This is a genomic window from Prosthecobacter sp. (assembly GCF_014879935.1).
In the GTDB taxonomy this organism is placed as follows: Bacteria; Verrucomicrobiota; Verrucomicrobiia; order Verrucomicrobiales; family Verrucomicrobiaceae; genus Prosthecobacter.
In genome coordinates this window covers 1-42,741 of the sequence record NZ_JACSRD010000200.1, presented here as the reverse complement: position 1 = coordinate 42,741, position 42,741 = coordinate 1, and the positions used below count along the sequence as shown (strand labels likewise).

At 61.2% G+C, this 42,741-nt stretch carries 40 protein-coding genes; 30 read left to right on the top strand and 10 right to left on the bottom strand.

From position 1 onward, the window contains the following. From IAE77_RS22465 to IAE77_RS22435, 7 genes are all read left to right on the top strand, one after another. Nucleotides 1-1,404, top strand: a 1,404-nt coding sequence (locus IAE77_RS22465; RefSeq protein ID WP_294231594.1) for a DUF1501 domain-containing protein, incomplete at its 5' end; no start/stop codon positions are given. A gap of 72 nt (nt 1,405-1,476) precedes the next feature. Next, nucleotides 1,477-2,838 carry an SWIM zinc finger family protein gene (locus tag IAE77_RS22460; protein ID WP_294231592.1) on the top strand — a complete coding sequence of 454 codons (1,362 nt, stop codon included), beginning with the start codon at nt 1,477-1,479 and terminating at the stop codon, nt 2,836-2,838. Beyond that, the gene (locus IAE77_RS22455) at nt 2,835-4,361 is read left to right on the top strand and encodes a DUF5691 domain-containing protein (protein ID WP_294231590.1); all 1,527 of its coding nucleotides are present in this window, start codon (nt 2,835-2,837) and stop codon (nt 4,359-4,361) included. The genes IAE77_RS22460 and IAE77_RS22455 overlap by 4 nt, the downstream gene beginning before the upstream one ends. 27 nt (nt 4,362-4,388) lie before the next feature. Next, the gene (locus IAE77_RS22450) at nt 4,389-5,465 is read left to right on the top strand and encodes an AAA family ATPase (RefSeq protein WP_294231587.1); all 1,077 of its coding nucleotides are present in this window, start codon (nt 4,389-4,391) and stop codon (nt 5,463-5,465) included. A gap of 19 nt (nt 5,466-5,484) precedes the next feature. After that, on the top strand, nt 5,485-6,279 hold the full coding sequence (locus tag IAE77_RS22445; RefSeq protein WP_294231585.1) for a hypothetical protein: 795 nt from the start codon (nt 5,485-5,487) through the stop codon (nt 6,277-6,279). Next, nucleotides 6,276-8,537: a DUF5682 family protein gene (locus IAE77_RS22440; protein WP_294231583.1), complete on the top strand. Its 2,262-nt coding sequence runs from the start codon at nt 6,276-6,278 to the stop codon at nt 8,535-8,537. The genes IAE77_RS22445 and IAE77_RS22440 overlap by 4 nt, the downstream gene beginning before the upstream one ends. Nucleotides 8,538-8,578: 41 nt before the next feature. Beyond that, nucleotides 8,579-9,835 carry a VWA domain-containing protein gene (locus tag IAE77_RS22435; RefSeq protein ID WP_294231581.1) on the top strand — a complete coding sequence of 419 codons (1,257 nt, stop codon included), beginning with the start codon at nt 8,579-8,581 and terminating at the stop codon, nt 9,833-9,835. Here IAE77_RS22435 and IAE77_RS22430 read toward each other — a convergent pair whose 3' ends face one another. From IAE77_RS22430 to hpt, 4 genes are all read right to left on the bottom strand, one after another. Next, entirely contained in the window at nt 9,836-10,573 is a 738-nt protein-coding gene (locus tag IAE77_RS22430) for a DUF1080 domain-containing protein (protein WP_294231579.1), read from the bottom strand. A gap of 39 nt (nt 10,574-10,612) precedes the next feature. Next, nucleotides 10,613-11,173, bottom strand: a complete 561-nt coding sequence (locus IAE77_RS22425) for a hypothetical protein (RefSeq protein ID WP_294231577.1) — start codon at nt 11,171-11,173, stop codon at nt 10,613-10,615. Nucleotides 11,174-11,252: 79 nt separating this feature from the next. Beyond that, nucleotides 11,253-11,498: a MoaD/ThiS family protein gene (locus IAE77_RS22420; protein ID WP_294231574.1), complete on the bottom strand. Its 246-nt coding sequence runs from the start codon at nt 11,496-11,498 to the stop codon at nt 11,253-11,255. After that, nucleotides 11,495-12,052, bottom strand: coding sequence for a hypoxanthine phosphoribosyltransferase (hpt, locus tag IAE77_RS22415; protein WP_294231572.1), 558 nt, complete (start codon nt 12,050-12,052; stop codon nt 11,495-11,497). Before hpt ends, IAE77_RS22420 begins: the two co-directional genes overlap by 4 nt. 179 nt (nt 12,053-12,231) lie before the next feature. On the opposite strand from hpt, the gene IAE77_RS22410 reads away from it, so the two are divergent. The 8 genes from IAE77_RS22410 (at nt 12,232) to IAE77_RS22375 (ending at nt 19,349) form a co-directional block, all read left to right on the top strand. Beyond that, the gene (locus IAE77_RS22410) at nt 12,232-12,753 is read left to right on the top strand and encodes a transcriptional regulator (RefSeq protein WP_294231569.1); all 522 of its coding nucleotides are present in this window, start codon (nt 12,232-12,234) and stop codon (nt 12,751-12,753) included. Nucleotides 12,754-12,825: 72 nt separating this feature from the next. Beyond that, complete coding sequence (locus IAE77_RS22405; protein WP_294231568.1) at nt 12,826-13,752, top strand: acyl-CoA desaturase; 927 nt, start codon at nt 12,826-12,828, stop codon at nt 13,750-13,752. Next, entirely contained in the window at nt 13,749-14,165 is a 417-nt protein-coding gene (locus IAE77_RS22400) for a hypothetical protein (protein WP_294231566.1), read from the top strand. The genes IAE77_RS22405 and IAE77_RS22400 overlap by 4 nt, the downstream gene beginning before the upstream one ends. Then, a complete protein-coding gene (locus IAE77_RS22395; RefSeq protein ID WP_294231564.1) occupies nt 14,162-14,608 on the top strand; it encodes a hypothetical protein in 447 nt (148 codons plus the stop codon). Before IAE77_RS22400 ends, IAE77_RS22395 begins: the two co-directional genes overlap by 4 nt. Next, nucleotides 14,605-15,048, top strand: a complete 444-nt coding sequence (locus IAE77_RS22390) for a DCC1-like thiol-disulfide oxidoreductase family protein (protein WP_294231561.1) — start codon at nt 14,605-14,607, stop codon at nt 15,046-15,048. The genes IAE77_RS22395 and IAE77_RS22390 overlap by 4 nt, the downstream gene beginning before the upstream one ends. Before the next feature lie 32 nt (nt 15,049-15,080). Continuing rightward, entirely contained in the window at nt 15,081-18,323 is a 3,243-nt protein-coding gene (locus IAE77_RS22385) for a PVC-type heme-binding CxxCH protein (RefSeq protein ID WP_294231559.1), read from the top strand. Nucleotides 18,324-18,406: 83 nt separating this feature from the next. Next, nucleotides 18,407-18,769, top strand: a complete 363-nt coding sequence (locus tag IAE77_RS22380) for a hypothetical protein (RefSeq protein ID WP_294231557.1) — start codon at nt 18,407-18,409, stop codon at nt 18,767-18,769. A gap of 28 nt (nt 18,770-18,797) precedes the next feature. Continuing rightward, nucleotides 18,798-19,349 (top strand): xanthan lyase, encoded by a 552-nt coding sequence (locus IAE77_RS22375; protein ID WP_294231596.1) that lies wholly within the window; start codon nt 18,798-18,800, stop codon nt 19,347-19,349. 127 nt (nt 19,350-19,476) lie between these two features. Here the strand turns inward: IAE77_RS22375 and IAE77_RS22370 are convergent, their stop codons facing one another. After that, nucleotides 19,477-20,379 (bottom strand): RNA polymerase sigma factor RpoD/SigA, encoded by a 903-nt coding sequence (locus IAE77_RS22370; RefSeq protein ID WP_345781008.1) that lies wholly within the window; start codon nt 20,377-20,379, stop codon nt 19,477-19,479. Between the two features lie 367 nt (nt 20,380-20,746). Between IAE77_RS22370 and IAE77_RS22365 the strand changes: the two genes are divergently transcribed. Then, complete coding sequence (locus IAE77_RS22365; protein ID WP_294231553.1) at nt 20,747-21,742, top strand: alpha-ketoacid dehydrogenase subunit beta; 996 nt, start codon at nt 20,747-20,749, stop codon at nt 21,740-21,742. Between the two features lie 7 nt (nt 21,743-21,749). Here IAE77_RS22365 and IAE77_RS22360 read toward each other — a convergent pair whose 3' ends face one another. Continuing rightward, complete coding sequence (locus IAE77_RS22360) at nt 21,750-22,661, bottom strand: Rpn family recombination-promoting nuclease/putative transposase (RefSeq protein WP_294231552.1); 912 nt, start codon at nt 22,659-22,661, stop codon at nt 21,750-21,752. A gap of 38 nt (nt 22,662-22,699) precedes the next feature. Between IAE77_RS22360 and IAE77_RS22355 the strand changes: the two genes are divergently transcribed. The 4 genes from IAE77_RS22355 (at nt 22,700) to IAE77_RS22340 (ending at nt 26,161) form a co-directional block, all read left to right on the top strand. Further along, nucleotides 22,700-24,118 (top strand): sulfatase, encoded by a 1,419-nt coding sequence (locus IAE77_RS22355; RefSeq protein WP_294231550.1) that lies wholly within the window; start codon nt 22,700-22,702, stop codon nt 24,116-24,118. A 142-nt stretch (nt 24,119-24,260) separates the two neighbouring features. Then, nucleotides 24,261-24,467 (top strand): hypothetical protein, encoded by a 207-nt coding sequence (locus tag IAE77_RS22350; RefSeq protein WP_294231548.1) that lies wholly within the window; start codon nt 24,261-24,263, stop codon nt 24,465-24,467. Between the two features lie 11 nt (nt 24,468-24,478). Next, the gene (locus IAE77_RS22345) at nt 24,479-24,763 is read left to right on the top strand and encodes a type II toxin-antitoxin system RelE/ParE family toxin (RefSeq protein ID WP_294231546.1); all 285 of its coding nucleotides are present in this window, start codon (nt 24,479-24,481) and stop codon (nt 24,761-24,763) included. 108 nt (nt 24,764-24,871) lie between these two features. Continuing rightward, nucleotides 24,872-26,161 carry a pyruvate dehydrogenase complex dihydrolipoamide acetyltransferase gene (locus IAE77_RS22340; protein WP_294231545.1) on the top strand — a complete coding sequence of 430 codons (1,290 nt, stop codon included), beginning with the start codon at nt 24,872-24,874 and terminating at the stop codon, nt 26,159-26,161. 24 nt (nt 26,162-26,185) lie between these two features. Here the strand turns inward: IAE77_RS22340 and IAE77_RS22335 are convergent, their stop codons facing one another. Continuing rightward, nucleotides 26,186-26,725, bottom strand: a complete 540-nt coding sequence (locus tag IAE77_RS22335) for a response regulator (protein WP_294231543.1) — start codon at nt 26,723-26,725, stop codon at nt 26,186-26,188. Continuing rightward, nucleotides 26,722-28,005, bottom strand: a complete 1,284-nt coding sequence (locus tag IAE77_RS22330) for an ATP-binding protein (RefSeq protein ID WP_294231541.1) — start codon at nt 28,003-28,005, stop codon at nt 26,722-26,724. Before IAE77_RS22330 ends, IAE77_RS22335 begins: the two co-directional genes overlap by 4 nt. Nucleotides 28,006-28,123: 118 nt before the next feature. Here IAE77_RS22330 and IAE77_RS22325 point away from each other — a divergent pair, with 118 nt between their 5' ends. From IAE77_RS22325 to IAE77_RS22280, 10 genes are all read left to right on the top strand, one after another. Further along, nucleotides 28,124-28,849 carry a hypothetical protein gene (locus tag IAE77_RS22325; protein ID WP_294231540.1) on the top strand — a complete coding sequence of 242 codons (726 nt, stop codon included), beginning with the start codon at nt 28,124-28,126 and terminating at the stop codon, nt 28,847-28,849. A 27-nt stretch (nt 28,850-28,876) separates the two neighbouring features. Further along, nucleotides 28,877-31,135 (top strand): TonB-dependent receptor, encoded by a 2,259-nt coding sequence (locus IAE77_RS22320; protein ID WP_294231538.1) that lies wholly within the window; start codon nt 28,877-28,879, stop codon nt 31,133-31,135. A gap of 3 nt (nt 31,136-31,138) precedes the next feature. Further along, complete coding sequence (locus IAE77_RS22315; RefSeq protein WP_294231536.1) at nt 31,139-32,056, top strand: hypothetical protein; 918 nt, start codon at nt 31,139-31,141, stop codon at nt 32,054-32,056. Between the two features lie 8 nt (nt 32,057-32,064). Then, nucleotides 32,065-33,006, top strand: a complete 942-nt coding sequence (locus IAE77_RS22310) for a hypothetical protein (RefSeq protein WP_294231534.1) — start codon at nt 32,065-32,067, stop codon at nt 33,004-33,006. Nucleotides 33,007-33,011: 5 nt separating this feature from the next. Further along, nucleotides 33,012-33,839, top strand: coding sequence for a DJ-1/PfpI family protein (locus IAE77_RS22305; RefSeq protein WP_294231532.1), 828 nt, complete (start codon nt 33,012-33,014; stop codon nt 33,837-33,839). Nucleotides 33,840-33,948: 109 nt separating this feature from the next. Next, nucleotides 33,949-34,746 (top strand): PEP-CTERM sorting domain-containing protein, encoded by a 798-nt coding sequence (locus tag IAE77_RS22300; protein WP_294231530.1) that lies wholly within the window; start codon nt 33,949-33,951, stop codon nt 34,744-34,746. Between the two features lie 113 nt (nt 34,747-34,859). Continuing rightward, entirely contained in the window at nt 34,860-35,246 is a 387-nt protein-coding gene (locus IAE77_RS22295) for a hypothetical protein (RefSeq protein ID WP_294231528.1), read from the top strand. Between the two features lie 113 nt (nt 35,247-35,359). Beyond that, nucleotides 35,360-37,552 (top strand): TonB-dependent receptor, encoded by a 2,193-nt coding sequence (locus tag IAE77_RS22290; protein WP_294231525.1) that lies wholly within the window; start codon nt 35,360-35,362, stop codon nt 37,550-37,552. Between the two features lie 76 nt (nt 37,553-37,628). Further along, on the top strand, nt 37,629-38,333 hold the full coding sequence (locus IAE77_RS22285) for a PepSY domain-containing protein (RefSeq protein WP_294231523.1): 705 nt from the start codon (nt 37,629-37,631) through the stop codon (nt 38,331-38,333). Nucleotides 38,334-38,365: 32 nt separating this feature from the next. After that, complete coding sequence (locus tag IAE77_RS22280) at nt 38,366-39,370, top strand: sialidase family protein (protein ID WP_294231520.1); 1,005 nt, start codon at nt 38,366-38,368, stop codon at nt 39,368-39,370. A gap of 60 nt (nt 39,371-39,430) precedes the next feature. On the opposite strand, the gene IAE77_RS22275 is transcribed toward IAE77_RS22280, so the two are convergent. Together IAE77_RS22275 and IAE77_RS22270 are read right to left on the bottom strand one after the other, a co-directional pair. Next, the gene (locus IAE77_RS22275; protein ID WP_294231518.1) at nt 39,431-39,973 is read right to left on the bottom strand and encodes a YetF domain-containing protein; all 543 of its coding nucleotides are present in this window, start codon (nt 39,971-39,973) and stop codon (nt 39,431-39,433) included. 110 nt (nt 39,974-40,083) lie between these two features. Next, the gene (locus tag IAE77_RS22270) at nt 40,084-42,348 is read right to left on the bottom strand and encodes an exo-beta-N-acetylmuramidase NamZ domain-containing protein (protein ID WP_294231516.1); all 2,265 of its coding nucleotides are present in this window, start codon (nt 42,346-42,348) and stop codon (nt 40,084-40,086) included. Nucleotides 42,349-42,741: the final 393 nt, after the last annotated feature.

The window sequence follows — 42,741 nt, the reverse complement described above, 5'->3', positions numbered from 1 at the left end:
TTTTTGGGCAATGCGGGGCAGTTCAGCCTGGGCGCGATTGCGTTGCACGCGATGCAGCAGGACTCGGCGGCGATGCCGCAGGCGGCGAATCCGATGCTGCCGCGGAATTCGCATCACGCGGCGAAAGCGAAGCGCGTGATCTACCTGCACATGTCGGGTGCGCCGCCGCATCTCGATCTGTTTGATTACAAGCCGGAGCTGGTGAAGCGCAGCGGGCAGGATTGCCCGGATTCAATCCTCAAAGGGCGGCGATTTGCCTTCACGACGGGTGTGCCGAAGCTGATGGGCACGCCGCGAACGTTTGCGCGTTACGGCAAGGCGGGGATGTGGATGAGCGATGCGTGCCCGAATTTTCACACCATCGCGGACGAGATGTGCATGATCCGTTCGATGCACACGGATCAGTTCAATCATGCGCCGGCGGAGCTGCTGCTTTTCACCGGGCATGCGCGTCAGGGGCGGCCGTCGATGGGCTCGTGGGCGACGTATGGGCTCGGCACGGACAATCAGGACCTGCCGGGCTTTGTGACGCTGATCTCCAGCGGCACGCAGCCGAGCGGTGGGCAGGGTTTGTGGGGCAGCGGCTTCATCCCGAGCGTGTATCAAGGCGTGCAATGCCGCAGCAAGGGCGATCCGGTGCTCTTTGTGAGCGATCCTGCAGGGATGAATCGCGAGATGCGGCGCAAGACGCTCGATGTGCTCAACCAGCTCAATCAGCAGCAGGTGACGGAGCTCGGGCATCCGGAAACGGTGACGCGTATCGCGCAATACGAGCTGGCGTATCGCATGCAGGCGAGCGTGCCGGAGGTGATGGACATCTCGAAGGAAAACGCGGCCACGTTGGAGGCCTACGGCGCGAAACCGGGCGAGGCGAGCTTTGCGAACAACTGCCTGCTCGCGCGTCGGCTCGTGGAGCAAGGCGTGCGCTTTGTGCAGCTGTTTGACTGGGGCTGGGACTTCCACGGCACCGGGCCGGACAACGGCATCGAGGACGGTTTGACGAAGAAAGTGGCCGCGACGGACAAACCGGTGGCGGCTTTGATCAAAGACCTCAAACAGCGCGGCCTGCTCGAGGACACGCTCGTCATCTGGGGCGGTGAATTCGGTCGCACACCCTTCCGCGAGGGCCGCACGGCCGCGAGCAAGGTGCTGGGCCGCGATCACTACCCGGACTGCTTCACGCTCTTCATGGCCGGCGGCGGCGCGAAGGCCGGATTCGACTACGGCAGCACCGACGAGCTCGGTTTCAGCGTCGCCGAGAACAAAGTCCACGTGCATGACTTCCAGGCCACGGTGATGCATCTGCTCGGCTTCGATCACGAACGGCTCACCTATCGCTTCCAAGGCCGCGATTATCGTCTCACGGACATCCACGGTCATGTGGTGAAGGATTTGCTGGCGTAGCAGGCATTTTCTCCCGGAAGTCGCGAAGGCTTTCCTTGCCAATTCATCAGGCTTTCGCTTGGATCGGCGAAAATGCTCACCGCCGACCAAATCCTCGCTCTTTCTCCCGACGATTCGTCGGCAAAGGCGGCGAAGGGGTTGCTGGCTCCGGCGAAGTGGCCCACGCTCGGGCATGATGAGGTGGCGATCTGGGGTGAGTGCCAGGGGAGCGGGTCAAAGCCCTATCAAGTGATCATTGAGGTCAGCGGGCCGTCGTTCAAATGCAGTTGCCCGAGCCGCAAGTTCCCCTGCAAGCATGGTCTGGCGCTTTACTTGCTGCTGGCGCAGAAGCAGAGCGTCTTCACGGCAAACACGCAACCGCAATGGGTGAACGAGTGGCTGTCGGCGCGGCAGGAACGTGCGGAGAAGAAGGCTGAAAAGGCTGCGCAGACGGAAGCTAAGCCCGCCGATCCGGAAGCAGCGGCGAAACGTGAGGCAAAGCGGCTCGACCGCATGATCAACGGTGCGCATGATCTGGAGCGTTGGATGGCGGACCTCGTGAAGCATGGTCTGGCGGATCTGCCGACCAAGCCGGTGACGTTTTGGCGGGAGGCGGCCGCGCGATTGGTGGATGCACAGGCCAGCGGACTGGCGGCGGGCGTGCGCCAGTTGGAGGGCGCGGTGTCTTCAGGCGAGGGCTGGCAGCAACGCACCGTTTTGAGCATGGGTCGCCTTCAACTGCTCGCGGATGCGATGCAGCGCATGGATTCGCTGCCTGAGCTGCTCCGGCACGATGTGAGAAGCAGCGCCGGCTGGGCGATGGATAAGGAGGACGTGCTGGCCGCGAATGATCGCGTGGCGGATGCGTGGCACGTGCTGGGCATCAGCCACGATGAGAATGAAAAGCTGTGGGAGCGGCGGGTTTGGTTGCGTGGCGCGGCCTCGGGCCGGAATGCGCTGCTGCTCGATTTTTCGCATGGCGGACGTCGCTTTGATCAGGTCTTCGTGCCCGGCACGGTGGTGAAGGCCACGCTTTGCTTTTTCCCGAGTGCGTCGCCGCTGCGGGCGCTTTGGGTGGATGAACCGCAGGGAGCACAGAGTTTCGCAGAGGAGAAAGATGTCTCCGCGACCTCTGCGGTTGAATCGACTTGGGATGCCGCGCTCGAATCTATTGCAGAGGCTCTTGCAGGCCAGCCATGGTTTCAGCGGCTACCACTAACTTTGAGCCATGCCGTGCCGGTCTTTCGCGACCTCCGTTGGTATTTGCGCGATGCGGAAGGTCGGGAGGTGCAGATGCGCATGAGCGCGGACGATGGCTGGCAACTGGGTGCGCTCAGCGGCGGGCATCCGCTTTCGATCTTCGGCGAGTGGCTCGGTGAGCGGCTGCGGCCTCTCAGCGTCTGGCGCGGAGCATCCACTCAACCCTGCTGGACGGAGGTGACCTCGCTCGCATGACCCCGCTCGCTTCACTTGCCACCTCGGCCCTGCTCGGCACCGAGCGGCGTCCACCGGACTGGCCTTTGCTTGAGGGTGCGCACGGCGCGTTGCTGGGACGCATCCCGCGTGAATCGGTGGAAAAGGCGCTGCTGCAAACCGCAGGCGTGCTCGGCACCTGCCAGCTCGCGGGTTTCCTGCCTGCGAAGGCGGAAAAGATCCCCGCGCCCGCCGCGGACGATGTTTTGCCGGAAGATCCGCGGGTAGATTTGCTCTCCAGCATCCTCACAGACGGCCCCGAGCGTTTGCAGGCCGAGGCCTTCATCAAATTGGCCGCCGCTAGCCGACAATTGCCGCATCGCTTGCTGCCGCGAGCGCTGGAATGCGGACGACGCAGCGTGGCGCTGAGGCCGAGTTTGCTCCGTGTGCTGGGGCGCCGCGGTGAGTGGCTCGCCGCACAAAATGACTCGTGGGCGTATGCTGTGGGTGGCGGCAGCGCGGAGAATCTCAGCGACGACGTGTGGCAGCACGGCAGCCTCGATCAGCGCAGACTTTATCTGGTCGCCTTACGCGAGCGAGATGCAGCGAGAGCCCGCGAACTCGTGCGAGAAGCCATGAGTAGCGAGGGCGCAAAAGAGCGCACCGCCTTCATCGAATGCCTCGTCAGCGGACTCACGATTGACGATCAGGATTTACTCGAGGCCACGCTGACCGACAAAAGCAAGGAAGCACGCCAAACCGCAGCACGCCTGCTCTCCACACTTCCCGATTCACGCTACGCTCAACGCATGGCAGGCCATCTCGCGCCTTTGCTGAAGTCGGCGAAGAAGTTTCTGCGCGGCACGGCAATCACGCTGGAGGCACCGGCGGCCTTTGATGCGGCTTGGAAAGCCGATTTGATCGAAGAGGCCAAACCAAAAGGTCTGAGCATGGGCGAGCGTGCTTGGTGGCTTTTTCAAATCGTTCGCAGTGTGCCGCTTTCGTGGTGGGAGGTTCAAACAGGCATGAATCCCGCCGAATGCCTCGCGTGGGCGCAAAAGTCCGATTGGAAGGATGCGCTGCTGCAAGGCTGGGCCGAGGCGCAGGCCGCGCAACGCCGCGTCGAGTGGGCGGAGGCCTTCCTCGGCATCTCGCTGCCGCCAAACGGCCCGCTCACGGTCTTTGACCTGCTCGACACGCTGCCGCCTGCCTTGCGCGAGACGCATTTCCTCAAGTTGCTCACCGACAACGACGCCAAAATGATCGCGCACAGCACGCTGGTGGATCGTTTCATCAAAGGTCTGCCTCTGGATGCGCCGATGCTTTCACCCGCCGTCGCCGCGAAAGTGGTGAAGCTCCTCAAGCAGCGCATCCACAACGGCGAATCGCGCTACGATTGGCAACTGCGCCAGTCGCTGGTGGAACTGGCCTGCCTACTGCCTGCGGCCGCCTTTGACGATCTCGCGAATGGCTGGGACCTCGCCAAAGAAGAGGTCCAACCCTTTGCCGAGGCCGTCGCCCGCATCGGCATCGTGCTCGACCAGCGCAAACTGCTCACCACTTGAAACTTGGAACCCGAAACTCGAAACAACATGTCCGCCCTCCGCCAACACGCCGAACAACTCTTTGCTCATGAACTCGATGAGCTGAAAAAAGCCGACACCCGCCAGCGGCCCACGAACTGGAATCTCTCACCATGGGCCGTTTCGACCTACCTGCTCGGCGGAAAGCTCGACAACGGCTTCGAAGTCAGCGCGAAATACATCGGCAATCGTCGCGTGATCGAGATCGCCGTCGCCACGCTGGCCACGGATCGGGCGCTGCTGCTTTACGGCGTGCCCGGCACCGCGAAGAGCTGGGTGTCCGAGCATCTCGCCGCCGGGATCTCGGGCGACAGCACGCGTTTGATCCAAGGCACCGCTGGCACCAGCGAGGAACAGATGCGCTACGGATGGAACTACGCCCTTCTGCTTTCCAAAGGCCCCTCCAAAGAAGCGCTCGTGCCAAGCCCGCTCATGAAAGCGATGAGTGATGGCCGCATCGCCCGTGTGGAGGAGCTGACGCGCATCCCGGCCGATGTGCAGGATACGCTCATCACCATCTTGTCGGAAAAGACACTGCCCATTCCCGAACTCAGTTCCGAGGTGCAGGCGAATCGCGGCTTCAACGTCATCGCCACAGCGAACAATCGCGACAAAGGCGTGAACGAACTCAGCAGCGCTCTGAAGCGACGCTTCAACACCGTCATTCTGCCCGTCCCCGCCACCGAGGAGGAGGAAATCGCCATCGTGAGCAAGCGTGTGGCCGAGATGGGCAAATCGCTCGAACTTCCTGCCGAACCGCCCGCGCTCAAGGAAGTGCGCCGCATCGTTCAGGTCTTCCGCGAGCTGCGTGATGGCATCACCGCCGATGGCAAAACGAAACTCAAGCAACCCACCGGCACCATGAGCACCGCTGAAGCCATCAGCGTGCTGAATAGCGGCATCGCCCTCGCCGCCCACTTCGGCGATGGCACGCTTCGCGCCGGTGACGTGGCCGCCGGACTCGTCGGTGCCGTGATCAAAGACCCGGTTCAGGACGCTGTGGTGTGGAAGGAGTATCTGGAGACCGTGGTGAAGGAGCGGGATGAGTGGAAGGACCTGTATCGAGTGTGCCGTGAGGTGATCTAGAACTCGACTCCATCCAAGTATGCCCAGTCACTTTTCATCATTAGGAATGCCCGTTGAGTCGATGGATGATGTCTATCGGCTGGCGCAGTCCGTGGATGCCCAGACGCAGACAATACCGTCGCAAGATGGCAGCTACCTTTACTGGTCTTCGAACAGTGGAGCTCAACTCTGGCTTCAGGTGACTCCGAAGCGTGAGTTTGCTGGCATGAATCCTCACTTCTCGGGACCCGCTCGAATGAAGGTCCGGCTGACAGCTTACATTCCGTCAACCACACCATCAGCCATGGATGGCAGTTTTCATGGTTGGGCTGATCCGACGGACGACGGTGCAGAAGGGGCTTATCCGTTTGTGTTCGACGCTCCAGACGCATCTGCACATCGAAACAGAAAACTACCGGAAGTGGTGGATGTGCAGTTGGCCGCCTTTGCTCATGAACTCTCGGCTTACGACAATCCTGAGGCTTACGATGCGGCACAAAGCTCCAAAGAGTTGAAGCTGGCGTCAGAGTCATTCATTCCATCCGGTTTGTTTGGCGATGGTGAAGGCAGCAAAGCGCTCGGCATGATGACGGGCACCATCTTGGCAACAGAAAGAAAAACCAATGAACTAACCGGCAAAACCTTTTGGTGGGCTCTAGTTCAAAGTCTCGGCGGGCAGTTCGACGTGGTGGCCGATGATGAGCTGGTTTCGGCTCCTTTGGTGGTCGGTGGAGTGCTTCAAGGTTCCTTCTGGCTATCAGGCCGGATACTCGCGCCTCCTCCTGCGGCTTCGTCAGGCGGTTTTTTCAGCAGACTCTTTGGCAAGAAATCATGACCCACCTCTTCGGCATCCGCCATCACGGCCCTGGCTGCGCACGATCTTTGGTTCGTGCGCTGGAGGAGCTGTCGCCGGATTGCGTGCTCATCGAAGGACCGCCGGAGGCGGAGGCTGTGCTCGCTGCGGCGGTTCATACGGAGATCGAGCCGCCCGTGGCGCTGCTTCTCTACTGCCCTGACGATACCAAGAAGGCCTCGTTCTATCCCTTCGCGGAATTTTCTCCGGAGTGGCAGGCGATTCGTTTCGGGCTGCAACGCAATGTGCCTGTGCGCTTCATGGATTTGCCGCAGGCGCATGATCTGGCCTTGAGAGATGCAGAAGTGTCAGCGCCGCTTTCAGAAGAAGCGGACTCGCCTGACGAAGTGGCTGAGGACGACATCTCCGGCGATCCGCTCGATTGGCTCGGTCGTGCGGCCGGGTATGGCGATGGCGAGACGTGGTGGAACCAGATGGTCGAAGAACGCCGCGATAGCGAAAGCGCGGGACTTTTCGCCGCCATTCAGGAGGCTATGACGAGCGTGCGAGCCGAGATTCCGCGCAAACGAGCACCCGAAGCCCAACATCGCGAAAACCTGCGGGAGGCCCACATGCGCAAAACCATCCGTCAGGCCGAAAAAGACGGTTTTCAGCGCATCGCGGTCGTTTGCGGTGCCTGGCATGTGCCGGCACTCGCGACGATGCCGAGCGCGAAAAGCGACAACGACCTTCTCAAAGGCCTGCCGAAGGTCAAAGTGGCTGCCACGTGGGCTCCGTGGACTTATGGACGCCTCGCCGCGGCGAGCGGTTACGGCGCGGGCGTGCTGTCGCCGGGCTGGTATGAGTTCCTGTGGCGAAATCAGGCCGCCGAGGCCTCGCAGCGCTCCATCGCGTGGATTTCCAAAGTCGCCCGCCTCATGCGTGAGGAGGACATCGACTGCTCCTCCGCGCATGTCATCGAGGCCGCGCGGCTCAGCGATGCCCTCGCGGCCATGCGGGAGCGTCCAGCCGCCGGACTCGATGAAATCAACGAATCCATCCGCGCCATCATCTGCATGGGTGATGACGCACCGCTGCGCCTCGTGCGCTCGCGGCTCATCATTGGCGAAAAACTCGGCCGCGTGCCGCCGGATGTGCCCACGGTGCCCTTGCAGCAGGATTTGGAAAAGCAGCAGCGCAGTCTGCGCCTCAAGCCCGAGGCGCTCGCGAAGGATCTCGACCTCGATCTGCGCAACGAGAACGATTTGAGCCGCAGCCACCTGCTGCATCGGCTGCGCCTGCTCGGCCTCAAGTGGGGCGAGGTCAAAGGCACCGGTCGCAGCGCGAAAGGCACCTTCCACGAGGTCTGGCAGCTCCAGTGGCAGCCGGAGTTCGCCGTTTCCATCATCGAGGCCAGCCGCTGGGGCCACACCATCGCCGATGCAGCCACTGCGCTGGCCATTGATCACGCCGAAAAGGCCACGTCGCTGCCGGAACTCTCCGCTTTGGTGGATCGCGTGCTGCTGGCGAATCTCCCGCACGCGGTGGAGCCTGTCACTCACGCGCTGGAAAACCTCGCCGCCATCGCGGGCGATGCCTCGCAGCTCTTGGAGGCCATCCCGCCGCTCGCGAACATCTTCCGCTACGGCAACGTGCGCCAGACCGATGCCTCGCTCGTCGGGCATGTGCTCGATGGACTCGTCACCCGCGCCTGCATCAGCCTCGGCGGTGCCTGCGCTTCACTCGATGACGACGCAGCCGCCGCCATGCGCAAACGCATCCTCGCCACGCATCAAGCCATCAAACTCATCGGCAAAGACACCCACCTCGCTGATTGGATGCCTGCGCTGGGACGGCTCGCCGTGCTCGCCGGCACCCACGGCCTCGTCAGCGGCATGGCCTCGCGGCTGCTCTTTGATGAACAAACCGAAGACGCCGACGCCACCGAGCAGCGCATGAGCCAGGCGCTCTCCATCGGCAACGATCCCTCGCCTGCCGCCGCGTGGCTGGAAGGCTTTCTCCATCAAAGCGGTATGATCCTCCTCCACGACGACCGCTTGTGGCGCATCCTCGACACCTGGCTCGCCTCGCTCAGCGACGACAACTTCACGCGTATCCTGCCGCTGATCCGCCGCACCTTCTCGCAGTTCCCCGGCACCGAACGCACCCAACTCGGCGCCCGAGCCAAATACAGCGGCTCCACCACCTCCGCGCCCACCGCCATCGCCACCGAATTCGAATGGAATGAAACCCGAGCCCTGAAACCGCTGCCCGTGCTGGAGCAAATTCTTGGATTATGAGCGAAGACATTTTAACCGCAGAGGACACAGAGAGCGCAGAGATGTCGCAGAGGGGAAAAAATGAAAATTCTCTGCGAACCTCTGCGTCCTCCGCGCTCTCTGCGGTTAATCCAAACGCCCCCGCTGCGGTTGATCCCAACGAACGCCAACGCCGCTGGCGTCTCGTCCTCGGAGGCGAGGCGAATGAATCCTGCGGTGGCCTCAGCGGCGAAGACATCGAAATCGATCAAGCACTCGCCGCACTCTATGAGCCCGAAGGTTCAGGCGGGCTCAAAGGCGGTCGCCGGGGCGGCACCGAGAAGTCCGCGCCACGTGTCGCACGCTGGCTGGGCGACATCCGCAAATACTTCCCCTCCAGCGTCGTGCAGGTCATGCAAAAGGACGCGCTCGACCGCCTCGGCATGCGTGAGATGCTTCTCCAGCCCGAAATGCTCGAGGCCGTGCAGCCCGACGTCCATCTCGTCGCAAACCTCATCTCCCTCTCCGGCATCATCCCCGCCAAAACAAAGGAAACCGCTCGCATGGTCGTGCGCAAAGTCGTCGATGAACTCATGCGCAAGCTCGCCGAACCCATGCGCACCGCCGTCACTGGCGCTCTCAACCGCGCTGTGCGGAATCGCCGCCCACGCCTGGCCGAAATCGACTGGAATCGCACCATCCGCGCCAACCTCCGCCACTACCAGGAGGACTACAAAACCATCGTGCCGGAGACCTTGATCGGATTTGGTCGCAAATCGCAGAAGACCCAGCGCAACATCATCCTTTGCATCGATCAAAGTGGCTCCATGGCCGCCAGCGTCGTCTATTCGAGCATCTTCGGTGCCGTCATGGCCTCGCTGCCCGCCGTGAAGACCCAGCTCGTCGTTTTCGACACCGCCGTCGTCGATCTCACTGAAAAGCTCGATGATCCCGTCGAACTGCTCTTTGGCACCCAGCTCGGCGGCGGCACGGACATCAACAAAGCCGTCGGCTACTGCCAAAGCCTCATCACCGACCCCACGAACACGATCCTCGTGCTCATCTCCGACCTCATCGAAGGCGGCGTCGAAAAAAACCTCCTCCAACGCACCAACGAACTCGTGCAAAGCGGCGTGCAATTCATCACGCTGCTCGCTTTGAGCGACGAAGGCGCGCCCTGCTACGACCAAGAACTCGCCGCCAAAATGAGCGTCCTCGGCGTCCCCAGCTTCGCCTGCACACCGGACAAATTTCCGGCCCTCATGGCCTCCGCGATCAAGAAAGAGGACATCTCCCTCTGGGCCGCCAAAGAAGGCATGAATGCCACACGAGGAAGGTGATCACTTCTTCGCATCCGCCTCGGAGAGGATCTTTTTGGCTTCCTCGGGGCTGATGTCGTGGACGAAGAGATTGCGCCAGCGGATTTCGCCGCCGTGGGTTTGCAGCATGATCGGGCCTTTGGCGGGGAAGGGCTTGGCCTTGTCGTAGTAGTTCTCCATCGGAGCGCCATCGACGACGAGCTTGTCGTTCAGCCACACCCAGGTGCGTGCGCCGATCTGGCGGATGCGGAAGCTGTTCCACTCGCCGAATTCCTTGTCGGCGATGACGAGCGGATCACGGCCGGGAGTGTCAGGTGTGTTGTTGAAGAGACCGCCGGAGCCGAGATGCGGACGACGGGTGGGCTTGGCGGGATCAAAGACCTGCGTCTTGTCCCAGATTTGCACCTGAGGCACGCCGCGCAGGTAGATGCCGCTGTCAGCTTTCGGCACGGTCTTGTATTCAATCAAAAACTCGATGTCGCCGAACTCCTCGTCGGTCGTGGCGTAAGGACCGTGGCCGTCGTTGACGAGTTCGCCGTTCTCCACCTTCCAGTTGATGGGAAATTCTTCGCGCATCTTCTTCAGCGCGGCGTCCTTCTTCTCGCCTTCGAGTTTTACGACGCTGTGCGGGTTGAGTCCATGCCAGCCGGTGAGGTCCTTGCCGTTGAAAATGGCGCGGAAGCCTTCTGGCGGCTGCGGATCGGCTGCGTGAGCGATGGAAACGGCGAGAAGTGCGGCAAGGAGAAGGCTGGATTTCATGGTCGTGCATCTACGCCGGTCATGAGGCGGTCCATGCAGTCACTTCGCGGTTTCGTCGTCTTCAGCTTCCTCCTGCGAGCCGAGCATGCGCCCGAGATCCTCCATGTAGGCCCGCATGTTTTCATCGTTGAGGGCCTGTTGGGCCGCCTGTTCGTCTGCATCCGCTTCCCAGTGTCGCTCGGACACTTCCAGCTTGTAGTCGGTGGTCTGGATGACCATGCGGCCGTTGCGGTCGCTGAACCATTCGAGGTAGAGAGAGCTGGAGAGCACCCACGGCACCTCGTGGAAGCGTTTTTCCTCGAGCGCCTTCATCCACTCCTCCTCCGGCACGAGGAGCTTTTTGAGCTTCATGGATGCGGTGATGTCGCCGACGGAGCCGGTTTGCCGCATGGCGAGACCCTCGTCGTATTGAGGCTGCGGCACCGGGTTCGTATTCACGAACGTAAGCTTGCAGCCGGCGAGATCCGGCCAGGCATCGCCGACGAGGTCGAGGGTCATCGGCTCGTCGCGGCCCAGCAGCCACAATGTGCCCGTGACGCGGCCGCGCTCGGTGTTGTCGATCTCGCCATTGATGACGCATTTGTCGAATCTCCAGGCCATGGGGCATTGAACGTGGTGGGTGGATGGATTTGTCGATCGTGTGATCGGTTTTGCAGGACCGGGGTGGTCCAAACCTGATTCAGCCGCCCTGCACCGGCGGCATGAGGGCGACTTCGGCGCCGTTGTGGAGCACGGCGTCGCGTTTCACGTAGGTTTGATCGAGCGCGAGGAGCATGCTGGGGGCCCAGTCGCGCAGCTTTGGCCACCGGGATTCGATTTGAACCAGAAGATCGGCCATGGTGCTGCCCACAGGCAGTTCGATGAGGATTTCATCTGTTCCGGTGATGTCACGCAGCACGGAGAAGAACAGCACGCGGAGCTTCATGACGGCTTGTTCGGATTGAGGATGCCGATGCAGGGCAGATTGCGGAAGCGGCCCTGGTAATCCATGCCGTAGCCAACGACGAATTCGTCGTCGATTTCGAAGCCGGCGTCGTCCAGGGGCACGTCACGCAGGCGCTGGCGGCGTTTGCTGAGCAGGACGCAGGTGCGCAGCGAGGCGGGCTCCTGCGCGAGGATGCGATCCCGGATGACGCTGAGGGTGAGGCCGGTGTCGAGAATGTCGTCGAGCAGCAGCACGTCCTGGCCGCGCAGGTCGAGGTTCGCGGGCCAGTTCACCTTCACCTCGCCGCTCGTCGCGGTGCCGCCGTGGTAGCTGCTGGCACTCAGCGTGAAGAGGCGCACCGGCATTTCCAAACCACGCAGCAGATCGGCCACGAAAAACAGGCCGCCGTCCATGAGCGCGACGACCGTTGCCACTTTGCCGGCCAGTTCGGCGTTCAAACGGGCCGCCATCTCGCGCACACGGGCGTGAATTTGCTCGGGCGTGAGCAGGATGCGTTCAAGATCGTGGATGACACCGGTGACGGCTGAGGGCATGGGCAGGCGGGGCTTAAAAGTGGTTCGAAGATTAGAGGGTGTCAGCCGTGGCGCACATGTTTCTTCAAATGGACGCGGCACTGCGGGATCGCGACCATGCAGGACATCGCCGGCTCATTGGATGCCGAAAATCCAAAGTTCTGCCTTGCCTTTCGATGTTTTCAGTTTCTAGTGAAAAAATGAGCGACGAACTACCAGCATGGGAAAAGGCACGCGAGGAATTCGTGGCCCAGTGGGGTTCGCTCGGCACCCAGTGGGGCATCAATCGCACGATGGCGATGATCCACGCCCTGCTCATGACATCCCCGGAACCGATGTGCACCGACGAGGTCATGGAGAAGCTCCAGATCAGCCGCGGCAACGCCCACACGAATCTCAAGGACCTCGTCGGCTGGAACCTCGTGCGCATCATCACCAAGAAGGGCGACCGCAAGGAGTACTTCGAGGCTGAGAAGGATGTCTGGAAGATTTTCATCACCATCTCGAAGGAGCGCAAACGCCGCGAGATCGAGCCTGCCATCCGGTTATTGCGCGACTGCGCAGCGCAAACGAAGGACGAAACGACCGGCCCAGGCCGCGATTTCCACCAGCAGATGAAGGATCTCGACGAGTTCCTCAGCTTCGGGGTCAAAGTCGGCGACACCGTGATCTCCATGAAACACGCCTCCGCCCTCCAGTGGGCCATGCGCCTCCTTGGCTGATTTTTTTATGCCCATGTGTTTCAGTAAGTTCTGAAACTTCAGAATAGAATACAAAATAACCCTCTTACTGACATGAATGACCCACCGCTCGAAGTCCGCCGCATGCGCCCGGCTTCGGCGCTGACGAACCCGCTCGAAGGCGAGATCGCCTGGAGTCCGGTTAAGTCGCTGTGGTTCACCGCACACCTGCTCATCGCGATCATTGGCGGCTGGTGGACGTTCAGTCCGGGCGCGGTGGCGTTGTCATTCGCGTTCACGGTGGCCACGCTTTGTCTCGGCCACACAATCGGACTGCACCGGCTCCTCATTCACCGCAGCTTCACCTGTCCGCGCTGGCTGGAATACCTGCTGGTGCATCTCGGCACGGTCGTCGGCATGGGCGGCCCCTTTCGCATGCTCCACATGCACGACATCCGTGATTGGGCCCAGCGCCACCGCGTCTGTCATCCCTTTTTCATCGATCAACGCCCCGTCTGGCGTGATGCGCTGTGGCAACTGCACTGCGAGATGCGGCTGAAACATCCACCGCTCTTCGAGATCGAACGCGAAGTGCTGGAAGATCCCTTTTACCGTTTTCTGCAGCGCACGTGGATGCTGCAGCAGCTTCCGTATGCTGTGGTGTTTTATCTGCTCGGCGGCAGCGGCTGGGTGGTGTGGGGCATCTCGGTGCGCATTGTTGTCTCGCTCATCGGGCACTGGCTCATTGGCTACTTCGCCCACAACCACGGCGAGCGTGACTGGCATCTGGAAGGCCACGCAGTGCAGGGCTACAACCTGCCGCACCTCGGTTTGATCACCATGGGCGAGTGCTGGCACAACAACCATCACGCCTTCCCCGAATCGGCACGTCTCGGTCTCAGTCACACGCAGCCCGATCCCGGCTGGTGGACGCTGCGACTGCTGCATCGACTGCGACTCGTGCGGGATCTCAAACAACCCGCCGACATGCCGGAGCGCCCGGAGCTTTTTCCCCTCAACCTCAACCCACAAACACCATGAACGAAACCGTCCTCAACTACACCCTGTATCTCATCCTCGCCGTCGCCATGACCGTCTGGGTGGCTCGCACGCTGCACAAAAGCGGCCGCATCTTCCTCGTCGATTGCTTCCACGGGAACACCGACCTCGCCGACAGCGTGAATCACCTGCTCGTCGTCGGCTTCTACCTCGTGAACATCGGCTTCGTCTCACTCTACCTCAAAACGACCGAGGAGATCGCCGGTGCCCGCGGCGTCTTCGAGGCGCTGAGCGGAAAGATGGGCGTCGTGCTGCTGGTGCTCGGCGGCATGCACTTCTTCAACCTCTACGTTTTCACCAAGATGCGCCGCCGGGCCACGCTGGCCCACCTCCCCCCGCCAGTGCCGCCGATGCATCGCGTCAGCAAGGCCAACGACATCCTCGACACGCTGTGAAAAACTTCCTTCGCAAACTGAAGCTCTCGTTCCTCGCGATGTTGTGCGGCTGGGTCGCGTGCAACATCGCGTGGTGGGTGGGATTGATCACAAACCTGGACGTCATGACGATTCAGCCCTCGAATCTTTACCAGAGCTTCAATCTTTCCATCATTGTCGCCATCTGCACCGCAGTGGTGATTCTCCATGCGTGGCTGTTAATTTTCCTGCCTGTGGATCTTTGTCTGAGTGATGGTTCGAAAATGCGGCGACCGAAGATGGCAGCGCTGTTCGGCTTCCTCGTGGCATTCTCGATGGTGGCGGCAGCGTATTGCAAGGTCGCATGGTCGAGCGGCACTTTCGACAGAGGTACCCTGCCTTACATCTTCGGCACATGTACAACAGGCACTTTTGCAGGGTATATCCGCGCCCTGTTGGATCAACCCAAGCGTCATGCACCATGAACACGCTCACCATTTTCTACGACGCTCATTGCGGCCTCTGCTCGCGCTTCCGGCGCTGGACGCTCGACCAGTCGGCCTACGTTCATCTCGAATTCATGCCTTACGACTCCGAGGCCGCCCGCAAACGCTGCCCCGAGCTGCCCAATCTCCGTACCGATGAGGAAATCGTCGTCATGGGCGATGACGGCTCGCTTTGGCAAGGTGCCGCTGCGTGGGTGACGTGCCTGTGGGCCTTGCGCGAGTATCGCGAGTGGTCGCTGCGTCTGGCGGGTCCTGGCATGCTCGGCATCGCACGCAAGGTCGTGCACTGGATCTCCAGCAATCGCATCGGCCTCTCGCATCTGCTGCGCTTGCGTGGCGATGATGCCCTGCGGGCTCAAGTGGCCGATGTGCCCTGCACCGACGGCTCCTGCGCTCTCCCGGCACGAAAGGCGGCTTGAACAAAAGCCCTGCCCTGCGCTGTAATGCGTGCATGTCGTTCTCCCGTTGTCTGGCCGTCATCCTCATCGCCGCTCCCTTTCTGCATGCCGCTGACACGCGTCTGGTGCGTGAGACAGAGGCTCTGACGCCTGCGGAGGAACAAACGAAGCTGCATGTGCCGCCAGGCTTCACCGTACGGCTTTTCGCCAGCGAGCCGATGATCAACAAACCCATCAACATGGCCTTCGATGCGCGTGGACGCCTCTGGGTGTCATCGACGGTCGAGTATCCTTATTCCGCCGACAAATCGCGCTGGTCGGACGAGAAGGGGACGCGTGTCAAAGACAGCCGCGATGCCATCAAGATCCTTGAAGACACCGATGGCGATGGCCAAGCCGACAAAGTCACCGATTTTGCCGACGGGCTCAACATCCCCACCGGCGTCGTGCCTTGGCACAAGCCGGAGCACAAAGCCGGCTGCATCGCGTGGAGCATTCCCAATATCTGGTACTTCGCCGACACCGATGGCGATGACCAAGCAGACGTGCGCGAGGTCTTGTTCGGGCCGCTTGGCTACGAAAAGGACACCCACGGCATGTGCAGCAGCTTCCGGCTCGGACTCGACGGCTGGGTGTATGCTACGCACGGCTTCAACAACACCTCGCACTTCAAAGCGAAGGACGGCAGCACGCTCGATCTGCACAGCGGCAACGTCTTCCGCTTCAAACCCGACGGCTCCCGCGTCGAGAAATGGACCAGCGGCCAGGTGAATCCGTTTGGGCTCGCGTGGGATCGCTACGGCAATCTCTACAGCGCCGACTGCCACAGTTCGCCGATCTACCAGCTCATCCGCGGTGCGTGCTATCCCAGCTTTGGCAAACCGCATGACGGACTCGGCTTCGCACCCGTCATGTGCGAGCACACGCACGGCTCCACCGGCATCTGCGGGATCGTTTACATCGACGGCGGCGTGTGGGGCCCCGAGTGGGACGACCACACGTTTGTCGGTAACGTCGTCACCTCGAAGGTGAACCACGACAAAGTCACCTTCACCGGCTCCACGCCCAAAGCGAACGAGAAGCCCGACTTCCTCACCAGTGACGACCCCTGGTTCCGCCCGGTCGATCTTCAACTCGGCCCCGACAACGCCCTCTACATCGCTGATTTCTACAACAAGATCATCGGCCACTATGAAGTGCCTCTGGAACATCCGGGGCGGGACAAGGAACGCGGGAGGATCTGGCGGGTGGTGAACACGATGCACGCCAAGACCCTGCGCGAGCCCAACCTTGAATCACGGAGTGGCAAAGAACTCGCGCAGGAGCTTCAATCGCCGAATCTCAACCGGCGTGCGCTTGCCACGGAGCTGATGGTGCGGCGTCGTGAAGTGACGAACGACACGATTTCTCCCGTATCAGCCGCGCATTCCCTCTGGATCGGCGCCAGGCTCGGAAAGATCAGCACCACGGAGATCCAGAATGCCATGAACACCTCAGCCGTGGCCGCCGCACAAGGGTTCAGAATGTTGGGCGCATTTAGCGGAGTCGAGGGTGTTCCTGGCTACTACGCTCACATGCTGCCCAAGGTCGATCTTGCCCCTGCTAACCTTGGTGTGCCGACACCTGCTTTTGTCATCATCCGGTCCGTGAAAATCGACTCTGCGACAGGCAAAGAAGTCGAAATGATCCACGGTGGCAGCGTTGATCAATGGACGCCTCGCGATTTCGACGAGTACGACAAAGCGCGGATCGAGTGCATGGGCCTGAGTCAGGACCGGGCGGCCGTCCTCGATCTTGTCAAAGAACTGGAATCACATCCGGGCGATTCCACAAGACACCTCACGGTCAAGGTCGGGCTCCGCCGACTCCTGAGCCAGCCGGGTGTGTTCAAAGCCTTGCCATCGGATGCCTATTCGGCTGCTGAGGTGGTGCTGGCAGTTTCTAATGGTGACGCCAGCCAATGGCTTTGGCGGATGGAGGAATCGGGTTCCAGACCGTCCAGCGCACACTCGAAGGTTCTCGGCCACATTTCCCGGCATGGCGATGACCGCCTCCTTCAGACGGCGATTCACAAAGCACACGCTAGTGCCGGAGAATCGTCGGTCGTTGTGCAGCTTGAGCGCATCCAGGCCATCCACAACGGTCTCAGCGAGCGTGGGGTGCCGCCAAATCCGGAGCTGCTGCAATGGGCGCAGGAGCTGGCGACGCAACTTTTGACGCAAACGGACAAACAGCCCGAGTCTGCCTGGATTTCGGCGGCGACGGCGGACAATGGCCCGAAGTGGTCGTTGCAGACACGGAAGTGTGTGGATGGCACGGAGGCGCTGGTGTTGCAGAGCATGATCAAGGGCGGCGGCGACGAGGAGAGGCGGATTGGCGTATTGAAGTCGAAGGCCTTCGTCGCGCCGCCGAAGCTGACGTTGTGGATCAATGGACATCGCGGATCGCCGAAAGGCGATGCGCACGACAAGAATCTCGTGCGTGTTGTCGATGCGGAGAGCGGCGAGACATTCGCCAAAGTGTTCCCGCCGCGCAACGACGTGTGCCAGCGTGCCGAGTTCGATCTTTCCAAGCATGCGGGCAAGGCCGTGCGGCTGGAGATCGTGGATGGTGACGACGGAAAAGCCTACGCATGGCTCGGGATCACACGCATCGAGCCGCCGGTGATCAGCGTGAACGATTTTCAGACCGAGGACAGCACGCGCGAGGCCCTGAAAACGCTCGCGGTGATGCTGCAGCACACCGCACCGGCTGCTTTGCGCGAGAAACTGGCCGCTTATCTGCCACCGAGGCCCGCGCCGCCTCCATTGCCCGTGTCACCGGAGCAACGGAAACAGCTCGATGCCTTGATTGGCACGCGTGCAGCGGCCTTTGGAAAAGCGATACCGGATGCCACGACGGGAAAGACGCTGTTCAAGACGCATTGCGCCGTGTGTCATCAAATCGGTGGCGAAGGCGGCCTGATCGGCCCGCAGCTTGATGGCATCGGTGCGCGTGGAGTGGAACGCTTGTGCGAGGACATCCTCGATCCGAACCGCAATGTCGATGCGCATTTCCATCTGCACACGCTGACGCTGAAGGATGGTTCGAAAATGAGTGGCTTCCTCAAAGGTGAAGCCGGCCAGGTTCTCATCCTCGCCGATGCCGCCGGTCGGGAGCATCGCGTGTCGAAGAACGATCTCGCCAAGGATGAAACGACGCCGATGTCGCTCATGCCTCCGGTGTTTGGGCAAGTGCTTGATGAGACAGCCTTCAATAATTTGATTGGCTTTCTACTGAACGAGAAGACCAAGTAGCTTACGAAGAAATGCGCTTTGCAGACCCATCTCCATGTTGTTGCGCATCTTGCGGTGCCAGCAGCGCCCTGCCAGTGCACGACTTGCTGGCACTGACCGCCATATGCCCAAAGTGTGGAGCATCATTTCATGAACTTGTTTTGTCGATGCGACGCCTTGTCGACGAGAATGCCACCTTTTTTGACGCGATTCAGATACTCATGTCTGCCGAGCAGAAACTGGGCATCGACGTCAAGGATGAGACCGTTGAGAACATTCGCCCGTGGAGCGAGCTTAGCCTCCGCGATTTGGCCACTGCCGTTGAGCGTTCCGACTCAACGATCACGCACGCCGCTGCAAATGAAGCGGTAAATTTGGCAGTTCGAGCGGAGTTTTCTGACGCTCCAGACACATTGGATTTCAATCTGCCTCTTCATCAGGCGCTCTCACCACATCGATATGAATAGCAGCAGTGTTGTCATTGGAGGATTCTTGATGGTAGCCGCTGTGGTCATTGCCACCGAAGCCATCAAGCCGCATCCGCAGGCGCTTCCCAACAAGCATGCGCCCGGCGAGGTGGATCGGCCGGAGATGGTGAAGTTCATCGTGGCTGATCCAGCGAAGCTGCCGGGCATTGTGGTGGACGAAATGACCGCCGAACTCGTGGGCGAGTGGGAATACTCGACGCACACGCCGCCGTATGTCGGCATCGGCTATCTGCACGATCTGAAGGCGGGCAAAGGTGAGAAGTCGGTCACATTCACGCCAGAGCTGCCGGAAACGGGCTGGTATGAAGTACGGCTGGCTCACTGCTACAACGTGCGGCGCTCGACAAAGACACCCGTGACGATTCATCATGCGGACGGGGAGGCGAAGGTGGTGATCAACCAGCAACAGGAGCCGGAGCATGAACGGCTGTTCCGCACCCTGGGCACGTTTCGCTTCGAAGCTGGTCGCAAAGGGCGGGTGCGCGTGTCGAATGAAGGAACCGAATCCGACAAGGTCGTGATTGCGGACGCGGTGCAGTTTTTGCCGGTGAAGAAGTGACGGCGATTACGCCAGAGTACGTTGTTCACGCTTTAGCGTGAATTTGTGGGCCGTCGATTGCACGCTGAAGCGTGAACAACGTACTCAAACAAGAAAGCCGGAGTCGCGTGACTCCGGCTTCGTGATCTTATTCCTCTTCGGGTTCGACGGCGGCGGCCTTCTTTTTCTTCTTCTTGCCGCCGGCGTTGCGCAGAGCCTTCGGAATTGGGTCTTCCTTCTTCTGCAGCGCACGACGCAGTTTGCGAAGCGCGATGTTTTGAAGCTGGCGGATACGCTCGCGGGTCACGCCGAATTCCTGACCGACTTCTTCCAGCGTGCGCGGCTTCTGGCCGGCGAGGCCGAAACGGGCGTCGATGATCTTGCGTTCGCGTTCATCGAGAACGGTGAGCAGGCCGTCGAGCTGACCGTGCATGTTCTTGTGCGAAAGCAGTTCGAAAGGCGTCTGGGCGTTTTCGTCGCCGACGATTTCGCCGAATTCGGTGCTGTCGTCGTCGCTGATCGGAGCGTCGAGCGAAGCAGGACGCATCGAGGCGACCTTGAGCTGGCTCAGTTTCGCGCGGTCGATGCCGATTTCCTCGGACAGTTCGTCATCAGTCGGTTCGCGGCCGAGTTCTTCAGACATCGCCATGGCGACACGGCGCATCTTGCTGATCTTGTCCACCATGTGGACAGGCAGGCGGATGGTCTTGGACTGGTTGGCGAGAGCACGCTTGATGGACTGCTTGATCCACCAGGCGGCGTAGGTCGAAAGTTTGCCGCCCTTGTTCGGGTCGAAGCGCTCCACGGCCTTCATGAGGCCGATGTTGCCTTCCGAAATGAGGTCGAGAAGCGGCAGACCGTAATTGGCGTAATCTTGGGCGATCTTCACGACGAGGCGAAGGTTCGCACGGATCATGTGCGAACGGGCCTCGGGGTCGCCACGCTTGATGCGTTCGGCAAGCTCGACCTCCTGGTCGGGAGTCAGCAAGTCGGTCTTGCCGATCTCACGCAGGTAAATCTTGATGCCTCCGTCGAGTTCCATGTTGAGCATTCTATAGGGGTATTACGAAACAAAGAGCGAACTCTTTGCCCCCGGCAGGGCACAGGGGGTCGTCAGTATAAAAGAGGTTTGCCACTTCGCTCATGATTTTTGAGCAAGTTTACGGCCAGAAACGGGATATGAACTGGGCGAAAGTGGCACACGGGGTGAATTTGCAGGCTCCCTTCAACTAAACTTTGAGGGACTCGTCAATATCATTTCCAGAAAAAGTTAAGTTTTGCTAAATAAACGGCCCTTGAGGTGAGTTTTGCGCATTTTTGGACTCCGGCCTGCATCTCCATGCCTGCCACCTCCGTCGAGTGCCCCGGCTTGACACCGCCCGCACCTGCCCCGACTTACTGCCCCCTCAAAATCCGCCATGCCCCGCCGAATCACCTACCGCGACGCCATCCGTGAAGCCCTCGACGAAGAAATCGCCCGCGACCCCATGGTCGTGGTGATGGGGGAGGAAGTCGCCCAATACAACGGGGCCTACAAAGTGACCCAAGGCCTCTGGGACAAGTGGGGTGACAAGCGCCTCGTCGATACCCCGATCAGCGAAGCCGGCTTCATCGGCATGGGCATCGGTGCCAGCATGCTCGGCGTGCGTCCGGTGATGGAGCTGATGTTCTGGAGCTTCTACACCGTCGCCTGGGACCAGATCGTGAACAACGGCGCGATGGTCCGCTACATGTCCGGCGGCAAGATCAACTGCCCCATCGTCATTCGCGGCCCGGCCAACGGCGGCACCAGTGTCGGCGCGACCCATTCCCACACGCCAGAGAACATCATGGCGAACTTCCCTGGCATGAAGTGCGTGTGCCCCAGCAACGCCTACGACGCCAAGGGCCTCATGAAGGCCGCCATCCGCGACAACGACCCCGTCATGTTCATGGAAAGCACCAAGCTCTACGGCGAGGAGTGGGACGTGCCCTCCAACGACGAAATTCCCGGCGGCGACCTCTTCATCCCGCTCGGTCTCGCCGACGTGAAACGCGAAGGCACCGACATCAGCCTCATCGCCCACGGCAAAGCGGTCATTACCTGCCTCGAAGCCGCCCGCATCCTCGAAGAAGAGCACGGCATCAACGCCGAGGTCGTCGATCTCCGCACCATCCGCCCACTCGACGAGGACACCATTCTCGAATCCGTCGCGAAAACGCACCGCGCCGTCTATGTCGAAGAAAACAAGCCCTACTGCGGCATCGGTGCTCAAATCGCCTACATGATCCAGGAGCGCATCTTCGACGAACTCGACGCTCCCGTGCAACGCGTGTGCAGCCTCGACGCCCCCGCCATCTACAGCCCGCCGCTCGAAGCGATTCAGCTTCCGACCGCCGATGTCGTCGTCGCGAAGGCGCTCGGCATTTGCTGAGCCTTTTCTAAGCCAGTGCTTTGCGGCGCGCAGGCGCACGCTTCCGAGCCGGAGGTGACTGGATTTTTTGAATATCCTTCATCTTGAGGCCCGTGATCTCGGATACCAGTTCGGGAGAAAGCCCGCGCCGTAGCGAAGCCTCCGCGATTTCATGCGCAGCCTTTCGCTGGCCCTGTTGCATGCCCTGCTGCATACCTTGCTCCGTTCCGGTGCGAAGCGCATGGCGGATGATGTTTTTCTGGTCTTCGCGATACATCTGGCGGCGTGTCATGGTCTGGGATTCGGCGGGTGAGAGGCTGTCCTGTCTGGCGAGGCGCAAAGCGTCACGCACAGCAGGATTGTGAAGACTGCGCGGGATACTGCGCCAGTCCGTGGCATTTTTCAAGAAGGCAAGCCAGTCATGCAGAGGCTCGCTCGCAGGCAGCTTGTCCAGCCGCAGCTTTGGCAGCTCGATGAAGATGAGCTCCAGACCGGACGCAGGCCATGCTCGGCCTGATTTTTTCTCCTGTAGGCTGAAATGGCTCAGCCAGCCGTGCTCTGCAGGCAAAAGCATGCAGTCCGCCACGGTGATCACCGTCACGGGCCTCACCCGGCTGTAGTCCGTGCCACGCCCGAGCTGGGAGGAGAGGCATTTCGCGCCGTTGTAGAGCACCCGTTCGCAAAAGCTCTGCATCGGAAACATCTGCATCTCCACGAGGGTTTCGTGACCGTTGTTCAAGGTCGCCCGCACATCCACAGCGGTGTTTTTGAGCTTCAACGCCTGCGAGGGCAGGTAGGGATCAATGATCGTCACCTTCTCGACGACGGGTCTGCCGCCATGCAGCAGGTCATTGAGGAAGCCGATCAACACCGGCTCACTCTCACGCGAGCCAAAGATGCGTTTGAAGGCCCAGTCATTGCACGGGTCGATGAATTTCATGTCCAGGAGCATGCCAAAAGCCACGTTCTTCGTCCATCATGAACCTTCGTGCGCTCCTCATCCTCTTCGCTCTCTGCCCTTCGCTCTTCGCGGCTTCTCCGAAGCCCAATGTCGTCCTGATCTTGTGCGACAACCTCGGCAACGGCGACATCGCGTGCTTCAATCCGCAGACGAAGCACCGCACGCCGAATCTCGACCGCATGGCGGCGGAGGGGCGGAAGTTCACCAGCTTCTACTCCGCCAGCGGCGTGTGTACACCGAGTCGCGCGGCTTTGATGACCGGCTGCTACCCGCGCCGCATTGGCCTGCACATCAGCGCCATCGGCGCGGCGGTTTTGCAGCCTGTCGCCACACGCGGCATCCATCCCGGCGAGGAGACAATGGCCGAGCTTTTGAAGCAAAACGGCTACGCCACCGCCTGCTTCGGCAAATGGCATCTCGGCGACCAGCCGGACTTTTTGCCCACGCGCAACGGCTTCGACACCTTCCTCGGCATTCCTTACAGCGAGGACATGGTCCACGACAAATTCCCCGAGAAGAACTGGCCGCCGCTCCCGCTCATGCAGGACGAAACCGTCATAGAAGCCCCCGTCGCTGCCGAAACGCTCACCAAACACCTCACCGAGGCCGCCGTGAAGTTCATCGCCGCGCATCGCGAGCAGCCTTTCTTCCTCTACTTCCCCGAAGCCGGTCCCGGCAGCCGCAAAGAATGCTATCCCGGCCCCGAGTTCCGCGGCAAATCCGCCAACGGCCTCTACGGCGACTCCATTGAAGAACTCGACTGGTCCGCCGGCGAAATCTTGAAAGCCCTCAAAGACAACCACCTCGACAACAACACGCTCGTCATCTGGACCAACGACAACGGCGCCGTGAACCGCAATCCGCCGCAAGGCAGCAACGCGCCCTACCAAGGCATGGGCTACAGCACCAGCGAAGGCGGCCAGCGCATGCCCTGCATCGCCCGCTGGCCCGGCAAAGTGCCCGCCGGCACCACCTGCACGCAACTTTGCACCATGATGGACCTCCTTCCCACCGTCGCCGCCATCACCGGAACCAAACCACCGCAAAAACCCATCGACGGCCACGACATCCGCCCGCTGCTCCTCGGCGAAACCGACGCCCATTCGCCCTACGACGGCACCGGCTTCTATTATTACAACGTCACCCAGCTCCAAGCTATCCGTGAAGGCGATTGGAAGCTCTACCTCCCCCTCGACGGCAAAACCGGCCTCGGCAAAGCCGCCAAAAAACCCGCCCCGCAACCACTCGCCCTCTACAACGTCCAAACCGACCTCGCCGAGCAACACGAGTCCTCTGCCGCCCATCCCGACATCGTCCAGCGCCTCCTCAGCTACGCCCAAACCGCCCGCCAAACCCTCGGCGACAACGAAACCCGCGGAAGCGAACAACGCGATGCGGGCCACGTCGAAAATCCGACACCGCGGGTGAAGCCGTGACGTCACTTGAGGTCGCAAATTGCGACCTCAACACATCGGCTTTCGAACCTCTCGCTCTTTAAGGTCGCAAATTGCGACCTTGAACGACAGTATCATCAAAGACGTCGTTGCGGCCTAAAACGACCGTGATACCCTCCTCGCCGTGAGCACCAAACAGCAAACTTTGTCGTGGCTGGCCGAGCTACCCGAGGATTCACCCGCTTGGCGGGAGCTTCACGATGACGCGAGGCTGCTCCGTGACATCGCTGCGGCGGAAGAAGATGTGCGCCATGGCCGTGAGCGTCCGCTGGCCGAGGCCCGCGAACTCCTGACTCAAAAATGGACCCAGCGACGTTTGAAGTTCGCCTGACAGACTCCGCCTTGGGCGACCTGCACGAGATCGACGACTACTGGTTCAACCGCCAGGAACCTGATCGCGGCGAGCAGTATGTGCGCGACCTCATGAACACCGCAGAGGCGGAGCTTTCCTCGCCGGACCGGGCACGAAGAGGCCGCCTGGTCCGTGCCGCCATCCTGCCGGAAACACGCGAGATACTCGTCTTCAAAGGCAGCTACCGGATCATCTACCGCATCGCCGCCGCAGACGGCATCGTCCATGTCCTGCGATTCTGGCACGCTCACCGAGATGAGCCGGAAGGCGTGTGAAAGAGCTTCAAGGTCGCAAATTGCGACCTTGGTGCTCCCCAGCGGCATTCCCCGTTGATTCCTCGCCGCATGCGCCCATAGATGGCCGCTCCAAATCCCCCCTTTCCCATGCCCAAATTCATCGAAATGCCCAAACTCAGCGACACCATGACCGAGGGAACCCTCGCCAAATGGACCGTCAAAGAGGGGGACAAGATCGCCGTCGGCAAAGCCATCGCAGACATCGAGACCGACAAGGCCACCATGGAATACGCCAGCCCGTTTGAAGGCGTGCTGCACAAGGTCATCGTCCAGGCCGGCCAAAAAGTGCCGCTGAACGCCCCGCTCGCCGTTTTGCTCGAAGACGACGAAGCCGCCCCGGCGAACCTCGACGAACTCATCGCCAAGGCCCAGGCCGCCGCCGCTCCCGCACCGGCCGCCGAGAAAAAACCCGCCGCCAGCGCCACGAAAGCCTCTGCCGCCGGTCCGCGCCTCCCGCAGGCACCGCAGCACAAATCCCGCGCCGCCGCCGGTGGTGCCGCGCTGCGCGTGAAAGCCTCTCCCTTGGCCAAAAAAATCGCCGCTGAGCGTGGAGTCGATTTGAACTCGCTCGTGGGCACCGGCCCTGGCGGACGCGTCGTCCGTGCCGATGTCGAAAACGCCCCCGCAGGCGGTGCAGGAGCCCGTGTGGCCGCCACCCCGGCCATCCGCCCCACCTTTGGCCCCGAAGACGAACGCGTCGCCACCTCCACGATGCGCAACATCATCGCCGAGCGCCTGCTGGCCTCGAAGACGCAGATCCCGCACTTCTACCTCCAGATGGAAGTCGATGCCGGACCGCTCATGGAATTCCGTGCGCACCTCAACGCCACCAGCGAAAAGACCGGCGGCAACAAGTACACCGTGAACGACTTCATCCTGAAGTCCGTCATCCGCGCCGCGCAGGCCCAGCCCGCCATCAACGCCGCCTGGGATGGCGACGCGATCGTGAAATTCAAATCCGTCGGCCTCAGCGTCGCCATCGCCATCGACGACGGCCTCGTCACGCCGGTCATCAAGCAGGCGGAAAAGAAAACGCTGCTCGAAATCAGCCAGAGCGTCAAAGACCTCGCCGGCAAGGCCAAGAACAAGAAACTCAGCCCCGATGACTTCGCCGGCGGTACCATCACCGTGTCGAACCTCGGCGCGTATGGCATCGACCAGTTCGCCGCCATCATCAATCCGCCGCAGGCCGCCATCGTCGCCATCGGCAGCATCCGCAACGTGCCCGTCGTGAACGACAAAGGTCAGATCGTTGCCGGACAGCGCATGTGGGTCGGCCTCAGCGGCGACCACCGCGTCGTCGATGGCGCCGTCGCCGCCACCTTCCTCGCGGAAATGCGCAAGCTGCTCGAAAACCCGGCGCTGATGCTGGTGTAAAGTCCGCGTTCCACCAACTGTCGCTCATGGGTTCGGCGGCTCCTTGCGTAACTTGCGCTGGAGGGAACGCCGGTGCATGCCGAGCGCGGCGGCGGTCTGCGTGACGTTGCCTTGATGATCATTGAGCACACGCTGGATGTGCTCCCATTCGAGGCGGTCGAGCGAGGAGGGCGTGATCTCGCCGTCGTGCTGGCGCTCTGACGGATCGCTGGTGAGAGCGGCGAGGATTTGATCCGCATCCACCGGTTTGGTCAGGTAGTCCCAGACACCCTGACGCACAGCTTCCATGGCGGTGGCGATGCTGCCGTAGCCAGTGAGGATCAAAATGCGCATCTCAGGCCATGCCGCGTGCAATTCGCGCAGGCAGGCGAGCCCGCTGGCACCGGGCAGCTTCAAATCAAGCACCGCCGCCTGGGGGAGAAGCAGCCGGGCTGCGGCCATCGCCGCCTCGGCCGTTTCCACGGCTGCGACGGTGCAGCCGCGGTCCCGCAAGGCGCGTGCGAGGCGCTGGAGATAGACATGGTCATCATCCACGAGGAGGATGCGCTGGAGATTCGGATTCATGAGGAGCTCGGGATGACCGGAACCTGCAGAACCGCACAAGTGCCGCCGCCGTCGCGTGGCAGGTGCTGCAATTCTCCCTGGAGCTGGCGGGCCAGGGTGCGGACGAGGAAAAGGCCCAGCCCCATGCCTTTGCGCGGTGGTTTGGTGGTGAAGAATGGTTCTCCCGCATGTTTCGCGGCGGCAGTGGTCATGCCGGAGCCGCGATCCATGACGGTGAAAAGGAGCTGCCCCTCCGCCGTGGCGACTTCGAGCTCCACCGGCTGCCCGGACTCGTCTGATTCGCAGGCGTTTTGCACCAGGACGACCAGCGCCTGGATGATGGGATGACGTGGCAGTTGAAAAGCCGGCCCGTCGGCCAGATCGCGTGTGATGACACGAGGAATCATCGAAGCTGGAAGCGCCGTTTTCATGCCGGCGAGGAGTGATGCGACGGTGCAGGGCTCCACACCATCCCCCACGCCTGAGGTGGAGCGATGATCGAGGCGGTCCAGGATGCTGCGACAGCGCTCCACCTGCTCCCGAATGAGGGTGGCGTCTTCCAGAAGCCCAGCGTCGGCTTTTCTTTCGAGGGCGAGCTCCATTTCACGCGCGGTCACAGCGATGGTTCCGAGCGGCGAGCCCAGCTCATGCGCGACTCCCGCCGCGAGCGCTGCGAGGGCGCTGAACTGATCTGCACGCGCCGCACGGGCTTCAGCGGCGGCGAGCGCGGCGTCGCGTGACTGCAGGCTGTGCAGCATGCGGCGCACAAAGTAGGCCACGCACAAGGCGGTGAGGAAGAACGCCACGGCCATGCCTTGCAGATGGAGGCTGTAGCCTGGACAGCCGATCTCACCGATTCCGCCGGGTCCACGGAGCGGAAGACCATTGTAATAGACGAAGAAATAGGCCGCCGTGGCCAGTGCCACGATCGCCGCGAGGCCCCGGCCGCTCAGCGACATGCCTGCCAGTGCGACGAGCACGAGATAGAAGGAGGTGAAGGGATTCGATGCCCCGCCGGTGAGATAGATCATCGCGGTCAGGAGCAGCACATCTGCGGCGATCACCGTCGTGAGCGTGCCCTCGCCGCGCTTCCACGCGGTGTCGGCATAGCGTTGGAGCAGCAGATTGGACAGCGCCGTGACACCGATTACCGCCAGCAGCGGCCACCACGGCAGGTCCAGACTTAAAACGACGCCGCTGATGACGACTGCGGTGATCTGAGCTGCCACTCCCAGCCAGCGCAGGCGCAACAGCCAGCCCAGCGTGATGTTGGTGACTGAGGGAACACCCGGTGACGGCATGAAGGATTCAAAACAAGACTGCGAGGGAGACGCCATGACGAAGACATGGGTGCGACAATAAACCGCAGGGCAAGCTCGAGATCGGGGTGGTATGGGCCACGCCGTTCCACCGACGCCCATGACCACACGTCTTCTACTCTCAGTCGCCATCCTTTCCACGTGGTCAGCCCACGCCGCCACCGTCGCAGTCACCCAGGGGCTCCTGACGCTCGACTACACGGGCACCAGCGGTCTGTATTTGTTCGATCCCAATCACTTCAACCAGGCCAGTTCCAACACGTTGACCGCGGCTCAAATCGAAAGCCCCCTGGCTGGGGACGTGCTTTCAAACTCCGGCCTTCAATACGGCGTGAACACGGGCGCACCGTCCAGTCCCGCAGGTCGTTTCATCCAGGACACCACGATGACGTATGACGTTTCCAATCTCACCGGCACCGTCACAGGCCAGGTGGGCCTCGGCGGGGTCGATCGCTGGCTTTATCTCGGCTCTTCGGGCTTCATCATGGGGGATTACACACTCGAGTACTCCGCCGCTCGTGCCGTGGGGGCGAAATCCGGCTGGTATCTCGAGAATCACTACACCTTTGGCATGATCGCATTCGATCTCGCCAATGTGAGCACCCTGATCGATGGCGATGACTTCACGCTGACGGGTGATCTTTTTGTCTCACCCGAGTTTGCGGTGAATTTCGGCGCCTTCAGCGATGGCAGCTTGGTCGCAGGCGCTGATTACGGCAGTTTTTCGTTCTCCTCGGCACCGGAGCCCTCACGGGCTCTGCTTGGTCTCGCCGGCTTCGCCAGTGTGATGCTGCGCCGGCAGCGGAAACGCCTCGCGGAGGCCTGATTCTGCCTCCCGACGGCTTCGACGATCATGACCCGCCGCCATGCCATGCAGGCACGCCTCGTCTTGTGTGCCTCCTGGATGGCGGTTTTGTTTTCGAGCGCCCAAGAAGAAGGCTTTCCGGGTCAAGATGACGCCATCGAACTCGGCACGGTGGTGGTCGAGGCGGAGCGTGAGAAACCCAAGGCGTGGGCACCCGGCATCACCACCGCCACGCGTTCGAGCGTGCCGCTGAATCGCGTGCCGCAGTCCATCCAGGTGCTCTCACGCGAGCTGATCAAAGAACAGGATGCGCAGACACTCGGCGATGCGTTGACGAATGTGTCCGGTGTCGTGCCGGTGAAGACCTACCAATCGCTCATCCTCAGCCCGCTTGTGCGCGGATTTTCTGCGGAGCTTTTTGTGGATGGCATGCCCGGTTACAGCACCACCTCGTCGATGGATACCGCCACGCTGGTCAATGTGCAGGCGGTGGAAGTCATCAAAGGTCCCACGGCAGCGCTTTTCGGCGGCGGAGTGGGTTCACCGCTTGGAGGCATTATCAATGTTGTCTCCGTCGATCCTCTCAAAGAGCAGCAATACACCTTTGGGTATCGCGGCGGCAGTTGGCAGACGCGGAATCCCTTCGCGGACTTCAACATGCCTCTCACGAAGGATGGCTCGCTGGCCTTCCGCGTGACCGCCGATTACGAGGACGCAACCAGCCACATCGACGAGGTCTGGCAAAAGCGCTGGTCGGTGAATCCCACGCTGCGCTGGGAGATCACACCGGACACGGTTTTCACCTTCCGGGCTCAGTTCAGCCAGCTCGACATGCTGGAATACTCCGGCCTGCCCGCCGCGCTCGTGCTGTCCCCTGCCACGAACAAGGTCGCCGCCTACACCGGGCCATCCGTGGACCCGTATCGCTACACCGGCGCGGTGGATTCACCGCTGAGCACCATCCGAAACACCCGCCTGCTCGCCACGCTGAAGCATGCCTTTTCACAGCACCTGGAGTTCAATCTGGCCGCGCAATACCTGCAAAACAGCTTCGACGAGTATTCGATCTACACCTTTGCCAGCGCCCAGTCGCCACTGCCGGCCACGCCGAGTGTCTATCCCGTGCTCAGCGGCTACCTGCCGTCCGATGCGATGCAATACACCATCAATGCCTGGCTCACCGGACGCTTCGAACTCGGTCCCACGAAGCACGAGCTCATCCTTGGGGGCGATCTCGACTTCACGGAAAGCATCGCCGCGCTCGGCTTCAGCCATCTGCGCATCAATCTCCCCGCGCCGTTCCCGCCGACCATCCTGGCCTCGCGTGCCGGTTTCATCGACTTCGCCACGCCGGGCAGCACCATCAACTATGTGCAGCCCGCCATCGTGGACCGCACGCAGAACATCTTCCGCACCAGCGGCATCTACATCCAGGATCACATGACCGCGTTTGATCGCGTGCATGTGCTCGCCGGGCTGCGTTTCATCCAGCTCGATATCGATCATCAATACCAAACGGACAACACCCTCGGAGCGCTCACGAAATACGAGGAGACCTACACGGAGATCGCCCCACGACTCGGCGCGGTGATCGATGTCGCGGGTGGTGTTTCGCTCTTCGGAGCCTATTCGGAAGGTTACCGCGGTGTGTTGAACTACACCGGCAAGGAGCCGCCGGTGCCGGAGACCTCCGAGATGCTGGAAGGCGGCCTCAAATTCAAAAACGACGGCCTCGGCATCTCCGGTGCGATCGCAGGCTATCACCTCGTCCGCGAAAACGTGCCCACCGCCAATCCCTTCATCCCCGGCAGCACGCAGCAGGTTGGTCAGCAGCGTTCACAAGGCATCGAGGCTGATCTCGCGTGGGAGCCTGATCCGCGTTTTTCATTCCTCATCGCCTACGCCTACACCGATGCCCGTGTGACGGAGGACGTGCCAAACAACATCGTCACCGTCGGCAAGCAGCTCGACCGCGTGGGCAAGCGCCTCCCACGTGTGCCGGAGCACGCAGGCCGCGCCGCCGTGCGCTACCGCGTGCAGGAAGGCCTGCTGAAGGGCCTCGGCATCGGTCTCGGCATCACCCTCGGCTCGAAGCGTCCCGTGAGCCTCACGAACAACTACTACACCGATCCCTACTACGTCGCCGATGCCCAGATCTCGTATGAGCGAAAGGCCTTCAAGGCCGCGCTCTCCATCTCGAACCTCACCAACAACTTCTACTACGAGCCCTATCCCTACCTTGGCGAGGACGTCGTGGCACCGGCACGGCCCATCACCTTTGCCCTCACGCTTTCCTACACGTTCTGAACCATGAAAACGACCCGCCTCCTCGCTCTCGCCAGCTTCATGGCCGTCACTTCCACCCATGCGGTCACCATTCCAGTGACCTCCGGCTCCATCGTCGTCGATTTCGATGCTGCCGCGCTCGCCAGCACGAACATCGGCTCTGATCCGAACATCGGCGGCCTCATCCTGGAGGAGTTTTTTCGCGGCGATGAGGATCGCAACCGCACCCGCTCGCAGATCATGACCGATCATCTGGTGCCCAATTACACCGCCATCCCGACCAACAGCCGCAAATACGAGATCAATGGCACCACGGTGACCAACCTTGCCGGACGCACCCGCAAGCCAAGCACCTTCAGCTACGATCCAGCCAATGTCGCCGGCACGGCCACGGGCGAGATCGGCCTCACGGGCGTCACTCGGTTCATTGGCGACTTCACCGGTGTTTTTGTCCTCGGTGACTTCACCTTCCGCCGCGATCCCACGCGTGGCTGGATGTTTGTGAACTGGTTCGACTTCGCGGACGTGCCTGCCTTTGAGACCGCCAATGTCACCGTCACCGCCACGGGCGGCAAACTCATCATCACCGGCGATGTCACCATCTCCCAGGAGTTCGACCTGTTTTTCCTCCCCGGCGATCACGGCAAGGACATCGGAAACTTCCGCCTCGAAACACCGCTCGATACCTCCGCGCCCGCGCTGCCGCTCATTGCACCGGCCGGTCCATCCATCTCCAGCAGCGGCTTTAGCATCGGTGTGAATGGCAAAGGCAATGCCATCTACCAGCTCCAGTGGTCCTCCGATCTCACCAACTGGTTCAACGCAGGACCAAAGGTCAATAGCACCGGCGTCCCCATCCAATGGACGGACAATGGCCCGCCGCTCACACCTTCCGCACCCTCCGGCAGCGGCCTTCGCTTCTACCGACTCATCGAAGAATGATCCCCGCTATGCATTGGCCGCTTTTCTCATTCATCGCCTCGCTGCTGCTCGCCCTCAGCGCCTCTGCCGTCACCATTCCAGTGACCTCCGGCACCGTCGTGCTCGATCTCGATCCCGTGGCGCTCGGCAATCTGAACTACGGCACGGACCCCAACATCCGCGCCCTCATCCTGGAAGAGTTCTTCCGCGGTGATGAAGACCGCAACCGCACCTACGACCAGATTCTCTCCCAGCACATCGTTCCCAATTTCACCGAGATCCCCGCCCAGTGCCTCAAGTGCGAGATCAATGGCACCAGCGTCACCAATTTGAACGATCCACGTCCCGGTCCGCAGCGGCATCGTGTGCCCAGCACCTTCACCTACGATCCCGCGAATGTCACCGGCACCGCCAGCGGCGTCATCGGCCTCACCGGCATCACCCGCTACATCGGCGACTTCACCGGTGGCTTCGTCCTTGGTGATTTCGACATTCGCTACAACCTCTCCGCCACCGAGTATCCCTATCCCAATCGCGGCTGGGTCTTCGTGAACAACTACGCCTTCATCGGCGTGCCCGCGTTTGAGACCGCGAATGTCACGGTGACCGCCAGCAGCGGCAAACTGGTCGTCGAGGGCGATCTGACGATGTCTTACGAACTCGATCTCTACTTCTTCCCTGGTGATTGGGGCAAGAAGATCGGCACCTTCCGCCTCGAAACACCCACTGCGGCCGTCATGCCGCCTCGCATGCCTCTCCTCACTCAAACCGGCGGCGGCATGCGCATTGATCTCACCGGCAAAGGCAATGCCTGCTACCAGCTCCAATACTCCACTGACCTCCTCAACTGGCATTCCATCGGCACCAAGGTCACCGGCCGCGAGCAGCTCATCCAGTGGAACGACAACGGCCCTCCGCTCACACCTTCCGCACCCTCAGGATCACGCTTCTACCGCCTTATCGAGGATTAAAAATCATGAACGACATCACGCCCGCCACCCGCCGTGCCTTTTTGAAGGCCCTCACCGCCGCCAGCGGCCTCATCAGCCTGCGAGAGGCCTCCGCTCAAAGCGATGCCGAAAAGGCACATGCTCGTGCGATGGAGCTTTTGAAGCCCGGCAGTGAAAAAATCGCCATTTTGATCTATCCCAGCTTCACCGCACTCGATGCCATCGGCCCGCAGCACATGCTCGCGGGCATGACAGGAGCCAGCGTGAAATTCATCGCCGCCACCGCAGAGCCGGTGAAGACGGACAGCGGCTACTTCATCACCCCGCAGCTCACGTTTGACCAATGCCCCGAGCAGCTTGATCTGCTGCTCATCCCCGGCGGCACCACCGGCACCATCCAGGCCATGGAGGACAACAAGGTGCTCGATTTCGTCACCCTGGCCGCCAGCCGCTCGAAGCGCATCGGCTCCGTCTGCACCGGCTCGCTCATCCTCGGTGCCGCAGGCCTTCTCAAAGGCAAACGTGCCACCTCGCACTGGCAGACGCTCGATCTCCTCAAGATCGCCGGAGCCACACCGGTGGCCCAGCGCATCGTCCGTGATCAAAACGTCATCACCGGCGCAGGCGTCACCGCAGGCATCGACCTCGCCCTCGACCTCGTTCGCGAATACCGCGGCGATTTTTATGCTCAAGGCGTGCAGCTCCTCGCCGAATACGACCCCCAGCCGCACTTCGCGAAGTCCGGCAACGCCGCCACCGCCCCCAAAGAAGTCGTCGATCTGCTCAACCACATGCACGCCGGTTTCATGGCGAAGTGGGGCGAGAAGCTTCAGAACGTCATCCACAGGCGTTGATGCGGGCATCATCTGAGGGCCTGCGCGGCATTTGGTCGCAGGAGGCGGTTCAGGCTCGTCATCCGATCAGGGTCAAACTATCAGCACCTTCCACTCGGAGACCTTTCCCATGAATCGATGCTTTCTTTCCGCGCTCCTCTTGATCTGCCTCAGTGCCGGCACCCGCCCTGTGTCAGCCGCCGTCACCGCGAACACCACCGCCGACGGCACGGTCACTTTCAGCTATGACAGGGCCGCATGGGCCACAGTCGCGCCGAGCGCTGCCTACACCACGATCAGCGGCGCACCCACCGGCACCTCCGGCCCGACGGCCGACGCCACCGGCCAGCGCTGGATGTACCCCGATCGTTTCGAAGGCACGAGCTGGGTCGCGGCCAGCTATCCTGCCAATTATCTCACGGGAGTCACTCAACCCCTGGCCGACGCCGTCTTCACCCTGGCAGTGAACACCTACGGCACCAACAGCTTCGCGGCGAACCACAAGATCACCGACTACAACTCCACCACGAACCCCTATGGCTACATCGGTCTCGGGGCCTCGTTCCGCATCACCAGCGACTTCAACGAGCCCGGAGCCTCCGTGTGGTGGGAGCATCTCGCTCTTCAAAAGGACTCGACCGACAACATCTGGAAGATCCTGGCCACCTCCGGTGCCGGACAAGGAACCATCTTTGAACTGACCAATGTCACGGAGGAAACCATCAACGGCAGCCTCCACCTCTCCGGCGACTACATCTTCGGCAACACCGACTGGTACAACTTTCTGCAAGGCAACGGAGACACCGACCCGAACAAGATCCTCGGCCACATCGAGCTCATGCCTGCCGGCGTTCCGGAGCCTTCGCGACTGCTGCTGGCGGGGCTGGGAGCCATCTCCCTGCTCCTGCGCCGCAAACGGGCCGCGTGAATCGGTTTCCGCGCACGGAAGGACGATCTGTGGCAACCCAAGGGCATGCCTTGACACCGGGGCTCATTCTCCCATACTCGCGCACCCTGATGGGACCCAACGTGCGTCAAAGAATGCTGCCACACCTGGCCAGGCAGGCCTTGGTGTTGGTCGTGTGCCTGTCTCTCGGCATGCACTGGGCGCTGCTGCAGGGGATCGCGTGGACGGGCATGCTCATCTCGTTCGCGGCTGAGGGCACCGTCATCGAGGCGGTGGAAAAGACCTTCAACGGCCAGAACGCGTGCGCCCTCTGCCAGAAGGTGAAGCAGGGCCAGGCCTCTGATGACGAACAGCCGCAGCAGAACGGTCAGGCCGTGAAGAAGATTGACGCGGTGCTCGTGCAGACCTCGAAGCTGGTGGCGCCTGCGGCCGGCATGATGTTCTTTGTGCATGTTCATGAAGAACAGGTGAGACGAAGCGAGGAGCCGGAAATGCCACCGCCACGACGCGGGCTGGCCTGACTGTAGATCGAACTTCCAAGTTCGATTCATCGAACCGCCGGACTTGAAAGTCCGGCCCACGTCTTTGTGCGCGCCCCGATTCCGGCGGCGGCCACCTTATCACTTCCACTTTCATGAAACCATTCCCCTTTCTCATCTTCCTCTCACTGACCGGCGCTGCGCACGCGCAGACTGCCGCCCCGACAAAAAAAACAACGACTCCGCTCAAGGAGATCGTCATCACGGCAGACAAAGAGTCGCCGTCACTCACCGTTCCGAGCCTGGAGGCCCGGAAGAAACAAATCGCTGAGTTCGTTCCTGGCGGAGCTGGCATTGTCGATGCGGAGGACTACAAACTCGGACGCGCCACCACGCTCAAGGACGCCCTCGATTTCGCACCGGGTGTGTTTATTCAAGAACGCTTTGGGGCCGAAGAAGCGCGACTTTCCATTCGCGGCTCGGGCATCTCACGCACTTTTCATGGCATCGGCATCAAGCTCCTTCAGGATGGCTCACCCGTGAATTTGGCCGATGGCAGTTTTGACATGCAAACGATCGAACCACTTTCTGCGCAGTATGTGGAGGTTTATCGTGGCGCGAATGCCCTTCAATATGGCTCGACCACTTTGGGCGGGGCGATCAACTTCATCTCCCACACCGGCTACACGGCAAGCCCGATTCAAACTCGATTTGAGATGGGCAGTTTTGGCACTTACCGCGGCCAGATCAGTTCAGGCGGAGTGACCGGCCCGGTCGATTACTATGCCAGCCTCACCTATAGTGAGACAGCCGGTTTTCGTGAACACAGCCAGCAGGGTAGCCAGCGCTTTTTCACCAACATCGGCTACCAAATCAGCCCGACGGTGGAGTCGCGTTTCTACCTCACCTATGTGCATTCCGATTCCGAGTTGCCGGGAGAGCTGACGAGGGATCAAATGAACGCCGATCCGCAACAAGCCGTCCGTATCAGCAACTTCGCTCCGCCGTTTCTAAAGGTGCTCGACCGCGTGGACTCGAACTGGCGGCGTGACATCGAGATGCTGCGCATCGCGAACCGCACGACGATCACGGATGGCGACCATCAGAAGCTCACTATCAGCACTTTTTGGTCGTGGACAGATCTGGATCATCCCATTCTTTTCTGGATCGACCAGAACACCAACGATATTGGCACCGATCTGCGCTATGAGAACACTGGTGATCTCTTCGGTCACAAGAACTCCTTCACAATCGGCACCAGCTTGATGTATGGCATCGTACAAGACAATCGCTTCCTCAACAACCTCGGCAGCCGAGGCGCTCAATACTTTGAAGGTGAGACTCAATCGTGGAATCTTGACTTCTATCTCCAAAACAAGTTTTCCATTCTGGATGACCTGCATCTCGTGACTGGCACGCAAGTCAGCTACGCCAGCCGTGACCTCAACGAGCAAAATCTCTTCGCCGTGGCCCCTCCATTCAGTGGCCCCAATCTCATCGACAACTCTGACCGTCAGGCGTGGTGGGGATTCAGTCCAAAGCTCGGCATGATCTGGGATGTGAAGCCCTCCACGCAGGTGTATTTCAATGCCAGCCGCAGCTTTGAACCGCCCACCTTCGGTGAGTTGACGGACGCGGTGGCCGGGAACGGTCTGGTAAAACTGGACCCGCAAACCGCCACCACACTGGAGTTGGGCACCCGTGGCACCGAGGGGCGTTTTAACTGGGACGTGGGCTATTATTATGCCTGGCTCGACAATGAATTGCTGCAATACCAAGTTATTCCTGGCGTCACCCAAACGGTGAATGCTGCACGCACCATCCATCAAGGCATCGAGGCATCTCTAAGCGTGGACCTGTTTCGTGGCATCTTCACCTCATGGCATGACGACGTGGCATCCACTGGCGGGCAACCTGGTGCCAAGGGCAGCCAGGGAGACCGTCTGATGCTCCAGCAGAACTACTTGTGGAATAACTTTCACTTCGACAGAGACAGCACTTATGGCAACAACCGCCTGCCGGGCATTCCTGAGCACTACTACCGAGCTCAATTGCTCTACACGCATCCCTGTGGTTTCTACGCCGGTCCGAATCTGGAGTGGGTACCAACCAAGTACAATGTGGACTCGGCAGACACGCTGGATGCTGGCTCATATGCCTTGTTCGGCTTCAAGTTTGGCTACCGCACCAAGAAAGGCTTGTCCTTCTTCATCGAAGGCAGAAACCTCACCGATCAAATCTACGCAGCAACAACCAGCGTGGTTAATCAGGCGACAGCCGCGAACAGCAACCTTTTCTCCCCAGGTAATGGCCGTGCATTCTATGCTGGTGTTGAGTTTAAGTGGTAATCGCTGAGCTGTGGCGGGCGCAGAGATTCGGTTCGTGTCTCTGTGCCCATTCTTCACCAATCAGCCATTTTGATTTATGAACTCCCGCCTCATCCGCAAACTCCACCGCTGGCTCGGTCTTGCCTTCAGCCTCTCCGTGCTCATCGCCTCCGGAAGCGGAGTCATCCACAACGTCATGACACGCACCCAGGCTCCGCCGCCCCAGGCGAAGCCCTCTGGCGGAGGGATGGATGTGAACGCCATCAAGATCACCGTCGCAGAAGCCGTCACGAAGCTGCCGGAGCCAAATCCCGAAGTGCAGGCCGTGAACCTGCGCGGCATCGGCGGCCAGCCTTGGTATCAGATCTACACAAAAGCATCACGTGCGCCGCAATACGTCAGTGCGGTCGATGGCAGGCTCGACCCTTCACGTGATGAAGCCTACGCCGCCGAGATCGCGAAGAACTTTCTCGCCGGCGCGGAAGTGAGGAAGACGGACTTCCTCACCGCCTTCAACACCGAGTACCTGAACATCTTCCGCATCCTGCCCGTGCATCGATTCGACACGGGCGACGGGCTCGACACCCGCGTCTATGTCTCCACCACGACAGGCAGCGTCACGCGCCACACCGACCGCCAGCGTCAGTTCGAGGCCACCATCTTCACGATGTTTCACAAGCTCGGCTTCATCCGTGACAAAGACCTGCGCGACCTCGCGCTCACCGTCCTCACCTTCGGCACCTTCCTCGTCGCCTGCCTCGGCATCGCGTTGTTCTTCATCACCGGGCCAAAGAAACGGTGAAACTCGGCGGCGGCTCGTTACGATTCAGCGTCATGACCCGACTCCTCCTCTCCACCGCCGCTGCTTTCATCTCCGCCAGCCTGCTCCAGGCGCAGACGCCGGCGGCGGAGCTGGTCCACGTGGAAAAAATCTGGGACAAGGCGGAACACAACGCCTTCACCGACCTCACCCGCTTCCAGAACCTCTTTTACCTTTGCTTTCGCGAAGGTCCCAGTGGCGACAAGGGCGAGGGCGTCATCCGCATCCTCATCTCCGCCTCCGGCAAGACCTGGGTCGATCAGGGCACCATCGCCGAGGCCGGCACCGACCTGCGCGATCCGAAGCTCATCGTCACCCCCGAAAACAAGCGTCTTTACCTCCTCTGCACCGGCGTCTCCGCCACCGCAGGCCGGCAGTCGCGCTACGCCACCACGCTCGATGGCAAGGTGTGGACGCCATTGCAGAAACTCCTCGCCAAAGGCGACACCCTTTGGCGCGTCACCATCAATCCGGCGGACAAACGCTTCTACGGCATCAGCTACAACATCCATCCGACCTCCGGCGGACCTGCGCCGGAGAAGGAATGGTCCCTCAAAGGCTACGCCAGCACTGACGGCTCCGTGTGGCAGCTCTCCTCCATCCTGAACGTGCCCGGACAGCCTGCGGAAACGACGCTGCGGTTCCTCAAAGACGGCCGCGCCCTCGCCCTTGTCAGCCGTCAGGGCGGCGACCGCAAAGGCGTCATCGGCACCGCATCCGCGCCGTATCGCGACTGGACCTGGGCTGCCACCGGTCTGCCGCTCGGCGGCCCGAACTTCATCGAGCTGCCCGATGGCAGGCTCATCGCCGGCTCACGCGGCTTCGGGGCCACACCCGGCCCGCACATGGTCCTCTTCGCCATGACGCCCACCAGCCTTGCACCGATCCTCGAACTCCCCAGCGGCGGCGACTGCAGCTACCCCGGCCTCTACTGGCATGACGACCTGCTTTACGTGACCTACTACTCCAGCCACGAAGGCAAAACCGCCATCTACCATGCGCAGGTGCGGGTGAAGTGATCTGCCAGATTCCGGACGGCGAAAACCAACACGCGGGGCTGCCGAGATGCCTCTTGCAGATCACGCGGCCAGATCGCGGGCTTCGTCCGGACACGCGACACCTTCCATGGCTGAGGAGCCGTGTCCGGTGGACTCACGCACCACGCTGAACGAGCCGTCCGTCTCAAGCACGACGGCGTGAACTCCCGCCATCGATGCGCAGCCAGCCGCACGAACCGCCGCCTTGACCTCCTCCTCGGTCACCCTCGCGCGTCGCAGCATCGAGGCCAGGAAGCGCCCGTGGTAAACGAGCATCAGCGGCTCCCCCGTGACGAGGCGCCGCATCCACTGCCAGCGCACCGCCGACCAGGTGACCGCAAACTGCAGCCCGATGAGCACCGCGAATGCCAGCGCCCCGTCTGCCAGCGCCACATCCTTCGTCAGCAGCGCCGTCGCCAGTGTCGATCCCAGGGAGACCGTCACGATCAGATCAAAGGCGCTCATCTTCGACAGCGTGCGGTTCTCGGAGACGCGCAGAAATGCCACCAGCGTGGCATACGCCAGCACACCCACCACCAGAGTGCGGAGCAGGCTCTCCCAGTTGCTGAACAAAATCGGCTGCATCACGTTCCTGCCATTCACAACGTCCCCATCCGGCCGGCCGCCGCCTGAATCGTCGGTGGTGGCTACGGTGATCGCCTGAGACGCGGTTGGGCAGGCCTGTCAGGGCCGTTTCAATTTCGTGGCTCGTGATAGCGCAAAAACGCGGCACGCCGCGTCTCAAAGGCGGACATCTCCGTGCCCCAGGCCTCGATCACCTTTTTCCACGACTGGCCTTCGCGGATCAGCGGCAGGCTCGTCTTGTGATTGAGCAGCGTGTTGACCTTTTCGAGCGCAAAGGACTTCGGATACAAGCGTTGCAGCGTGCAGGCGATGGCGATGCCGGTTTCGACCGGATTCAAAGCCATACGATCCGTGATCGCGATGCGCACTCCGCCGCAGGGCTCGCCTTTGAAGATGCTCGCGGTCGGCGTGAAACGCACCGGCGTGAACTGCACGCCAGGCAGGCCGAGCTTGTTGAGTTCGTGCGCCAGACGCAGGTCGTTCGCATACGGCGCACCGAGCACTTCAAACGGCGTGTCGGTGCCACGACCGACGCTCACGCTGAATTCGAGCAATCCGATGCCTGGATACAGCAGCGCCGCATTCAAGGAACGCATGTTCGGCGATGGGTTGATCCACGGCAGGCCGGTTTGATCGAACAGCAGGTCGCGCTGCCAGCCTTCGACCGGAATGACCTTCAAATCGCAACTCATCTGCCGCTCGGCGTTCAGCATCGCCGCCAGTTCCCCGGCGGTCATGCCGTGGCGCAGCGGGATCGCGTGCGTGGCGGTTTGTTTCTCCTCGTCGAGCACGGCGGGGCCTTCCACGGCGAGTCCGCCGATGGGATTCACGCGGTCCAGCACATAGAACGCCTTCTTCGCCTTCGCCGCGGCCTCCATGCACAGCCGCATGGTGCCGATGTAAGTGTAGAAGCGGCAGCCGATGTCCTGGATGTCGAACACGAGCGCGTCGAGATCGGCAAGCTGCTCCGATGAAGGCGCACGACGCTCACCGTAGAGGCTGAAGATGGGCAGACCGGTCTTCTTGTCCTTCGAATCGCCGATCTTCTCCTGGTCCAGCTCACCACGGATGCCGTGCTCCGGGCTGAAAAGCCTTTTGAGCTTCACATCCGGCGCTGCGGCCAGCAGGTCGATGGTGCTGCGGCGCTGCGCGTCGATGCCGGTCTGGTTCGTGATCAAACCGACGCGCAGGCCCTTCAAATCGGCAAATTTCCGTCGCACGAGCACATCAATGCCATTGAGCACCGTCGGCACTTCTTTTTCATCGCGCGGCCAAGGCGGGCCGCTCGCGGCAAAGGTCATGCCTTGGGCCGCTGCGGTGCCGATTTCCTCATACAAGTCGCGCACGCTGCCCTTGCCGTCCGGATGCAGCCGCGAGCTCATGAAGATGACAAACGTCTTCGTCTGCGGCTCGATCCACAAGCTCGTGCCCGTGAAGCCCGTGTGGCCGAAGGAGCCAACAGGAAATGTTTTGCCACGCGGCCGGCTGAAGGGCGAATCGATGTCCCAGCCGAGCCCCCGGCGTTCGAACACGGTCGCCATCGTGTGCGGCGTCGTCATGAGCTTCACCGTCTCCGGCTTCAGCACGCCGGCACCACCGGCGAGGATCATGCGCGCATACTTCGCCAGATCGCCCGCCGTCGTGAACAAGCCCGCGTGTCCCGTGACGCCGCCCATCTTTCGCGAGGTCGGATCATGCACCACGCCGCGCAGCATCACGCCGTTCTCGTCCTTCTCCGTCGGTGCGATGCGCGGTTTCCAGTCGTCGGGAGGCAGAAAACGGGTCGAATCCATTTTCAGCGGCTCAAAGACGTGTTTGGAGGCGAACTCGTCGAGTTTCACGCCACTCACGCGCCGCACGACTTCGCCGAGCAGGATGAAGTTGATGTCCGAGTAGCGGAAAAAGCGGTCGGGCGGCCCTTCGGGCTCCAATTCGACCGCCCGTTTGATTCCAGCCTCGTAACCGCTCCACTCCGGCTCCTTCGGAATGCCCGGCTTCAAGCCGGAGGTGTGCGTCAGCAGATGCCGAATCGTGATTCCTGGCCGCATTTCCGGCACATAACGCCGCACCTCGGCCTCCACCTCGATCTTGCCTTGTTCGATGAGCAGCATCACGCTCGGCAGCGTCGCCACCACCTTCGTCAGCGATGCAGCGTCGAAGATCGTGTCCACCGTCATCGCTTCCTTCGCTGGAACGAGAGCGCGCTGGCCTTCGACGAGCGTCGTCTTCTTTTCTCCGCTCTCGATCCACAAGACGGCACCGTGCGGATTGCCCTTCGCCACGGCTTTGCGCATGACTTCACGAGCGGCATCGAAGTCTTCAGCGTGGGCGACTCCGCAGATAAAGAGCGGCAGAAACAGGCGGTAGTTCAACATGCGCCCACCGTAACGCCGCCACCAGACCCAGTGCTACCGACAAAGTGAACGCACGTGAAACCCCTCTCCCCGCCCGCAATGAGATTGTTCCCTGATTTGCTTCGGGGAGAGGTTGGGTGAGTCGTCAGAGCCTGACCTTTACCCACAAGTTACGGGCGTTCTAAAACGACAGCCTCGTGGAGCTGGTGGCGAGCGTCAGCTTGACGACCTCTGTCGTGAACATGAACGGACGATGGCCTCATCTGTTTCGGATGCCATTGAGCTCACGCAGGCGCGGCAGCGTTTTGGAGTGCTCCAGCCCTCTGGAGCTTTTCGCAGGCCCGGGGACGTTGATATGGCTCCGGTTTTGGCAAGTGGGAATGTGTGTCCTGTGTCATTTGGATGACCTTTTGC

Excerpts from the sequence above, each read along its gene's own strand:
- IAE77_RS22435 (WP_294231581.1), top strand. The coding sequence starts at position 8,579 with ATGTCGCAGAGGGGAAAAAATGAAAATTCTCTGCGAACCTCTGCGTCC.
- IAE77_RS22340 (WP_294231545.1), top strand. The coding sequence starts at position 24,872 with ATGCCCAAATTCATCGAAATGCCCAAACTCAGCGACACCATGACCGAG.
- IAE77_RS22405 (WP_294231568.1), top strand. The coding sequence starts at position 12,826 with ATGAATGACCCACCGCTCGAAGTCCGCCGCATGCGCCCGGCTTCGGCG.
- IAE77_RS22370 (WP_345781008.1), bottom strand. The coding sequence starts at position 20,379 with ATGCTCAACATGGAACTCGACGGAGGCATCAAGATTTACCTGCGTGAG.
- IAE77_RS22360 (WP_294231552.1), bottom strand. The coding sequence starts at position 22,661 with ATGAAATTCATCGACCCGTGCAATGACTGGGCCTTCAAACGCATCTTT.
- IAE77_RS22450 (WP_294231587.1), top strand. The coding sequence starts at position 4,389 with ATGTCCGCCCTCCGCCAACACGCCGAACAACTCTTTGCTCATGAACTC.
- IAE77_RS22315 (WP_294231536.1), top strand. The coding sequence starts at position 31,139 with ATGAAAACGACCCGCCTCCTCGCTCTCGCCAGCTTCATGGCCGTCACT.
- IAE77_RS22440 (WP_294231583.1), top strand. The coding sequence starts at position 6,276 with ATGACCCACCTCTTCGGCATCCGCCATCACGGCCCTGGCTGCGCACGA.
- IAE77_RS22320 (WP_294231538.1), top strand. The coding sequence starts at position 28,877 with ATGACCCGCCGCCATGCCATGCAGGCACGCCTCGTCTTGTGTGCCTCC.
- IAE77_RS22310 (WP_294231534.1), top strand. The coding sequence starts at position 32,065 with ATGCATTGGCCGCTTTTCTCATTCATCGCCTCGCTGCTGCTCGCCCTC.
- IAE77_RS22385 (WP_294231559.1), top strand. The coding sequence starts at position 15,081 with ATGTCGTTCTCCCGTTGTCTGGCCGTCATCCTCATCGCCGCTCCCTTT.
- IAE77_RS22335 (WP_294231543.1), bottom strand. The coding sequence starts at position 26,725 with ATGAATCCGAATCTCCAGCGCATCCTCCTCGTGGATGATGACCATGTC.
- IAE77_RS22355 (WP_294231550.1), top strand. The coding sequence starts at position 22,700 with ATGAACCTTCGTGCGCTCCTCATCCTCTTCGCTCTCTGCCCTTCGCTC.
- IAE77_RS22410 (WP_294231569.1), top strand. The coding sequence starts at position 12,232 with ATGAGCGACGAACTACCAGCATGGGAAAAGGCACGCGAGGAATTCGTG.
- IAE77_RS22285 (WP_294231523.1), top strand. The coding sequence starts at position 37,629 with ATGAACTCCCGCCTCATCCGCAAACTCCACCGCTGGCTCGGTCTTGCC.
- IAE77_RS22300 (WP_294231530.1), top strand. The coding sequence starts at position 33,949 with ATGAATCGATGCTTTCTTTCCGCGCTCCTCTTGATCTGCCTCAGTGCC.
- IAE77_RS22390 (WP_294231561.1), top strand. The coding sequence starts at position 14,605 with ATGAACACGCTCACCATTTTCTACGACGCTCATTGCGGCCTCTGCTCG.
- IAE77_RS22420 (WP_294231574.1), bottom strand. The coding sequence starts at position 11,498 with ATGAAGCTCCGCGTGCTGTTCTTCTCCGTGCTGCGTGACATCACCGGA.
- IAE77_RS22270 (WP_294231516.1), bottom strand. The coding sequence starts at position 42,348 with ATGTTGAACTACCGCCTGTTTCTGCCGCTCTTTATCTGCGGAGTCGCC.
- IAE77_RS22455 (WP_294231590.1), top strand. The coding sequence starts at position 2,835 with ATGACCCCGCTCGCTTCACTTGCCACCTCGGCCCTGCTCGGCACCGAG.
- IAE77_RS22295 (WP_294231528.1), top strand. The coding sequence starts at position 34,860 with ATGCTGCCACACCTGGCCAGGCAGGCCTTGGTGTTGGTCGTGTGCCTG.
- IAE77_RS22400 (WP_294231566.1), top strand. The coding sequence starts at position 13,749 with ATGAACGAAACCGTCCTCAACTACACCCTGTATCTCATCCTCGCCGTC.
- IAE77_RS22330 (WP_294231541.1), bottom strand. The coding sequence starts at position 28,005 with ATGCCGTCACCGGGTGTTCCCTCAGTCACCAACATCACGCTGGGCTGG.
- hpt (WP_294231572.1), bottom strand. The coding sequence starts at position 12,052 with ATGCCCTCAGCCGTCACCGGTGTCATCCACGATCTTGAACGCATCCTG.
- IAE77_RS22305 (WP_294231532.1), top strand. The coding sequence starts at position 33,012 with ATGAACGACATCACGCCCGCCACCCGCCGTGCCTTTTTGAAGGCCCTC.
- IAE77_RS22460 (WP_294231592.1), top strand. The coding sequence starts at position 1,477 with ATGCTCACCGCCGACCAAATCCTCGCTCTTTCTCCCGACGATTCGTCG.
- IAE77_RS22290 (WP_294231525.1), top strand. The coding sequence starts at position 35,360 with ATGAAACCATTCCCCTTTCTCATCTTCCTCTCACTGACCGGCGCTGCG.
- IAE77_RS22280 (WP_294231520.1), top strand. The coding sequence starts at position 38,366 with ATGACCCGACTCCTCCTCTCCACCGCCGCTGCTTTCATCTCCGCCAGC.
- IAE77_RS22365 (WP_294231553.1), top strand. The coding sequence starts at position 20,747 with ATGCCCCGCCGAATCACCTACCGCGACGCCATCCGTGAAGCCCTCGAC.
- IAE77_RS22430 (WP_294231579.1), bottom strand. The coding sequence starts at position 10,573 with ATGAAATCCAGCCTTCTCCTTGCCGCACTTCTCGCCGTTTCCATCGCT.
- IAE77_RS22325 (WP_294231540.1), top strand. The coding sequence starts at position 28,124 with ATGACCACACGTCTTCTACTCTCAGTCGCCATCCTTTCCACGTGGTCA.
- IAE77_RS22375 (WP_294231596.1), top strand. The coding sequence starts at position 18,798 with ATGGTAGCCGCTGTGGTCATTGCCACCGAAGCCATCAAGCCGCATCCG.
- IAE77_RS22275 (WP_294231518.1), bottom strand. The coding sequence starts at position 39,973 with ATGCAGCCGATTTTGTTCAGCAACTGGGAGAGCCTGCTCCGCACTCTG.
- IAE77_RS22425 (WP_294231577.1), bottom strand. The coding sequence starts at position 11,173 with ATGGCCTGGAGATTCGACAAATGCGTCATCAATGGCGAGATCGACAAC.
- IAE77_RS22445 (WP_294231585.1), top strand. The coding sequence starts at position 5,485 with ATGCCCAGTCACTTTTCATCATTAGGAATGCCCGTTGAGTCGATGGAT.